The organism is Acidovorax sp. Root402, assembly GCF_001425125.1.
GTDB lineage: Bacteria > Pseudomonadota > Gammaproteobacteria > Burkholderiales > Burkholderiaceae_C > Acidovorax > Acidovorax delafieldii.
On the sequence record NZ_LMDQ01000018.1, the window covers coordinates 1 to 55759 of the forward strand.

At 64.7% G+C, this 55759-nt stretch carries 51 protein-coding genes, 2 tRNA genes, 1 pseudogene and 1 riboswitch (1 of these 55 cut by a window edge); of the genes and pseudogenes, 30 read left to right on the plus strand and 24 right to left on the minus strand.

The annotated features are described in order from the left end of the window. The first annotated feature begins 146 nt into the window (after positions 1-146). The 11 genes from ASC83_RS20465 to ASC83_RS20515 all read left to right on the plus strand — a co-directional run bounded on the left by ASC83_RS20465 (position 147) and on the right by ASC83_RS20515 (position 12214). Positions 147-899 (plus strand): 16S rRNA pseudouridine(516) synthase, encoded by a 753-nt coding sequence (locus ASC83_RS20465; protein ID WP_056067754.1) that lies wholly within the window; start codon positions 147-149, stop codon positions 897-899. Between the two features lie 273 nt (positions 900-1172). After that, entirely contained in the window at positions 1173-2159 is a 987-nt protein-coding gene (locus tag ASC83_RS20470) for a YncE family protein (protein WP_056067105.1), read from the plus strand. A 23-nt stretch (positions 2160-2182) separates the two neighbouring features. Continuing rightward, positions 2183-3004, plus strand: coding sequence for a polysaccharide deacetylase family protein (locus tag ASC83_RS20475; protein WP_082522546.1), 822 nt, complete (start codon positions 2183-2185; stop codon positions 3002-3004). 97 nt (positions 3005-3101) lie between these two features. Continuing rightward, positions 3102-4115 (plus strand): sterol desaturase family protein, encoded by a 1014-nt coding sequence (locus tag ASC83_RS20480; RefSeq protein ID WP_056067109.1) that lies wholly within the window; start codon positions 3102-3104, stop codon positions 4113-4115. Positions 4116-4150: 35 nt separating this feature from the next. After that, on the plus strand, positions 4151-5092 hold the full coding sequence (locus ASC83_RS20485; protein ID WP_056067756.1) for an EI24 domain-containing protein: 942 nt from the start codon (positions 4151-4153) through the stop codon (positions 5090-5092). Next, the gene (locus tag ASC83_RS20490; protein WP_056067111.1) at positions 5089-5910 is read left to right on the plus strand and encodes a molybdopterin-binding protein; all 822 of its coding nucleotides are present in this window, start codon (positions 5089-5091) and stop codon (positions 5908-5910) included. Before ASC83_RS20485 ends, ASC83_RS20490 begins: the two co-directional genes overlap by 4 nt. Before the next feature lie 172 nt (positions 5911-6082). Further along, the gene (gene glnA, locus ASC83_RS20495; RefSeq protein ID WP_056067757.1) at positions 6083-7498 is read left to right on the plus strand and encodes a type I glutamate--ammonia ligase; all 1416 of its coding nucleotides are present in this window, start codon (positions 6083-6085) and stop codon (positions 7496-7498) included. Positions 7499-7720: 222 nt separating this feature from the next. Then, positions 7721-8242: a hypothetical protein gene (locus tag ASC83_RS20500; protein WP_056067114.1), complete on the plus strand. Its 522-nt coding sequence runs from the start codon at positions 7721-7723 to the stop codon at positions 8240-8242. A gap of 81 nt (positions 8243-8323) precedes the next feature. Further along, entirely contained in the window at positions 8324-9349 is a 1026-nt protein-coding gene (gene glnL, locus ASC83_RS20505) for a nitrogen regulation protein NR(II) (RefSeq protein WP_056067116.1), read from the plus strand. Positions 9350-9400: 51 nt separating this feature from the next. Next, positions 9401-11038 carry a nitrogen regulation protein NR(I) gene (gene ntrC / locus ASC83_RS20510; protein ID WP_056067118.1) on the plus strand — a complete coding sequence of 546 codons (1638 nt, stop codon included), beginning with the start codon at positions 9401-9403 and terminating at the stop codon, positions 11036-11038. Positions 11039-11266: 228 nt separating this feature from the next. Further along, positions 11267-12214 carry a PA2169 family four-helix-bundle protein gene (locus ASC83_RS20515; protein WP_056067120.1) on the plus strand — a complete coding sequence of 316 codons (948 nt, stop codon included), beginning with the start codon at positions 11267-11269 and terminating at the stop codon, positions 12212-12214. A 146-nt stretch (positions 12215-12360) separates the two neighbouring features. On the opposite strand, the gene xth is transcribed toward ASC83_RS20515, so the two are convergent. From xth to ASC83_RS20535, 4 genes are all read right to left on the minus strand, one after another. After that, positions 12361-13140: an exodeoxyribonuclease III gene (xth, locus tag ASC83_RS20520; RefSeq protein WP_056067122.1), complete on the minus strand. Its 780-nt coding sequence runs from the start codon at positions 13138-13140 to the stop codon at positions 12361-12363. 79 nt (positions 13141-13219) lie between these two features. Continuing rightward, on the minus strand, positions 13220-13708 hold the full coding sequence (locus tag ASC83_RS20525; RefSeq protein WP_056067124.1) for a dihydrofolate reductase: 489 nt from the start codon (positions 13706-13708) through the stop codon (positions 13220-13222). 32 nt (positions 13709-13740) lie between these two features. Then, positions 13741-14349, minus strand: a complete 609-nt coding sequence (locus ASC83_RS20530; protein ID WP_056067126.1) for a DUF4337 domain-containing protein — start codon at positions 14347-14349, stop codon at positions 13741-13743. A 74-nt stretch (positions 14350-14423) separates the two neighbouring features. Then, the gene (locus ASC83_RS20535; RefSeq protein ID WP_056067128.1) at positions 14424-15293 is read right to left on the minus strand and encodes a thymidylate synthase; all 870 of its coding nucleotides are present in this window, start codon (positions 15291-15293) and stop codon (positions 14424-14426) included. Positions 15294-15405: 112 nt separating this feature from the next. On the opposite strand from ASC83_RS20535, the gene ASC83_RS20540 reads away from it, so the two are divergent. Then, positions 15406-15918, plus strand: a complete 513-nt coding sequence (locus tag ASC83_RS20540; RefSeq protein WP_056067130.1) for a GNAT family N-acetyltransferase — start codon at positions 15406-15408, stop codon at positions 15916-15918. A gap of 106 nt (positions 15919-16024) precedes the next feature. Here the strand turns inward: ASC83_RS20540 and ASC83_RS20545 are convergent, their stop codons facing one another. The 3 genes and pseudogenes from ASC83_RS20545 to ASC83_RS24050 form a co-directional block, all read right to left on the minus strand. Then, positions 16025-16318, minus strand: a complete 294-nt coding sequence (locus ASC83_RS20545; RefSeq protein ID WP_056067132.1) for a hypothetical protein — start codon at positions 16316-16318, stop codon at positions 16025-16027. Between the two features lie 55 nt (positions 16319-16373). Then, the coding region (locus tag ASC83_RS24045) for a DUF4148 domain-containing protein (RefSeq protein ID WP_156379582.1) at positions 16374-16587 on the minus strand (214 nt) is incomplete at its 5' end. A 1-nt stretch (position 16588) separates the two neighbouring features. Further along, a pseudogene (locus ASC83_RS24050) lies at positions 16589-16767 on the minus strand (DUF4148 domain-containing protein); the annotation flags it as partial. Between the two features lie 539 nt (positions 16768-17306). Between ASC83_RS24050 and ASC83_RS20555 the strand changes: the two are divergent. From ASC83_RS20555 to ASC83_RS20605, 11 genes are all read left to right on the plus strand, one after another. Next, on the plus strand, positions 17307-18638 hold the full coding sequence (locus ASC83_RS20555) for a sugar ABC transporter substrate-binding protein (RefSeq protein WP_056067133.1): 1332 nt from the start codon (positions 17307-17309) through the stop codon (positions 18636-18638). A gap of 146 nt (positions 18639-18784) precedes the next feature. Continuing rightward, positions 18785-19648 (plus strand): carbohydrate ABC transporter permease, encoded by an 864-nt coding sequence (locus tag ASC83_RS20560; protein WP_056067135.1) that lies wholly within the window; start codon positions 18785-18787, stop codon positions 19646-19648. A gap of 15 nt (positions 19649-19663) precedes the next feature. Next, positions 19664-20509 carry a carbohydrate ABC transporter permease gene (locus ASC83_RS20565; protein WP_056067136.1) on the plus strand — a complete coding sequence of 282 codons (846 nt, stop codon included), beginning with the start codon at positions 19664-19666 and terminating at the stop codon, positions 20507-20509. A 49-nt stretch (positions 20510-20558) separates the two neighbouring features. Further along, positions 20559-21602 carry an ABC transporter ATP-binding protein gene (locus ASC83_RS20570; protein ID WP_056067139.1) on the plus strand — a complete coding sequence of 348 codons (1044 nt, stop codon included), beginning with the start codon at positions 20559-20561 and terminating at the stop codon, positions 21600-21602. A gap of 17 nt (positions 21603-21619) precedes the next feature. After that, positions 21620-22354, plus strand: a complete 735-nt coding sequence (locus tag ASC83_RS20575) for an SDR family oxidoreductase (RefSeq protein WP_056067760.1) — start codon at positions 21620-21622, stop codon at positions 22352-22354. Positions 22355-22373: 19 nt separating this feature from the next. After that, entirely contained in the window at positions 22374-23777 is a 1404-nt protein-coding gene (dalD, locus tag ASC83_RS20580) for a D-arabinitol 4-dehydrogenase (protein ID WP_056067142.1), read from the plus strand. Positions 23778-23806: 29 nt separating this feature from the next. Then, entirely contained in the window at positions 23807-24739 is a 933-nt protein-coding gene (locus ASC83_RS20585) for an AraC family transcriptional regulator (protein ID WP_056067144.1), read from the plus strand. A gap of 122 nt (positions 24740-24861) precedes the next feature. Then, complete coding sequence (gene xylB / locus ASC83_RS20590; protein WP_056067145.1) at positions 24862-26346, plus strand: xylulokinase; 1485 nt, start codon at positions 24862-24864, stop codon at positions 26344-26346. Between the two features lie 28 nt (positions 26347-26374). Then, positions 26375-27409, plus strand: coding sequence for a PfkB family carbohydrate kinase (locus ASC83_RS20595; RefSeq protein ID WP_056067148.1), 1035 nt, complete (start codon positions 26375-26377; stop codon positions 27407-27409). A gap of 205 nt (positions 27410-27614) precedes the next feature. Then, a complete protein-coding gene (locus ASC83_RS24385) occupies positions 27615-27758 on the plus strand; it encodes a hypothetical protein (protein ID WP_235509432.1) in 144 nt (47 codons plus the stop codon). Continuing rightward, positions 27755-28243: a GNAT family N-acetyltransferase gene (locus tag ASC83_RS20605; RefSeq protein WP_056067149.1), complete on the plus strand. Its 489-nt coding sequence runs from the start codon at positions 27755-27757 to the stop codon at positions 28241-28243. The genes ASC83_RS24385 and ASC83_RS20605 overlap by 4 nt, the downstream gene beginning before the upstream one ends. Positions 28244-28387: 144 nt before the next feature. Here ASC83_RS20605 and ASC83_RS20610 read toward each other — a convergent pair whose 3' ends face one another. From ASC83_RS20610 to ASC83_RS20625, 4 genes are read right to left on the minus strand one after another with little or no spacing between them, the layout of a single operon-like run. Further along, positions 28388-29008 (minus strand): SMI1/KNR4 family protein, encoded by a 621-nt coding sequence (locus ASC83_RS20610; RefSeq protein WP_056067151.1) that lies wholly within the window; start codon positions 29006-29008, stop codon positions 28388-28390. Between the two features lie 20 nt (positions 29009-29028). After that, positions 29029-29496 (minus strand): GNAT family N-acetyltransferase, encoded by a 468-nt coding sequence (locus tag ASC83_RS20615; RefSeq protein WP_056067153.1) that lies wholly within the window; start codon positions 29494-29496, stop codon positions 29029-29031. Between the two features lie 19 nt (positions 29497-29515). After that, positions 29516-30931, minus strand: coding sequence for an FAD-binding oxidoreductase (locus ASC83_RS20620; RefSeq protein ID WP_056067154.1), 1416 nt, complete (start codon positions 30929-30931; stop codon positions 29516-29518). Between the two features lie 57 nt (positions 30932-30988). After that, a complete protein-coding gene (locus tag ASC83_RS20625; RefSeq protein ID WP_056067156.1) occupies positions 30989-31420 on the minus strand; it encodes a DUF2069 domain-containing protein in 432 nt (143 codons plus the stop codon). A gap of 21 nt (positions 31421-31441) precedes the next feature. Between ASC83_RS20625 and ASC83_RS20630 the strand changes: the two genes are divergently transcribed. Continuing rightward, positions 31442-32692 (plus strand): YihY family inner membrane protein, encoded by a 1251-nt coding sequence (locus ASC83_RS20630; protein ID WP_056067158.1) that lies wholly within the window; start codon positions 31442-31444, stop codon positions 32690-32692. A 104-nt stretch (positions 32693-32796) separates the two neighbouring features. On the opposite strand, the gene ASC83_RS20635 is transcribed toward ASC83_RS20630, so the two are convergent. The 3 genes from ASC83_RS20635 to ASC83_RS20645 form a co-directional block, all read right to left on the minus strand. Next, positions 32797-33144, minus strand: coding sequence for a DUF962 domain-containing protein (locus tag ASC83_RS20635; protein WP_056067160.1), 348 nt, complete (start codon positions 33142-33144; stop codon positions 32797-32799). A 161-nt stretch (positions 33145-33305) separates the two neighbouring features. After that, positions 33306-34124: an alpha/beta fold hydrolase gene (locus tag ASC83_RS20640; protein ID WP_056067162.1), complete on the minus strand. Its 819-nt coding sequence runs from the start codon at positions 34122-34124 to the stop codon at positions 33306-33308. Between the two features lie 2 nt (positions 34125-34126). Beyond that, complete coding sequence (locus ASC83_RS20645) at positions 34127-35437, minus strand: O-acetylhomoserine aminocarboxypropyltransferase (RefSeq protein ID WP_056067762.1); 1311 nt, start codon at positions 35435-35437, stop codon at positions 34127-34129. A gap of 158 nt (positions 35438-35595) precedes the next feature. On the opposite strand from ASC83_RS20645, the gene ASC83_RS20650 reads away from it, so the two are divergent. Continuing rightward, positions 35596-36045, plus strand: coding sequence for a CBS domain-containing protein (locus ASC83_RS20650; protein ID WP_015013536.1), 450 nt, complete (start codon positions 35596-35598; stop codon positions 36043-36045). A gap of 63 nt (positions 36046-36108) precedes the next feature. On the opposite strand, the gene ASC83_RS20655 is transcribed toward ASC83_RS20650, so the two are convergent. Next, on the minus strand, positions 36109-38346 hold the full coding sequence (locus ASC83_RS20655) for an EAL domain-containing protein (RefSeq protein WP_082522548.1): 2238 nt from the start codon (positions 38344-38346) through the stop codon (positions 36109-36111). Positions 38347-38550: 204 nt separating this feature from the next. Between ASC83_RS20655 and aroC the strand changes: the two genes are divergently transcribed. Both aroC and ASC83_RS20665 read left to right on the plus strand, forming a co-directional pair. After that, positions 38551-39648, plus strand: coding sequence for a chorismate synthase (gene aroC / locus ASC83_RS20660; protein WP_056067164.1), 1098 nt, complete (start codon positions 38551-38553; stop codon positions 39646-39648). 36 nt (positions 39649-39684) lie between these two features. Beyond that, positions 39685-41490, plus strand: a complete 1806-nt coding sequence (locus ASC83_RS20665) for a bifunctional UDP-sugar hydrolase/5'-nucleotidase (protein ID WP_056067166.1) — start codon at positions 39685-39687, stop codon at positions 41488-41490. A gap of 47 nt (positions 41491-41537) precedes the next feature. On the opposite strand, the gene ASC83_RS20670 is transcribed toward ASC83_RS20665, so the two are convergent. From ASC83_RS20670 to ASC83_RS20685, 4 genes are all read right to left on the minus strand, one after another. Continuing rightward, positions 41538-42440, minus strand: coding sequence for a DMT family transporter (locus ASC83_RS20670; RefSeq protein ID WP_056067168.1), 903 nt, complete (start codon positions 42438-42440; stop codon positions 41538-41540). 270 nt (positions 42441-42710) lie between these two features. Continuing rightward, positions 42711-43160 (minus strand): transcriptional regulator NrdR, encoded by a 450-nt coding sequence (gene nrdR / locus ASC83_RS20675; protein ID WP_015013541.1) that lies wholly within the window; start codon positions 43158-43160, stop codon positions 42711-42713. A 24-nt stretch (positions 43161-43184) separates the two neighbouring features. After that, positions 43185-44429: a serine hydroxymethyltransferase gene (glyA, locus tag ASC83_RS20680; RefSeq protein ID WP_056067170.1), complete on the minus strand. Its 1245-nt coding sequence runs from the start codon at positions 44427-44429 to the stop codon at positions 43185-43187. A gap of 35 nt (positions 44430-44464) precedes the next feature. After that, positions 44465-44618, minus strand: a riboswitch (ZMP/ZTP riboswitch). 84 nt (positions 44619-44702) lie between these two features. Next, on the minus strand, positions 44703-45548 hold the full coding sequence (locus tag ASC83_RS20685) for a lytic transglycosylase domain-containing protein (protein WP_056067171.1): 846 nt from the start codon (positions 45546-45548) through the stop codon (positions 44703-44705). 953 nt (positions 45549-46501) lie between these two features. On the opposite strand from ASC83_RS20685, the gene ASC83_RS20690 reads away from it, so the two are divergent. Then, complete coding sequence (locus ASC83_RS20690; RefSeq protein ID WP_056067173.1) at positions 46502-49282, plus strand: DUF349 domain-containing protein; 2781 nt, start codon at positions 46502-46504, stop codon at positions 49280-49282. A 150-nt stretch (positions 49283-49432) separates the two neighbouring features. Here ASC83_RS20690 and ASC83_RS20695 read toward each other — a convergent pair. Further along, positions 49433-49517 (minus strand) — tRNA-Leu (locus tag ASC83_RS20695). Between the two features lie 187 nt (positions 49518-49704). Continuing rightward, positions 49705-49789: transfer RNA gene (locus ASC83_RS20700), tRNA-Leu, on the minus strand. Between the two features lie 19 nt (positions 49790-49808). Here ASC83_RS20700 and rnr point away from each other — a divergent pair. Then, a complete protein-coding gene (gene rnr / locus ASC83_RS20705; protein ID WP_056067177.1) occupies positions 49809-52142 on the plus strand; it encodes a ribonuclease R in 2334 nt (777 codons plus the stop codon). A gap of 93 nt (positions 52143-52235) precedes the next feature. Here rnr and ASC83_RS20710 read toward each other — a convergent pair whose 3' ends face one another. Continuing rightward, positions 52236-53246 (minus strand): alpha/beta fold hydrolase, encoded by a 1011-nt coding sequence (locus tag ASC83_RS20710; RefSeq protein ID WP_056067179.1) that lies wholly within the window; start codon positions 53244-53246, stop codon positions 52236-52238. Between the two features lie 122 nt (positions 53247-53368). Between ASC83_RS20710 and ASC83_RS20715 the strand changes: the two genes are divergently transcribed. After that, positions 53369-54109 carry an AraC family transcriptional regulator gene (locus ASC83_RS20715; protein WP_056067181.1) on the plus strand — a complete coding sequence of 247 codons (741 nt, stop codon included), beginning with the start codon at positions 53369-53371 and terminating at the stop codon, positions 54107-54109. Between the two features lie 3 nt (positions 54110-54112). On the opposite strand, the gene ASC83_RS20720 is transcribed toward ASC83_RS20715, so the two are convergent. Then, complete coding sequence (locus tag ASC83_RS20720) at positions 54113-55642, minus strand: bifunctional ADP-dependent NAD(P)H-hydrate dehydratase/NAD(P)H-hydrate epimerase (RefSeq protein ID WP_056067182.1); 1530 nt, start codon at positions 55640-55642, stop codon at positions 54113-54115. A gap of 100 nt (positions 55643-55742) precedes the next feature. Further along, positions 55743-55759: the end of an FAD-dependent oxidoreductase gene (locus ASC83_RS20725; RefSeq protein ID WP_056067184.1), read on the minus strand. Its footprint extends 1216 nt past the window's final position; 17 of the gene's 1233 nt are visible here — the last part of the coding sequence; its start codon lies beyond the right edge, outside the window; it ends in the stop codon at positions 55743-55745.

The window sequence follows — 55759 nt, forward strand, 5'->3', positions numbered from 1 at the left end:
GCCGATGATAGTGCGGGTTCCCGTGTGAAAGTAGGTCATCGTCAGGCTCTTACAGCCCAGAAAACCCCAGTCAGATATGACTGGGGTTTTTTGCTTTGGATTGACAATAAATCATCCCTTCTCGCTGACCCTCCAGGGTGTTGACCATGCAACTACAAGACATTCTGTATTCCCAAGGTTTTGGTACGCGTCGTGTTTGCGCGGGCCTGATTCAGCAGGGGTGGGTCTCGGTGCGTGAGGCATCTTCGCCTAATACCGAGTACGTGCTCTGCACGGAGGCTACCGCAGGCTATGAGCCCGAAGGACTGCTGTTACGTGTACAGGGTGTGGATTGGCCGTTCCACGCCAAAGCCTACGTGCTGCTTCACAAACCCGCCGGCACGGAGTGTTCTCAGAAGCCTTCTACATACCCCAGCATCTACACGCTTTTGCCTCCGCCGTTGCGCCAGCGGCCCACGAAGAGTGCGGTACAAGGAGTGCAGGCGGTGGGGCGCCTTGATCAGGACACAACGGGTATGTTGCTATTGAGCGATGACGGGCAATTCATTCATCGCTTGAGTTCGCCCAAGAAGCATGTTCCGAAGGTTTATCAAGTGACGACCAAACACCCGGTGGACGAGACACAGGTGTCGAAATTGTTGGCGGGGGTTGTGCTGGACGATGATCCCAAGCCGGTGCGTGCTGCAAACTGCTCCATCGTGGATTCCCATCGCTTGGATATGACGCTGACTGAGGGCAAGTACCACCAGGTCAAGCGGATGATTGCAGCAGTTGGCAACAGGGTGGAGGGGCTACATCGCTCTCGCATTGGACGCATGGATTTGCCTGCGGATTTGGCCCCCGGCCAATGGCGATGGCTCAATGCTTCCGATCTGGCACTGTTGAACAGCAATGCTTAAGCATGTTATCTGGAGGAGCGGCCTCTTTTGATTGGCTCAGAGCGCGCGGCCAGGGCACTGTGACTCATGTCGTTGATCCCTTGACTGCCGAGGCAGGGAGAGCTTTGCTGGCAAGTTGTGGTCTCGCCCTGCGATATGCCCTGGCACCCCAGGCAGCGCAATACCGGGATGACCTGAGTCAAAGAGAGCACGATCACCCTGATGTTACGTGTTGTCGCTCGGGTCCGTGCTGGGCGCGGCGCTACACTTCAAGGCTGTGTTGAAAGTGGTTTTGTGAAGATTCTCTCGATTGCACGCATCTGCGTTGTGGCCCTTGGTGGGTGGTGTTACTCCTTGGCCAGTGTGGCGGCGGGCGCTCCGCCGCTTTTTGTACTCAATTCGCTGGAGGCCAACGTCAGCGTCATCGACCCAGTGACCTGGACTGAGACGGCCCGCATACCCACAGGTAAAGAGCCGCACCACCTGTATCTGACTCCCGATGAAAAGTCGATCATCGTGGCCAACGCGCTCGGTGACACGCTGACGTTTGTGGACCCCCGTACCGCCGAGGTGCAGCGTACCGTACGTGGGATTGTGGACCCCTACCATCTGCGATTCAGTCCCGACATGAAATGGTTCATCACGGCCGCCAACCGTCTGAATCACGTGGACTTTTACCGCTGGGACGGCAAGGACCTGACCCTGGTGCAGCGCGTGGCCACATCGCGCACCCCCAGCCATCTATGGATCGATAGTCGCAGCACCACCGTCTACTCGACCATGCAGGACAGTGACGAACTGGTGGCGATTGATATTGCCACCCAGACCATCAAATGGCGTGTCAAAACAGGCCCTATGCCTGCGGATGTCTACGGCAGTCCCGATGGCAAGCACCTGTTTGTGGGACTGACGGGCGGTGACAGCGTGGAGGTGTTCGATATCTCAGGGCGTGAAGCGGTCAGCGTCAAGCGGATCAAGACAGGCAACGGTGCTCACGCCTTTCGTGCTGCTGGCGATGGGCACCACCTGTATGTGAGCAATCGCGTGGCCAACTCGATCAGCAAGATCGATATGAACACCCAGCAGGTCGTCGAGTCGTACCCTGTGCCTGGCGGCCCTGATTGCATGGATGTTTCGGCGGACGGACGCTACATCTACGTCAGTTCCCGTTGGGCACGGAAGCTGTCCGTGGTGGATACCCAGGCCAAGAAGGTGGTGCGCCAGGTCAACGTGGGCAAATCGCCCCACGGCGTTTGGACCTTGCAGCACGCGCCGCGTTGAGCGCTGCACCGCCGGTCAGAGGTATGTTTCTCAGCGCTCTTCGTGTACCACACGGCAGGCGTCGCAATGCTATTATATTGATAGCTGCTTGGGCATGTTTCACTAGCGCTACTGCGCAAAATGACTGCAAAAAACCCCTCTACCTGACCTTTGACACCGGCCACATGGAAGTGGCGCCTTTGGTGGCTGAGGTGCTCAAGCGCCAGCAGGTGCACGTGACCTTCTTTGCTGCAAACGAGCGCACGAAGGAAGGCGATGGAAGTCTGGGAGACCATTGGGCCCCGTGGTGGCGTGCACGCGCCGCGGAGGGCCATGAGTTTGCCTCCCACACCTGGAATCACACCTACTGGCGTGCCGATGCTGGCAGCGCGCCGCATCCAGCGTTTCGGGTCCGTCCCTCGGCGGGACAGCGTGAGGGTCAAAGCTTTGTGATGTCCGCAGCTGAATACTGCGAAGAAATTGCCCGTGCTGCGGATCGTTTGAAGGCCATTACCGGCAAGACGCCTTTGCCCCTGTTCCGCGCGCCTGGCGGCAAGACCTCTGCACAATTGATTGCCAGCGCGAAGGCCTGCGGCTACGCGCATGTGGGGTGGTCGCCTGCCGGCTTCTTGGGGGATGAGCTGCCCAGTGAGACGGCCAGCAACACCGCGCTGCTGAACAAGGCGCTGCGTGATGTGCGCAGTGGCGACATCCTGCTGGCGCACCTGGGGATCTGGTCGCGCAAGGACGCCTGGGCGCCCGCTGTGCTGGAGCCTTTGATTGAAGGGCTCAAGCAGCGAGGGTTTTGCTTTCGTACCTTGCGGGATCATCCTGACTATGCGGCCGCAGCGGCTCAGGTTCGCTAGATGGGCTGTGGGATCAAGTTGGATTGCGTGCGCCGTGGCTGAGGGCGCACGCGCCGCATGTTTGCATGATTAACCAGGTGCCAGGGAGCGCGACACGATGGGATGGCTAGGCGGTGTATTTGACAGCGTGCAGCAATGGCTTTTTGAGAGCGTGCTGCAGCCGCTGATGTTCACCACAGGGCTGGCCAGCCTGCTGGAGAACGGCTATGAGGCCTCCGGCTGGCTGCTGGTGGGATTGCTGCAGCTGGTGGTCATCGTGGCTGTGATTGGCCCCATGCAGCGCTGGTGGCCGGTGGAGCAGATCAATGACCGTGCCACCATCCGCACTGACATCCTCTACACCCTGATTCACCGGCTGGGACTGTTCCGGCTGGCGCTGTTTTTCACGGTGGATCCGCTGGCGGATTCACTGTTTGGTGCCTTGCGTGTGGCGGGTGTCAGCACGTTCCAGCTCGATGGCCTCTGGCCGGGTGTGACGGACATCTCCTGGGTCAGCTTGCTGCTGTATCTGGTGGTGTTCGATTTTGTGGACTACTGGATCCACCGGGGGCAGCATCACTTTGAGTGGTGGTGGCGCCTGCATTCGCTGCACCATGCACAGCAGCAGATGACGATGTGGAGCGACAACCGCAACCACCTGCTCGATGACCTGCTGCGCGACGTGATTCTGGTGACGGTGGCGCAGCTGATTGGTGTTGCGCCGGGGCAGTTCATTGCCATCGTGGCCATCACCCAGCTCAGCGAGAGCTTTCAGCACGCCAACGTGCGGCTGTGGTTTGGTCAGGTGGGTGAGCGGCTCTGGATCAGCCCCCGGTTTCACCGCCGGCACCACAGCATTGGCATTGGCCACGAGACGGTCAAGCCTTCGGCCGAGGCAACATCGGGCCAAGCAACAACGCCGCCGCGTGTGGTGCTCGGCGGGCACAACTTCGGGGTGCTTCTGCCTTGGTGGGACATGCTGATGGGCACGGCCAACTTTGAAAAGCGCTTTGACCCCACGGGCGTGCGCGACCAGGTCGAGCCGGGCCCCGATGGCCGTGTGCGCGACTACGGCGCGGGGTTCTGGTCCCAGCAATGGCGGGGCGTACTGAGGTTGCTGGGCAAGGCCTGAGCGGCTTGGCGGGCGCTGCCTGTATGCTTGCCACCATGGGATTACTGCTTGATTCTTTCTGGCGTGCCGCTGCCTATTGCCTGCGTCCGCGGGTGATTGCGCTGTCGCTCTTGCCTCTGTTCTTGATGGCCGTTTTGGCACTCGGCCTGGGTTACTTCTACTGGGACGCGGCGGTGCAGGGGATGCGCGCATTGCTTGATGCGTCCTCGTTGCTGGCCAGCGTTTGGGGTTGGCTTCAGGGCTGGGGCCTGGGGGATGTGACTGCGGTCATGGCGCCGTTGATGGTGGTGCTGGCCGTGGCGCCTGTGCTGGTGGTGGTGTCGCTGCTGGCCGTAGCGGTACTCATGACCCCCGCCCTGGTGGCATTGGTGGCTGCGCGGCGGTTTCCGGATCTGGAGCGCAAGAAGGGCGGGTCCTTCATTGCGAGTGTGGCCTGGTCGGTAGGGTCCACGGTGTTGGCCCTGGTGGCGCTGGTGGTGTCCGTTCCGCTGTGGCTGGTGCCGCCACTCGTACTCATCCTGCCGCCGCTGATCTGGGGTTGGCTGACCTACCGGGTGATGGTGTTCGACGCCCTGGCTGACCACGCCAGCAAGGAAGAGCGCCTGGAGATATTCCGCCGCCATCGCAGCAGCCTGCTGGGCATTGGCATCGTCACGGGCTACCTCGGGGCAGCGCCCAGCATTGTGTGGGCATCGGGCGTGGTGTTTGCCGCCGCGTTTTTTGTGCTGGTGCCGCTGGCGATCTGGATCTACACGCTGGTGTTCGCGTTTTCCTCGCTGTGGTTCACGCACTACGGTCTGGCCGCCCTGCAGCGCTTGCGTGCCGAGCGGGCCACCATGGCGCCGATGACCGGGCCCGCCCCATTGGCCGAAGCGGCTGTGCACCCCAAAGAAGCGCCAGCATTGAACATGGCGGCACCCCCAACCCCCGTGCTGCCGCCCCCTGCAAATCCGAACCCTGGAGACAATCCGCTATGACCCCCACCTTTGGTCTCATCATCGTCGGTGACGAGATACTGTCGGGCAAACGGGCCGACAAGCACATGCCCAAGGTGATCGAGCTGTTATCGGCGCGGGGCCTGTCGCTGGCCTACGCCGACTATGTGGGCGACAGCCCGGACCGCATCACGGCCACTTTGCAGCGGGCGTTCGCGTCGGCCGATGTGGTGTTCTCGTGTGGCGGCATTGGCGCAACCCCAGACGACCACACGCGGCAATGTGCTGGACGTGCCCTGGGCCGGGATCTGGCCCTGCACCCAGAAGCCGAGACGCTGATCCGCGAACGCATGCAGGATGTGGCGCGCGAGCAGGGCGTGCCCTATGAGCCGGATCGGTCCGACAACGTGCACCGCCTCAACATGGGCATGTTCCCGGTGGGCGCGCGCATCATTCCCAATCCCTACAACAAGATTCCCGGCTTCAGTTGCGACGGGCCAGGAGGTGGTGCCGTGCACTTCGTTCCGGGCTTTCCTGTCATGGCCTGGCCCATGATCGAGTGGGTGCTGGAGCAGCACTACGCAGCCCATTTCAACCGGGCACCGCAGACCGAGCAGTCGGTGGTGGTTTATGGTGCGATGGAGGCAGCCTTGACGCCCCTCATGGAGCAGATTGAAAAATCGCACCCGGATGTGCGGGTGTTCAGTTTGCCCAGCGTAGATCATCCACAATACGGGCGGCATATCGAACTGGGTGTCAAAGGGCCCGCGTCCTCGGTGCCTGCTGCATGGCAGGCTTTGAAAACAGGATTGCACGAATTTGGTGCAAATTGCGGCCCTGAATTGGTGCGCAACCTGTGAGGCTCAGATTTGGTAGATAGATTGCACCGTATTGGTGCTTTTTGGCGCATGCCACGCCGACCTGTCGTGGGTAGCGCTCCTTCATAGTGCGGTGCTGCACTCGGCTGGCACGCAAACTGCTTTTATTTCGGCAAACTCTTTTTTCAACAAGCGCTTTATCCAGGAGAACCTGATGGCCAAGACCGTTGCAGACGTGATGAAGATGGTGAAGGAGAACGAAGTCAAGTTCGTTGACTTCCGTTTCACTGATACCCGTGGCAAACAACAGCACACCACGGTGCCCGTCTCTCACTTCGACGAAGACAAGTTCACTTCGGGCCATGCCTTTGACGGCTCGTCGATCGCCGGTTGGAAGGGCATTGAAGCCTCCGACATGCAGCTGATCCCCGACCCGAGCACGGCCAACATCGATCCGTTCTTTGAAGAAACGACGCTGATCCTGACCTGCGACGTGATCGAGCCCACCGACGGCAAGGCCTACGACCGCGATCCCCGCTCCATTGCCAAGCGCGCTGAAGCCTACCTGAAGGCCTCCGGCCTGGGCGATACGGCCTACTTCGGTCCCGAGCCAGAATTCTTCATCTTCGACGGCGTGCGCTGGAGCACTGAACCCAACAACACGTTCTACGAAATCGAAGAGTACGAAGCCCCCTGGAACACAGGCGCCAAGCTCGAAGGCGGCAACCGTGGCCACCGCCCCACCGTCAAGGGCGGCTATTTCCCCGTGCCTCCTGTTGACAGCACGCAAGACATGCGCGCCGAGATGTCCCTGATCCTCGAATCCCTGGGCATTCCGGTCGAAGTGTTCCACCACGAAGTGGCGGGCGCTGGCCAGAACGAAATCGGTACCCGTTTCAGCACCTTGGTTGAGCGCGCCGACTGGACCATCCTGCAAAAGTACGTGATCCACAACGTGGCCAACGCCTACGGCAAGACCGCCACTTTCATGCCCAAGCCTTACCACGGCGACAACGGCTCCGGCATGCACGTGCACCAGTCCGTCTGGAAGGACGGCAAGAATCTGTTCGCTGGCGACGGCTATGCTGGTCTGTCGGACTTCGCGCTGTACTACATCGGCGGCATCATCAAGCACGCACGTGCCCTGAACGCCATCACCAACCCCGGTACCAACAGCTACAAGCGCCTGGTGCCTCACTTCGAAGCACCGGTGAAGCTGGCCTACTCGGCCAAGAACCGTTCCGCTTCGATCCGTATCCCTTACGTGGCCAACCCCAAGGGCCGTCGCGTGGAAGCCCGCTTCCCCGATCCACTGATGAACCCCTACCTGGGCTTCGCAGCCCTGCTGATGGCCGGTCTGGACGGCGTGGAAAACAAGATCCATCCCGGCGAAGCCGCCACGAAGGACCTGTACCATCTGCCGCCCGAAGAAGACAAGCTGGTGCCCACCGTGTGCCACAGCCTGGACCAGGCCCTGGAACACCTGGACAAGGACCGTGCGTTCCTGACCAAGGGTGGCGTGTTCACCGACAGCATGATCGACGCCTACATCGATCTGAAGATGAACGAAGTGACCCGCTTCCGCATGGCAGTGCACCCTGTCGAGTACGACATGTACTACTCGCTGTAATCGTCTGCCTGCAGACCATTGCTCAAGAAAAGGCGGCGCAAGCCGCCTTTTTTCATGGGCGGGCGGCGGCGCTACCTGCGCGGAACGCGTGCGGCGGAACCAAGACGCCAGGTGTTGCATCCGTATACACAGCCCTTCAAGGGTCTGCCCTTGTTGGATTGGAGATGTAGGGTGATTGGGGGATACTCCCCTGTCCCCTGCATGTCAGTGCGAGGAAACCGAATGAATAAAACGCTCATCACCCTGCTCCTCATCGCCGCCACCGTCCCCGCAGTCCAGGCGCAAGACCGCATCTATCGTTGCGGCAACGAATACACCAACAACGCCCAGCAAGCCAAGGAGCGCGGCTGCAAGCTGGTGGAGGGCGGCAACGTTACCGTGGTGCAGGGCACCCGCCCAGCGTCTGCCGCAGCTCCTGCAGCGGGTGGTGCGGCAGCCCCGTCGTCTGCGACCTCGCCCGCCAACGCTCCACGCGTCAGCAACAACGAACAAAAATCCCGCGACTCGGATGCCCGCGCAATTCTGGAGTCCGAGCTGCGCAAGGCGGAAACGCGCCATGCCGAACTGCTCAAGGAATACAACAACGGCGCCCCCGAGCGCAACGCACTCGATCTGCGCAACCCCCAGCGCTACACCGAACGCACGGCCGAGCTCAAGGCCAGCGTAGCCCGCAGCGAGAGTGACATTGCGGGTATCAAGCGTGAGATTGCCCGCCTGCCTGCCCCTGCTGCACCCACCAACTGATAGCGGTGATTGCGTGTGAGTGCCCCTTCTTCCTCCGACCTTCCCGGCACTGACACCGGGCGTTTTCATTCCCTGGACCTGATGTCCACCCTGGTGGCGGTGCTGCGCGCTGACGATGGCGCGGTGCAGTTTGCCAATGCCGCGCTGGAAAACACACTGGGCCTCTCGCGCCGCACCCTGGAAGGGGCGGACTTCTCTACGTTCTTCACCGACCCCGCCTTGCTGCAGACGGCCCTGGCGGGCGCCAGGGGCAAGGACTTTGCCGCGCTGCGCTACGAGGCCAGCCTGAAGCGCCTGCACCAGGACCCGGTGCCCGTGCATGTCAACGTGGCCGATGCCGAGCAGGTGGGCGAAATCCTGGTGGAGCTGTGGCCGCTGGAGCAGCAGGCCCGCCAGGACCGCGAAGAGCGCCTGCGTGACCAGGCCCAGGCCAACAAGGAGCTGATCCGCAACCTGGCCCATGAGATCAAGAACCCGCTGGGCGGCATTCGGGGCGCGGCGCAACTGCTGGAGATGGAGCTCGATAACCGCGAGCTCACCGAATACACCCAGGTCATCATCCACGAGGCCGACCGCTTGCAAAGCTTGGTGGACCGGCTGCTCGCCCCCCACCGCCATCCGCATCTGGTGGGCGACGTGAACATCCACGAGGTGTGCGAGCGGGTGCGCTCGCTCGTGCTGGTCGAATACCCGCAGGGCCTCAGGGTACAGCGCGACTACGACACCTCGATTCCCGAGTTTCGCGGGGACCGCGCGCAGCTCATTCAGGCGGTGCTGAACATCGTGCAGAACGCAGCCCAGGCGCTGTCAGAGCGCATCGCCAAGGGGGATGCCGTGATCACGCTGCGCACGCGTGTAGCCCGCCAGGTCACGTTCGGCCGACAACGCTACCGGCTGGCACTGGAATTGCATGTCATCGACAACGGACCGGGCGTACCCGATGCCATCAAGGAGCGGATTTTTTATCCACTGGTATCGGGTCGGGACGGCGGATCAGGGCTGGGGCTGACGTTGGCGCAAACCTTCGTGCAGCGTCACCACGGGTTGATCGAATGCGACAGCGTACCGGGTCGCACCGACTTCCGAATCCTGATCCCCTTGCCCTGACAGCGCATGACGGTCCCTGACACGCAACCACAGGGAAGGTAAGAAAAACATATGAAGCCGATCTGGATAGTAGATGACGACCCCTCGATCCGCTTCGTCCTGGAAAAGGCGCTGGCCCGCGAGAACCTGCCCACGCGCAGCTTCACGCACCCCCGCGAAGTGCTGGACGCACTGGCCGATGTCACAGCAGGCGACCCCGCGCGCCAGGGCCCCCAGGTTCTGGTGAGCGACATCCGCATGCCGGGAGGTTCGGGTCTGCAACTGCTGGAGAAGGTGCGCGAGCTGCAGCCCGGCCTGCCCGTCATCATCATGACGGCGTACTCGGACCTCGACAGTGCGGTGTCTGCCTTTCAGCGCGGCGCGTTCGAGTATCTGCCCAAGCCGTTTGACCTGCCCAAGGCGGTGGAACTGATCCGCCGCGCGGTCGAAGAAAGCCAGCGCGAAGAAGTCACCGAAGAGCGCCAGACCGCGACCCCCGAAATGCTGGGCCAGGCGCCCGCCATGCAGGATGTGTTCCGCGCCATCGGGCGGCTGTCGCAAAGCCAGGTCACGGTGCTCATCACCGGCGAATCGGGCTCGGGCAAGGAGCTGGTGGCGCGCGCGCTGCACAAACACTCGCCCGTGGCAGACGGCCCCTTTGTGGCCATCAACACCGCCGCCATTCCCAAGGACCTGCTGGAGAGCGAACTCTTCGGCCACGAGCGCGGCGCCTTCACCGGCGCCCAGACCCAGCGGCGCGGCCGCTTCGAGCAGGCCGAGGGCGGCACGCTGTTCCTCGACGAAATCGGCGACATGCCGTTTGATTTGCAGACGCGCTTGCTGCGCGTGTTGTCCGACGGCCAGTTCTACCGCGTGGGCGGCCATGCGGCCGTCAAGGCCCATGTGCGTGTGATTGCCGCTACCCACCAGAACCTGGAGCAGCGCGTCAAGGAAGGCGGCTTCCGCGAGGACTTGTTCCACCGCCTCAATGTGATCCGCCTGCGCCTGCCCGCGCTGCGCGAGCGGCATGAAGACGTGCCCATGCTCACGCGCCACTTTCTGCAGCAAAGCGCGCGGCAGCTGGGCGTGGAGCCCAAGCGTATTGCCGATTCGGCACTGGCGCGGCTGGAGCAGTTTGCCTTCCCGGGCAATGTGCGCCAGCTGGAGAACATCTGCCACTGGCTCACGGTGATGGCGCCTGCCCAGGTGATCTCGCTGCAGGACCTGCCGCCCGAGGTGCTGGAAGCCCCGGTGTACCAGCCGCCAGTGCGCGCCACGGCGGGCGCCGAGCCTGCGACGGCCACGGTCACATCGATGCCGGTGGCCCCGCTGGCCCCTGTTGCGCCAGTGGCGCAGCCTGCACCCGAATTGGTGGGTGGCCTGCACCCCGCAGCGCAGGTGTCTGCTCCGGTGTCGGCGTCTGCGCCTGCGGCCGTTGCGTCCTGGTCGGCCGACGCCGCCGCAGCCCCTGTGGCTGCTGCCTACAGCTGGGAGCAGGCACTGGAAACCGAAGCGCAAAAACTGCTCGCAGGCGGCCTGCCTGAAGTGTGGGATGCGCTCACGCGGCGCTTTGAGTCGCGCCTGATCCGCACGGCCCTGGTGGCCACCCACGGCCGCCGCATGGAAGCCGCGCAGCGCCTGGGCATTGGGCGCAACACCATCACCCGCAAGATCCAGGAGTTGGGGCTGGACGCGCCGGATGAAGTATGAAAATGGCCGCAGGCGCGTGTTGATCATGCCTCTGCAGCTATTGAAATCGTAGCAATGCAAGGTGCCACTACATCGCTGGTGGCATCGCTGTAACCTGGCCCGGATGCGCGCTGCGCATCGCGCTGCATGGCGGGCCATGTCCTACATGCAGGCCCTCCCTGGGCCGACCCGGCACTCCGGAGGTGGCTTCAACAATGAAGTCACTGTCAACCAACCGGAGATGTTCCTATGTCGGATTTCAACGATGCCAACCGTGACCCCTTGACCAATGAGCCAGGTGCTCACCCCGTCGGAACGGGCGTGGGCGCCGCCCTCGGGGGCGCCGCTGCCGGGGCTGCTGCAGGTGCTTTTGGCGGCCCGGTCGGCGCTGCCATTGGTGGCGTGGCGGGTGCTGTGGCGGGCGGCCTGGCAGGCAAGGCGGCTGCCGAGGCCGTCAACCCCACCGAAGAAGACGCGTACTGGCGCGAGACCTACCACCGCGAGCCCTACTACGTGGGCGGCCGCACGTACGACCAATACCGTCCTGCCTATGAACTGGGCTGGTCGTCGGTAGGCCGCTACGAGGGCGACTTTGACGCCATCGAGCCGCGCCTGGCGGACGACTGGCGCGCACGCCACGGCAGCGATGGCCTGGCCTGGACCGATGTGCGCCCCGCCACCCGCGCCGCGTGGGAGCGCGCCGCCAACCGCACTGCGCTGGCCAGCGACCGCCCGATGGACGTGATCGACGCCGAAGACGTGGTCGATGTGCTTAACGACCTGCTGGAGTCTGCACGTGACGGCGAATACGGCTTCCATGCCTGTGCCGAGCACGCAGAGTCGGGCCAGCTCAAGGGCATCTTCCAGCGCCACTCGCGCGAGTGTGCGGCTGCCGCCGTGGAGCTGGAGCACGAGATCCGCCGCCTCAATGGCGACCCCGCGCAGGGGGGGACCGTGGCGGGCGCGTTGCACCGGGGCTGGGTGTCGGTGAAGACCGCGTTGTCCACCCAGGACGACAAGGCCGTGCTCGAAGAGTGCGAACGTGGCGAGGACGCTGCGGTGGCCCGCTACCGCAAGGCGCTGAAGGCGACGCTGCCTGCCGATGTGCGCGCTCTGGTGGAGCGCCAGGCCCAAGGCGCCCAGCGCAACCACGACGAGGTGCGTGCGCTGCGCGACGGGTTCTCGCCCCGGCCCTGATCCCAGGTGCCAAGGGCGACCCTTGGGTAAACCGCACCTGACCGGGCGTCGGTTGCTGCGCTGAGGGCTGACCCCAAGAAAAAGGCTGCCAGAGCATTCCTCTGGCAGCCTTTTTTGCGTCGCGTGCGGAGCGGCTCAAGGGTGCATCAGGCGCTCATCGTGACAACCACCGGCGCATGGTCGCTGGGCTGTGGGTTCTTGCGCGGGGCGCGGTCCACCACGCAGGCCGTCACCGTGGGCTTGAGGGCCTCGCTCACCAGAATGTGGTCGATGCGCAGGCCCCGGTTTTTCTGGAAACCCAGCATGCGGTAGTCCCACCAGGAATAGCTCTTCTCGGGCTGCTCGAACATGCGGAAGGCATCGGTCAGCCCCAGGGCCAGCAGGGCCTGGAAGTGGTTGCGCTCTTCGGTGGTGTGGTGGATGGTCTCGCGCAGGCCCTCGGGGTCGTACGAGTCGCGGTCTTCGGGCGCCACGTTGAAGTCGCCCACCAGCACCAGGCGCGGGTGGGCGGCCATCTCGGCGCGCACCATGTCCTGCAGCGCCTGCAGCCAGCGCATCTTGTAGGCGAACTTTTCCGAGCCCGGCTCCTGGCCGTTGACGAAGTAGCCGTTGAGCAGGCGCAGTGGGCCTGCCGGCGTGTCCAGCGTGGCGGCGATGACGCGGGCCTGCTCGTCGCCAAAGGCGGGGATGTTGCGCACCACATCGCGCAGCGGGTGGCGGCTCAGGATGGCCACGCCGTTGTAGGTCTTTTGGCCGAAGGCCACGGCTTCGTAGCCGGCCTCTTTCAACGCGTCGTGCGGAAATTTGTCGTCGGTGAGCTTGAGCTCCTGCAGGCACAGGGCATCGACCGGGTTGGCGGCCAGCCAGGCCAGCACCTGGGGCAGGCGCACCGACAGGGAGTTCACGTTCCAGGTGGCAATTTGCATGGTTTTTGGCCGGTAGCGCTAGTGGATCATGCGCTGGCAGCTATCAAAATGTGAGTAGATGAGGAAAGGGGCAGAAGCGTCAGGCGCGGCGCACACGGGTCACAAAGCTGAACGGCAGCCCGTTGGTGCTCACGTGGTGCTCGCGGGCGGTTTCCACCCATTCTGCGCCCAGCACGGGGGCATAGGCATCGCCGTCAAAGTCCTGGGCGATCTCCGTCACCTCCACGCAGTCCGCCAGGGGCAAGGATTCGGCATAGATCTGCGCGCCCCCAATGATCCACACGGTTTTGCCCGCGTCGCACAGCGCCAGGGCTTCGGCCAGGCTGCCTGCGCGGTGGGCACCCTCGGCCTGCCAGTCGGCCTGCCGCGTCACCACAATGTTGGTGCGGCCGGGCAGGGGGCGAAAGCGTGCGGGCAGCGAGTCCCAGGTCTTGCGGCCCATCACCACCGGGCAGCCCTGGGTGAGCTGCTTGAAGTGCGCCATGTCCTCGGAGATGTGCCAGGGCAGGCGGTTGTCCTTGCCGATGACGCCGTTGGCCGCGCGGGCGTAGATGAGGTGCAGGGGCATGGGGCTCGCTCGGTGCGTGAGTGGGGAGGGGATCAGATGTGCAGGAACGCCAGCGCGCCCACACCCAGGCCCACGGCGGCCACGCCGTACATGCCGTATTCCAGCCACTTCTTCTTGGTCAGCAGCGCAATCGCGGCCAGGGCAATCGCCACCTGCAGCGCGGTGGTGGCCTGGGCCCAGCGGTGGTGCTGGTGCATCTGTACTTCGCTTTGCTGGTCGAAGGCGTGGGCATCGGCCTCCAGCTTTTCGGCCGCGGTCTTGATCTCGTTCTTCTCTTTTTCGTAGCGGTCGATCTTGGCCTGGTATTTGACCTTCTCGGCTTCGGCCGGGGTCAGGTCACGGGCCAGCTCGGCCAGGCTTTGTTTGGTGCTTTTGGACTGGAAGTAATTCCACTGGTTGGAGGCCTCGGTCTTCTTGATGGCCGCGTCGTTCTTCATCAGGCCCGCATTGGCCTGGGTGGCGCCGCCCATGTAGGCAAAGATGGCACCCACCGTGGCCACGATGGCCGTGAACATGGCGATCTTGTTGGTGGACGAGCCGCCGCCATGGTCCGCGCCGTGGTGCGCAGCATCGTGGCCGTGGGTGGCATGTTCGACCGCGTGGTCGTGGGGGCCGTGTACGTGGAATCCGCCGGAAGACATAGATAGAAGCTCGTTGTATTGGTTATGGGTGAAAGCGGGGCCTGTGCCGCAGGCTGGCTGGTGCAGTGGTCAGGTCAGACTGCCACGGGCGCCTTGATGGCAGGGTGGCACTGGTAGTCCACCACTTCAAAGTCTTCGTACTCGTAGTCGAAGATGCTGTCCGGCTTGCGTTTGATGTTCAGCACAGGGTAGGGGTAGGGCGTGCGCGCCAGCTGGGTCTGCACTTGCTCGTGGTGGTTGCTGTAGATGTGGCAGTCGCCACCCGTCCAGACGAAGTCGCCCACCTCCAGGTCGCACTGCTGGGCCACCATGTGGGTCAGCAGCGCATAGCTGGCAATGTTGAACGGCACACCCAGAAAGATGTCTGCACTGCGCTGGTACAGCTGGCAAGACAGCGTGCCGCGCCCGCCGGGCGCTTGCGCCGGGGCTACGTAAAACTGAAAGAAAGCGTGGCAAGGCATGAGCGCCATCTTGTGCAGCTCGGCCACGTTCCAGGCGCTCACGATGATGCGGCGCGAGTCAGGGTTGGTCTTGAGCGTTTGGATGACGTCGCTGATCTGGTCGATGTGCCCGCCGTCCGGCGTCGGCCAGCTGCGCCACTGCACGCCGTACACCGGGCCCAGGTCGCCGTCCTCGCGCGCCCATTCATCCCAGATGGTCACGCCGCGCTCTTTCAGCCAGTTGTTGTTGCTCGATCCGGTCAGGAACCACAGCAGCTCCTGGATGATGGACTTGAGGTGCACCTTCTTGGTCGTGACCAGCGGAAAACCTTCCTTCAGGTCAAACCGCATCTGGTGGCCGAACACGCTCTTGGTGCCGGTGCCGGTGCGGTCCGACTTGTCCACGCCGTGGGTGAACACATGGCGCATGAAATCTTCGTACTGGGAGCGCACGGGGCGGGCGGGCAAGGCAGGAGCTGCCGGGGCAGCAGAAGGCTGGGTCATGGGATGGATCACTCAGGGTAGGGCGCCGCCATCAAGGGGTGGCCGTTGCCGACGGCGGATTTTATGCGGAGCGGGAGAATGCCAGACTCGCCGTCCATCCACTGCACTTCCCATGACGACCTCCGATACCCCCGTCACCATCCGCCCCCTCCAGGCTGCCGACTGGCCCGCCGTGTGGCCCATCCTGCGCACCACCTTCCAGGCGGGAGACACGTATGCGTTTGCCCCCGACAGCACCGAGGCTGAGATCCACAAAGCCTGGGTAGAGCTGCCTGCTGCGACCTTTGTCGCCCTGGGCGTGGGCGGGGAGATTCTGGGCACGTACTTCATCAAGCCGAATCAGCCTGGGCAGGGCGCCCATGTGTGCAACTGTGGCTATGTGGTGGCGCCGACCGCGCAGGGGCAGGGCGTGGCCTCGTTGATGTGTAAGCACTCCCAGCAGCAGGCTGTGGTCATGGACTTTCGGGCCATGCAGTTCAACCTGGTGGTGGCGAGCAACGTGCGCGCCGTGCGGCTGTGGCAGCACCTGGGCTTTGCGATCGTGGGCACGCTGCCCGGGGCCTTCCGGCACCACACGCTGGGCTATGTCGATGCCCATGTGATGTTCAAGACACTGGTTGCCTGAGCTTGTTGCCAATGCAAAAAGGGCTCCCACATGGGAGCCCTTTCCGAGAGTCCGGGGGCACACGTCCACAACAGTGAGAGGCCGCCACCCGGGAAGGTCGGCGTTCTTACATCGCGCTGATTTCGCCCGATGGGATCTTGCCGGTGCGCACGGCTTCTGCCGCTGCGGCGCGCACTGCAGCACGGTCGGCAGTCGACTTGTAGGTTACGACACGCGAACCAGCGGGTTCGATGCTGCGTGTTTGGGCCACGGTAGAGGCTTCAGCAGCCACTTCGGCACGGGTGCGGTTGGTGTCGAACTTGAGGGCGAATTGCGAGCTGTCGGCTTCGTCAGCGTGGGCGCCGAAAGCGGAGAAAGCAGCCACAGCAGCGATGGACAGGAAACGTGTTGTCTTGTTCATGGTGATCTCGATTCTTGATGGGGTGGGGGGCGAGGTCCGTTGATTCCGGGACGGCTTACAGAGCGCCGAGTTCGCCGGAAGGGATCTGGCCAGTGCGCACAGCTTCAGCAGCCTGGGCACGCACGGCAGCACGGTCAGCCGTGGACTTGTAGGTCACCACACGCGAACCAGCGGGCTCGATCGAGCGGGTCTGGGCCACGGTAGCGGCTTCAGCAGCCACTTCAGCGCGGGTGCGGTTGGTTTCAAACTTGGTGGCGAACTGCGAAGCANGCGGGCTCGATCGAGCGGGTCTGGGCCACGGTAGCGGCTTCAGCAGCCACTTCAGCGCGGGTGCGGTTGGTTTCAAACTTGGTGGCGAACTGCGAAGCGTCGGCTTCGTCAGCCTGGGCACCAAAAGAAGCGAAAGCGGCGACAGCGGCGATGGAGAGGAAACGTGCGGTGTTGTTCATGATTGATAAGTCCTTGAAGTTGAAAAAGCGTCTCAAAAAAGCCGGGTCAAAAACCATTCCTGAACCGGGTTCGGTGAGTCGCCTTGCGGGTTCGGCTCATCGATGGGATGAACTGTACGCNAAAAAGCGTCTCAAAAAAGCCGGGTCAAAAACCATTCCTGAACCGGGTTCGGTGAGTCGCCTTGCGGGTTCGGCTCATCGATGGGATGAACTGTACGCCGATGGTGTTTAGAGAAAAACCACTGAGTCGCAAACTGACTGTTCCAGTTTTGGAAACAGTCGGCCCACTCAGGGCGCGCCCTTGGGTCAAATGTGTGCAGCACCCCGCAGCGCCAGGGCGGGCGCCCCAGGCCCACAATGCACATACCCAATTGATGCGACTAGGTATAAATCCTGAGATTCTGGCGAAATTTAGTATGTGTAGTGCTTTTCAAAGTATCAACTGAGCATCAGAGCATCGGTATCGTTCAGCCCATCAATGCCGAGATTCGACTGGCGTTGAATGGCAGATCCATACCAACTACGCAGGAGACGTTCCGATGCCCCGTTCCACTCGTCCACACACTCGCTTGGCTCTGGCCGTTGCTGCCCTGGCGGCATCGCTGTGCGGAGCCGCTGCGCATGCGCAGACCGAACTCGTGATTGCCACCGTGAACAACGGCCACATGATCGAGATGCAAAAGCTCAGCAAGAATTTCGAGCAGGCCAACCCCGACATCAAGCTCAAGTGGGTCACGTTGGAAGAGGGCGTGCTGCGCCAGCGCGTGACCACCGACATCGCCACCAAGGGCGGCCAGTTCGACGTGATGACGATTGGCATGTACGAAGCGCCCATCTGGGGCAAGAAGGGCTGGCTGCAGGAGCTGAAGACCGATGCTGCCTACGACGTGGATGACCTGCTGCCCGCAGTGCGCAATGGCCTGACGGTGGACGGCAAGCTGTTTGCCGCCCCGTTTTATGGCGAAAGCTCCATGCTGATGTACCGCAAGGACCTCGCCGACAAGGCTGGTGTGCAGGTGCCCGAGCGCCCCACCTGGCCGCAGATCAAGGACCTGGCCGCCAAGATGCACGACCCCAAGAACGGCGTGTACGGCATCTGCCTGCGCGGCAAGCCGGGATGGGGCGACAACATGGCCTTTCTGACCACACTGGTCAACACCTTCGGTGGTCAGTGGTTCGATATGCAGTGGAAGCCACAGCTCGAATCCAAGCCTTGGAAGGACGCGATCACCTTCTACGTCGACCTGCTCAAGAACTATGGCCCGCCCGGCTCGTCGGCCAACAGCTTCAACGAGATCCTGGCGCTGACCAACTCCGGCAAGTGCGGCATGTGGGTGGATGCCACCATCGCCGCATCGTTCGTGGCCGACCCCAAGCAGTCCAAGGTGGCCGACCAGATGGCCTTTGCCCAGGCGCCCACCATGAACACGCCCAAGGGCGCGAACTGGCTGTGGTCGTGGAATCTGGCCATCCCGGCTGGTTCCAAAAAGGTCGACGCCGCGCAGAAGTTCATCACCTGGTCCACCAGCAAGGAATACATCCAGCTCGTGGCCAAGACCAACGGCTGGGCCAATGTGCCCACCGGCACGCGCAAGAGCACCTACGCCTCGCCGGAATTCCAGAAGGCCGCGCGTTTTGCCGCCGCAGAGAAGACCGCCATCGACTCGGCCAACCCCACGGATTCGACCTTGCCCAAGAGCCCGTATGTGGGCGTGCAGTTCGCGGCCATTCCGGAGTTCCAGGCCATCGGTATCGCCGTGGGCCAGCAGATGAGTTCTGCGCTGGCAGGCAAGACGACGGTGGACGTGGCACTCAAGGCCGGCCAGGTGGCGGCTGACCGCGAAATGAAAAAGGCCGGCTACTACAAATAGGCATTCATTTGGCTGCTGCGCGGGCCGATCCGGGGCCGGTGTTCCTCGCCGTACGGGAGTACGGCTGCGGTACAGCGACCCCGCCTCGGCCCGCTCGCGACGCCGACTGAACGCCTATTTCCGCTGGACTTTTTTCTGAGGCTCCCATGAACCGCCGCCTGCTCCCTCGCCTGCTGCTCACGCCAGCCATGGCCACGCTCTTCCTGTGGATGATCGTGCCGCTGGTGATGACGATCTACTTCTCGCTCATCCGCTACAACCTCATGCAGCCGGACCAGACGGGCTTTGCCGGGCTGGAGAACTTTGAGTATTTCGTCACCGACCCGTCGTTTGGCACGGCGGTGGTCAATACGCTGCTGCTGCTGGGCAGCGTCATTCTCATCACGGTGGTGTTCGGCGTTGCGATTGCGCTGCTCATCAACGAGCCGTTTGCGGGCCGGGGCATCGTGCGGGTGCTGTTGATTTCGCCGTTTTTCGTCATGCCCACGGTGAACGCGCTGATGTGGAAGAACATGATGATGAATCCCATCTACGGCGTGCTCGCCCAGGTGTGGATGTTCTTTGGCGCACAGCCGGTGGACTGGCTTACCGACCACCCGCTGTTCTCGGTGATCGTCATGGTGTCATGGCAGTGGCTGCCGTTTGCCACGCTGATCTTCATGACCGCATTGCAGAGCATGAACCACGAGCAGCTCGAAGCATCGCGCATGGACGGCGCCAACTACCTGCAGCAGCTGCGCTACCTGTATGTGCCGCACCTGGCGCGCTCGGTGGCGGTGGTGGTGATGATCGAACTCATCTTTTTGCTCAGCATCTTTGCCGAGATCTACACCACCACGGGTGGCGGGCCGGGCGATGCGAGCACCAACGTCACCTTCCTGATCTTCAAGCAGGCACTGCTCAACTTCGACGCGGGCGTGGCCTCGGCAGGTGCACTGTTCGCAGTGTTGCTGGCCAATATCGCGGCGGTGTTTCTGATCCGCATGGTCGGCAAGAACCTTGACAAGTAAGACGGGGCAACGCTCATGACAACGACAAAACGACGCCGCTCCAACTTCCCGCTGGGCCTGCTGGCCCTGCGCACCGCTGCTGCCTGGGGCGTGGCCCTGCTGCTGTTTTTCCCGCTGGGTTGGCTGTTCCTCACGGCGTTCAAGACCGAGTTGCAGGCCATCGCCGTGCCGCCGCAGCTGTTCTTTGTCCCCACGCTCGAAAACTTTCACGAGGTGCAGGAGCGCAGCGACTACTTGCTGTACGCCAAGAATTCGGTCATCACCAGCGTGGTCTCTACCCTGGTGGGGCTCATGTTGGCTGCGCCTGCGGCCTACGCCATGGCCTTCTTCAAGGGCAAGTACACCAAGGACATCCTCATGTGGATGCTCTCGACCAAGATGATGCCCGCCGTGGGCGCGCTGGTACCCATCTACGTGCTGGCGCAAAAGAGCCACCTGCTCGATACGCAGCTTGCGCTCATCATCGTGTTCGCGCTGTCCAACCTGCCCATCATGGTCTGGATGCTGTATTCGCACTTCAAGGACATCCCGCGCGAGATTCTGGAAGCCGCGCGCATGGACGGTGCCACGCTGTGGCAGGAGGTGCGCCTGGTGCTGCTGCCGCTGGGCATGGGCGGCCTCGCGTCCACCGGCCTCTTGTGCCTGGTGCTGTCATGGAACGAGGCCTTCTGGAGCCTGAACCTCAGCGCCGCCAAGGCCGGCACGCTGGCCACCCTGATCGCGTCGTACTCCAGCCCCGAGGGCCTGTTCTGGGCCAAGTTGTCCGCCGCCTCGCTGATGGCCATTGCACCCATCGTGGTCTTTGGCTGGTTCAGCCAGAAGCAGCTGGTGCAGGGCCTGACGTTTGGCGCCGTGAAGTAACGCGCAGCTTTCCTATCCAACGCAATCAAGTTTTCAGGAACCCGATTCCATGGCCTACCTTCAACTGCGCGGCATCGAGAAATTCTTTGGTGAACACCGCGCCATCAAGGGCATCGACCTCTCCATCCAGCAAGGCGAGTTCATCGTCTTCGTCGGCCCCTCGGGCTGCGGCAAGTCCACGCTGCTGCGGCTGATCGCGGGGCTCGAAAACATCGACGGTGGCACCCTGATGCTGGACGGCCGCGACATCACCGACCAGCCCTCGAGCAAGCGCGACCTGGCGATGGTGTTCCAGAGCTATGCGCTGTACCCGCACATGAGCGTGTACGAGAACATGAGCTTTGCGCTCAAGCTCGCCAAGGTGGACAAGCAGGTGATCGACGAGAAGGTGCAGAACGCCGCGCGCATCCTCAACCTCACCAGCTACCTGCAGCGCACGCCCAAGGAGCTGTCGGGTGGGCAGCGCCAGCGTGTGGCCATCGGCCGCGCCATCGTTCGTGCGCCCAAGGTGTTTTTGTTTGACGAGCCACTGTCCAACCTCGACGCGGCGCTGCGCGGCCAGACGCGCGTGGAGATCGCCAAGCTGCACCGCGACCTGGGCGCCACCACCATCTACGTCACACACGACCAGGTCGAGGCCATGACGCTGGCCGACCGTGTGGTGGTGCTGCGCGACGGCGTCATCGAGCAGGTGGGTACGCCGCTGGAGCTGTACGACCGGCCTGCCAACCAGTTCGTGGCCCAGTTCATCGGCACGCCGCAGATGAACGTGGTGCCCTTGCCGCAGCTGCCATCGCCCGTGCAGCAGCAGGCACCCGTCGGGGCGGAGGGCGGCGCCATCGGCCTGCGCCCCGAGAACATCACAGTACGCAACACCGGCGCGACGCCGGTGCCGGGCCAGGTGGACCTGGTGGAAGCATTGGGCGCAGAGACGCTGATCTACGTGAGCACGCCCAGCGGAGCGCAGTTTGTGGCGCGCCAGAACGACCGCACAGGCCTGCGTGCGGGCGATGCGGTTTGCCTGGACATCGATGCCTCGCAAGCCCATTGGTTCGACCCGAACGGCCGCGTGGTGGCCCGCCAGACCGCATGACCGCCATGACTGCTTCCATGCCCCCCGGACAAGAACTTCAAGGCAAGGTGGCGGCCGTTACCGGCGCTGCATCGGGCATCGGCTTTGCCAGTGCCCAAGCCATGGCCCACGCTGGCGCGCGTGTGGTGCTCATCGATCGCGACGAGGCCGCGCTGGCCAAGGCCTGTGCAGCGATTGGCGCCAACGCCTTGCCGCTGGTGCTGGACCTGCTCGATGCCAGGCAATGCGCCAGCCTGCTGCAGCGCACGCTGGCGCTCGCGGGCCAGCTCGACATCTTCCACGCCAACGCCGGGCTGTATGTGGGCGGCGACCTGGTGGATGCCGACCCCGACGCCATCGACCGCATGCTGAACCTGAACGTCAACGTGGTGATGAAGAACGTGCACAACGTGCTACCCCACATGATCCAGTGCGGCACGGGCGACATCATCGTCACCAGCTCGCTGGCCGCGCATTTCCCCACACCGTGGGAGCCCGTCTACGCATCGTCCAAGTGGGCGGTCAACTGCTTCGTGCAGACCGTGCGCCGCCAGGTGTTCAAGCACGGCATTCGTGTGGGCTCCATCTCGCCCGGGCCCGTCATTACCTCGCTGCTGGCCGACTGGCCCGCGGAAAAGCTGGCCGAGGCCAAGGCCAGCGGCAGCCTCATCGAGGCGTCCGAAGTGGCCGACGTGGTGCTTTTCATGCTCACGCGCCCCCGCGGCATGACCATCCGCGACGTCGTGATGATGCCCACGAACTTTGATCTCTAGAAACCCGCAGTCACGCACCATGAATTTCATCCTGCACCTGGGCCTGGGCTCGTTCCACCGCGCCCACCAGGCCGTTTACGTTCACGCATTGCGCCAGCAGGGCGACACTGGCTGGGCCATCGCAGGCGGCAACCTGCGCCCGGACATGGCCGACACCATCGCGGCGCTGCAAGCGCAGGATGGACGCTACACGCTCGAAACCGTCACCCCCCAAGGCGAGCGCAACTACGCCGTCATCGAGTCGATCCAGCGGGTGATCCCCTGCCAGGACGACCTGGCCCCGCTGATTGCCATGGGTGCCGACCCCGCCACCCGCATCATCAGCTTCACGGTGACCGAGGCGGGCTACTACCTGGATGCCCAGAACCAACTCGACTGGCCCAAGTTTGCCGACCTGCGCGCCGACCTGGCGGCCGTGAAGGCGGGCCAGGCAGGTCACACCATCTATGGCGGCCTGGTCAGCATCCTGCGCGCGCGCAGGGCAGCCGGTGCGGGCGCCGTGACGCTGATGAACTGCGACAACCTGCGCCACAACGGCGACCGCTCGCGCGGCGGGCTGCTGCAGTTCATCGAGGCGTTGGGCGATGCGCCACTCAAAGAGTGGGTAGAGCAGAACACCACCAGCCCCAACGCCATGGTGGACCGCATCACGCCGCGACCCACGCCCGATGTGGCCGAGCGCGTGAAGGCTGCAACGGGTTGGGACGACAAGGCAGCACTCATGGGTGAAAGCTTTATCCAGTGGGTCATCGAAGACGACTTCATCGCAGGCCGCCCCGCGTGGGAAACGGTCGGCGTCGAGATGGTGCAGTCGGTGCAGGCGCACGAAGAGGCCAAGATCCGCCTGCTCAACGCCACCCACAGCTGCATTGCCTGGGCGGGCACGCTGGCGGGTTACCAGTACATCCACGAAGGCACACACGACGCGGCCATTCGCCAGATGGCCTACGACTACGTCACCGACGACGCGATCCCGGTGCTCCACACCCCAGAGCAGCCTTGCCCCATCAACCTGGAGCAGTACCGCGACGTGGTGCTGGACCGCTTCGGCAATCCTGCCATCGCCGACACCAACCAGCGCGTGGCCATGGATGCGTTCTCCAAGATCCCCGGCATGATTGCGCCCACCATCCGCGACCGACTGGCGCGCAACGCGTCGTTCGACAGCGTGGCCATGCTGCCCGCGCTGTTCCTGGCCTACCTGCAGCGCTGGCACGCGGGGCAGATCCCCTACAGCTACCAGGACCAGGCCATGGATCCCGCCGTGGCCCATGCCATCTGCGATGCCGCTGACCCCGTGGCGTCCTTTGCGGCCGACACGACCTTGTGGGGCGAGATGGCCGGCCACCCCCGACTCGTAGACGCGTTGCGCAAAGCCTATGCCCGCGTGTTGGCTTTTGTGGCAGAGCGGACAGGCGCCTGATGCTGGTGTAATTTGAGCCCACTATCGCCATGACCGTGAAGATGCCCATCGCCCCGCGCCAGACCAAGCCCGAGCTGGAGCACGACTATGTGCGCTCGCCCGCGCTGGGCTACGAGTCGCCCGAGACGGCGGGCTTCATCCGTTGTTTGTCGCACGGGTTTCCCACGCCACTGGCGCGCTGGCATTACCACGACGAGTACGAGCTGCACCTGATCACGGCCACCTCTGGCAAGGTCTTTGTGGGGGACTGGATCGGTCAGTTCCAGCCCGGCCACCTGGTGCTGACCGGGCCGCGCCTGCCGCACAACTGGATCAGTATGGATCTGCCCGAAGGCGGCGTGCCGCTGCGCGACCTGGTGATCCAGTTCTCGCACGCGCCGCTGGTAGCCAGCAGCGAGACCATCCCCGAGCTGCGCGAGGTGCTGCCTCTGCTGGAGCGCGCGCGCCACGGCGTGGAGTTCTTTGGCATGGAAGCGCAGGCGCAAGAGCATTGGCATCGCATCAAGGCGCGCCAGGGGCTCGCCCGGTTCGGCGCGTTCTGCGAATTCATGAGCGACCTGGCGCGCTGCACCGACTTTCGCCTGCTGTCGAGCACGCAGCTGCAAAGCGAGGACAACGACACCCAGCTCGACCAGATCAACGCCATCGTGAGCCGCATCACCGACCACCTGGCCGACCCGCTGTCGGCGGCCGACCTGGCGCAAGAGCTGGGCATGACGGAGAGCCGCTTTTCGCGCTTCTTCCGCCGCGCCACGGGCAATACCTTCACCGACTTCGTGAACCTGGTGCGCGTGAACCGCGCGTGCCAGCTGCTGATGGAGACCGAGCGCTACATCACGCACATTGCTTATGACGTGGGCTTCAACAACATGGCCAACTTCAACCGCCGCTTTCTGGACATCAAGGGCATGACGCCCAGCGAGTACCGCAAGCAGGGCGCGGGAAGGTTTGGCAAGGTGTGAGGCAGGTCTTGCCTCGCACGCCGTCCCCCAACCGTTCGGGCTGAGCCTGTCGAAGCCAGGGCACTGCTCACGTTGCCACATCGTCATCTCGTTCTACCGCTGATCCAAACCCCCTTTTGCCCATGTACCTCGGAATCGATTTAGGCACCTCGGGCGTCAAACTCCTGTTACTCGACGACCAGCAATTCGTGGTCGCCACGGCCGACGCCGCCGTGCCCCAGCTGCGCCCCCAGCCCACCTGGAGCGAGCAGCACCCCGCCGACTGGTGGACCGCTGTGGAGACTGCCGTGGCGCAGTTGCGCGCGCAGGCTCCCGCAGCGTGGGCGCAGGTGCGGGGCATCGGCCTCTCGGGCCACATGCATGGCGCGGTGGTACTGGACGCGCAGGGCCAGGTGCTGCGCCCGGCCATCTTGTGGAACGACGGCCGCGCCAGCGCCGAATGTGCGCAGCTGGAGTCGGCTGTGCCCACCTCGCGCCAGATCACCGGCAATCTCGCCATGCCCGGCTTCACCGCGCCCAAGCTGCTGTGGCTGCGCACGCACGAGCCCGCCGTGTTTGACCAGATCCGCACTGTGCTGCTGCCCAAGGACTGGCTGCGCCTGCAGCTCACCGGCGATGCAGTGAGCGACATGTCCGACGCATCGGGCACGCTGTGGCTGGACGTGCAGGCGCGCGCCTGGAGCACGGCCATGTTGCAAGCCTGTGGGCTCGATGTTTCGCACATGCCGGCGCTGGCCGAGGGCAGTACGCCCACAGGCACACTGCGCAGCGATGTGGCACGCCGCTGGGGGCTCGGTGACAGCATCGTCGTGGCTGCTGGCGCGGGCGACAACGCCGCCAGTGCCGTGGGCGTGGGCGCCCGTACTGCGGGGCAGGGCTTTGTGTCGCTGGGCACCTCGGGCGTGGTCTTTCGCGTGACGGACACTTTTGCGCCCGCCACTGAGCGCGCCGTGCACGCCTTTGCCCATGCGCTGCCGCAGCGCTGGCACCACATGTCGGTCATGCTCAGTGCAGCGAGTGCGTTTGGCTGGATCACCCGGCTCACGGGGCGGGGCGACGAGGCGCAACTGTCTGACGCCGTGGGAGCCCTTAGCGCCAGCCGCCAGGCGCAGGCGCCACTGTTTCTGCCGTACCTGAGTGGCGAGCGCACACCGCACAACAACGCGGCTGCCACCGGCGTGTTCATGGGCCTGCGGGCCGAGCACGAAGCGGCGGACCTGGCCTATGCCGTGATGGAAGGCGTGGGCTTTGGCCTGCTCGATGGCCTCAATGCCATGCGTGCCGCCGGGGCCGGGCAGGGTGGTGCTGCCCGCCGGGATGACGCAGCCCTGGCCTTGGTCGGTGGCGGTGCCCGCAGCAACCCCTGGGCGCAGCTCTTGGCCAGCGCGTTGGGCACCCCGCTGCAGCGCCCGCAGGGCGCACACGCCGCAGCCGCCCTGGGGGCCGCGCGCCTGGCCGCCATGGCCTGCGGTGGTGACGAAGCCCACTGGTGCCAGCCCTTGCCCGCTGACGACACCTTCATGCCACAGCCCGCACAACAAGCCCAGCTGGCCGAACGCTATGCCCGCTTTGTCGCGCTGTACCCCGCGCTGCAATCGCAGTTCTGACGCACTGTCTGCTTCCTCCCAAACATCCATGACTTCCGCATCCACGATTTCCAACGGCACAGCGCCCATCCACGCCGCCATTGCCGGCGAGGCCCTCATCGACCTGATCCGCCGCCCCGATGGCAGCTACCTGCCGTGCCTCGGCGGCGCGCTCTACAACCTGTGCCGCGCGCTGGCGCGACAGGGTGTGGGCACCCAGTACCTCAACCCCCTGTCGCGCGACCGTTTTGGGCGTGAACTGGCTGCGCAACTGGTGGCTGACGGCGTGGTGCTGGCCCAGCCCGAGCCCGTGCAGCAGGTCACGTCACTGGCCGTGGTCAACCTCGACGCATATGGCCACCCCGACTACGCCTTCTACCGCGAAGGCGTGGCCGACCGCGCCGTGTCCGCCGCAGGTCTGGGCGATAGCTGCGCCGCCTTGCCCGCGCTGCAGTTGGTGTGCACCGGCGCGCTGGCGCTCGACGCGCGTGACACTGCCATCTACCTGCCGTGGCTGGCCGCCCAGCGCGCCGCAGGCCGCTGTGTGGTGGTCGATGCCAATCTGCGCCCCTCCGTCATGCCCGACCTGCCCGCTTACCACGCAACGGTGCACGCCGCGCTGGCCCACGCCCACATCATCAAGGCCAGCGACGAAGACTTGGAGCATCTGGCTGTGCCTGGTGTGGATGCCCTGGCCCGCGCACAGCACCTGCTGGCCGCCAACCCACAGGCCCATCTGCTTGCGCTCACGCTGGGCGCGGAAGGCGCCTGGCTGCTGCACCGCAACGGCGTGCAGCGTTTTGCCAAAGAGGCCCAGCCGCTGCCAGTGGTGGACACCGTGGGCGCGGGCGACAGCTTTCTGGCCGGGCTGCTGACGCATTTGCTGCGGCAATTGCAGGCTGCCGGTGGTGCGAGCTTTGTGCGGTTTGTCGAAGCGCTGGCGGCCGATGCGTGCCAGCAGGCGCTGTGCCATGCGCTGGCCAGCGCCAGTTTGTGCGTGATGGAGCAAGGCTGCGTGCCGCCGGGCTGGGAGGCTGCCCGCGCACGGAGCCAGCAGCATCCCGCAGCCCAAGACCCGCGCTGACATGGGGGTTGCGCCCGCACCCTTGGAGGCGGGCCGTCTATGATCCAACGTCGCCGATTCGCTGGGGATGCCAATGACTGATCTTGTGGTTGCGGTGCTGTGATCAGCCTTCGATGCGCTGCTGATATTCACTGGCGCATTGGTGGTGCGTGTGCTCAGCCTGGGTCGCTGGCGCACAGAGCATGTGCGCCACCAGGAAGCCCGTATGTTTGCTCCCGCCGGAGCGTTGTCGTTTCGGCGCGAGGGTCAACGCGTGGTGACTGCGAGCGGCCTGTACATCGCCGGATCTTTGTTCTACGTATTGCTGGCTGTGTTGCTGGTGGGCTTCTCGCGGGCCGCATCGGCATGAGGCCCGACAACGCAGCCTCCGGCGCCCTCCGCATCATCCCTGTGGGCCCCGATGCCGCAGAAGCCGCCTGCACGGTCATCCGCCAATCCATCACCCACTGCTGTGCACTTGACCACGGCCATGACCCTACCATCCTGATGGCCTGGCTGGCCAACAAGACGCCCGAGAACCTGGCTGCGTGGATCTCCGCGCCGGGCGCTGCAGCATGGGGGGCATACCGAGGCGACACGATGGTGGGCTTTGCGCTGCTGGCGCGGCCCACGCTGGCGCTTTGCTATGTGGTGCCAGAGGCCTTGCACCAAGGGGTGGGGCGGGGCCTGCTGCTGCACGTGGAGGCCCATGCACGCGAGGTGGGGCTCGCAGCTTTGGGTTTGGAGAGCACACGCACTGCGGAGGCCTTTTATCGCCGCCATGGCTATGTGCCGCATGGAGCCGTGCAAACCTGGGCGGGGCTACAGGCACAGCCAATGCGCAAGGTGTTGTGACTTCACCTTTTCGGCGGCGGCGTCACCCCTCAGGTCAGGGACGGGAGAGCGAATGTTCTAGTAAAAATGGCCTCTGGCGCGCAATTTATATACGCTGAAAGCTCTCATTTTTATAGCGATAGGTGCTTCCTGCCCTGCCGCAGCTCACACGTCGGTACGCACCCGGTGGCCCTGGTTGTCGCTCATTTCCAGAATCCACCACTGTGCCCCCGTGTTCTTGTCGATGAAGCGCATGTGCGAAGCGATGTTGGCCAGCGTGGGGCTGTCGAGGTGGAGCAGGCGCTGCACATAGTCCACCAGGTCGTCAGCCACGTGGGTGAATTCAAAACCGTCGTGGTCGAACTCGAACACCTGGCCGGCGCACTCGCCATCGGTCGCCATCAGGACGTAGTTGCCCGAATGGGGTGTCTCGCCAATCACTTGGCAGTGCTCGATCCAGTCGGGCAGGATCTCTTCGCGTTCTTCGTCGCTCAGGTGTTCCGTCCAGCCCTCAAACGCCTCTTGCAGCGTGGGCCATTCAGCGGGTGGGGCGATGTAGCGGGCGGCATCGCCCGAGTCGGCATCGTGGTAGAGCAGCACGCCGCCGAACGTGGCGTAGAAAGCGGCGAGCTGGCCCACACCGGGCAGGGGGGCATCCAGCGCAGCGGGGGGCTGGATGTGGTGCTGAAAATTCACCGTTTTGGTCTCTTGCGGCTTGTTGATGCGCTCACAGGAGAACGTGCCTTTGTGTTCGGCGATGGCGCGGTGCAGATCAGGCAGTGTCATGGGCGGACCTTGGGTGGCTGTCAAAGTTCTTGTGCGTACACGATGAAACCATGGTGCTTGGCCAGCTTGTCGTACAGCTGGCGCCCGGCGGCATTGGTCTCGTGGGTTTGCCAGTACACGCGGGACGATCGGGCGGCGCGCGCTGCGCCGTACACCGCTTCGATCAGCGCCCGTCCCACGCCCCGGCCGCGCGCGGCTTCGCGGGTGAACAGGTCGCTGAGGTAGCACACGGGCTCGATGCGCGTCATGCTGCGGTGAAACAGATAGTGCGTGAGGCCCAGGAGTTCGCCGGTGGCATCGTCCTGCGCCACCAGGCAGAACATGGGCTCTGCCGCGTCATGAAACCGCTGCCAGGTGGCTTGCGTGATGTGCTCAGGCAGCGCGGTGGCGCCAAAGCGGCCGTAGAACGCGTTGTAGCCGTCCCAGAGCGGTCGCCAGGCGGCGTAGTCTTCGGGTTGAACCGGGCGCACAGTCACGGCAGCGGTCATGGGTCAGCTTTCTGTGGGTTTACTGCAGCACGCGCTTCGGGTTCATGATGCCCTTCGGGTCCAGCGCCTGCTTGATGGCGCGCATCATGCCAAGCGCCACGGGCGACTGGTACTTGGCGAGCTTGTCGGCCTTGAGTTCGCCGATGCCATGCTCGGCCGAGAACGAGCCGCCAAACTCGGCCACGGCCTCGTACACCAGGTGGTTCACATGCGCCTCGTGCTCGCGCAGGAAGGCCTTGGGGTCGCCTTCTGCCGGTGCCTGCACGTTGTAGTGCAGGTTGCCGTCGCCCAGGTGGCCGAAGTTGACCAGGCGCATGCCGGGGATCTCGCGTTGCAGCACCGCATCGGTGTGGGCCACAAAGGCGGGGATGCGCGAGATCTGCACCGAGATGTCGTGCTTGATGTTCAGGCCCTCTTCGGCCTGGGCGAGCGGAATGCTCTCGCGGATGTGCCACAGCTGGTGCGCCTGCGTGAGGTTCTCGGCCACTACGGCGTCGGTCACGCAGCCCATTTCAAACGCGGTCTCCAGCAGCGATTCAAACCGTGCACGCGCATGTTCTTCGGATTCGCTGTCGGAGTTTTCGAGCAGCACACACCAGGGCGCGTTGTCGTCGCCCAGAAACGGCACGCGCAGCTGCGGCATGTGTTTGCCCACCAGGCTCAGCGCAAACTGGCCCATCACCTCAAAGCCCGTGAGGCCCGCGCCCAGCTGCTTGTGCGCCAGGCCCAGCAGCGCCACGGCGTGTTCCATGGATGGCACGGCGGCCCAGGCGGTGAGGCGTGCGGCGGGCTCGGGGTAGAGCTTCATCGTCGCGGCGGTGATGATGCCCAGCGTGCCTTCGCTGCCGATGAACAGGTCGCGCAGGTCGTAGCCAGTGTTGTCCTTGCGCAGGCCCTTGAGGCCATCCCACACCTCCCCCTGGGCGGTGACGACTTCCAGGCCCAGGCAAAGGTCGCGCGCATTGCCGTACCGCACCACCTGCGTGCCGCCTGCGTTGGTGCCCAGGTTGCCGCCAATGGTGCAGCTGCCCTCGGCAGCGAGGCTCAGAGGGAAGAGCACGCCGGCCTTCTCGGCCACGTCCTGCAGGTTCTGCAGGATGCAGCCCGCTTCTACCGTCATGGTCAGGTTGTCGGTGTCCACGCTGCGCACCGCGTTCATGCGCGTGAGGCTCAGCACGATCTGTGTGCCGCTGTCATCGGGCGTCGAGCCCACGGCCAGGCCGGTGTTACCGCCTTGCGGAACGATCGCGGTGCCCGCTGCCGCACAGGCCTTGACTACAGCGGCCACCTCTTGCGTATTGGCAGGGCGCACCACGGCCAGGGCCTTGCCGCGCACGCGGCGGCGCCAGTCCTGTTCCCAGGCGGTGAGATCGCCTTCGTTGAGCACATGGGCGGGGCCGACGATGGTGCGCAGGGTGTCGAGCAAGGTGGTCATGGGTGAAGCGACGGGTTCAGTGGGTTGATCGGGTAGCGGAGGGCTGCGACATGGGCATCAGGGGGCGGGTGGCGCTGCGCTGGCTTCCGCCGCAGCGGCGGCTGCCTTGGCGTTGCGCTGGCGCACGCGCACATGCAGCGTGCAGGCGGTGAACAGCACGAGGCACAAGGCCACTTCGCCCCAGGCCAGCCATTGCGATGGGGGCTTGTCGCCCCAGCCGCGCACCACGCCTTCGGTGAAGTACAGCCAGATCACCAGGCTGACCCAGCGGTAGGTGTACATGCGGTTTTTCAGGATGCCTGCCAGCGGGATGCATAGTGGCAGGGCCTTGATGGCCAGCCACGAGCCGCCAGGCCTGACGGGAGCCAGCACCAGTTCCCAGGCCAGGCACAGAACAATCAGGGCGAGCAGGCTGCCAGTGGCAAGCCAGCGGGTGGCAGCAACACCGCTGTCGGACGGTGGGAGAGGGATGGCGGGGGAGGCAGTCATTGGGGTGGCATCATATCGGCCATGCCTTTTTCCATACAGACAGTAGCGTCGCGCACCGAGGCGTTGATCAATGAGCTGTCGCACTTCCCATGGAAGACCACGGCCCAGACGCTGCGTGAGCGCTTTCGTGAGGACCACCTGGGCCTCACGGCCAGCAGCCTCACCTTCACCACCATCCTGGCGCTGGTGCCGTTCTTCACCGTGGCGCTGGCGGTGTTCACCGCATTTCCCATCTTCGGCAAGCTGCAGGATGCGCTGCAGGGCTGGCTGGTCAGCAGCCTGGTGCCCGACAGCATCTCGCGGCAGGTGCTGGGCTACCTCACGCAGTTTGCGGCCAAGGCCAGCAGCCTCGGCGTGGCGGGGTTCAGCATCCTGCTGGCCACGGCGCTGGCGCTGATCCTGACCATTGACCGCACGCTCAACGACATCTGGCGCGTGCAGCGCCTGCGGCCGCTGGGCCAGCGGGTGCTGATCTACTGGGCCGCCATCACACTCGGCCCGCTGCTCATGGGGGCGAGCCTGGCGCTCACGTCGTATGTGATGTCGGCCTCGGGTGGGCTGGTCAAGCGCCTGCCCGATGGTGTGCAGCTGCTGTTCGATTCGATCCAGTTTGTGGTGCTGGCGGGCGGCATGGCGTCGCTGTACCACTATGTGCCCAACACGCCGGTGAAATGGCGGCACGCCTGGACGGGCGGCTTTTTTGTCGCGGTGTGCATCGAGCTGGCCAAGAAGGTGCTGGCGGTGTACCTGGGCAAGGTGCCCACCTATTCCGTGGTGTACGGCGCGTTTGCCACGCTGCCCATCTTGCTGGTCTGGATCTATGTAGCCTGGGTCATCGTGCTGCTGGGGGCGGTGGTGACCGCGTACTTGCCCAGCCTGCTGGCGGGGGTGGCGCGGCGCGGCACGGTGGCGGGCTGGACGTTCCAGCTGGCGGTGGAGGTGCTGCAGGCGCTGCACCGAGCGCGCCAGCAGCCCATCAAGGGCCTGCGCCCCAGCCAGCTGGCCCAGTTGCTGCGGGTCGATGGATTGCAGCTGGAGCCGGTGCTGGAAGCCCTGACCGCGCTGGACTGGGTCGGACAGGTGGCCGATGCTGCGGTGAGTGCGGCCGACGTGCCCGAGTCCCGCTATGTGCTGCTGGCCGACCCGGAAAGTACCTTGCTTGCGCCCCTGGTGCAGCGCTTGCTGCTGCAGCGCGTGGACAGCCTCGGGCCGCTGTGGGTCAACGCCAGGCTCGAAAGCTTGCACATGGCGGATGTGCTGCAGGCGCGTTGACCAGGGTGAATGACTGCCTTCAAATAGCAGCTCATTGCTATACAAATAATAGCTAACGAGGCATTTTGCACTAGCGCTTCCAGCCTTTGGGGCTTCAAGTCATCTCACAGGGGCACTTTTCCCGTCCAGATGTCCTTGTACATGACCCAGTCGCCCATGAAGCTGTACAGCGGGCGCTTGAAGCTCGCGGGCTTGTTCTTTTCAAAGCCGAAGTGCCCCACCCAGGCAAAGCCGTAGCCGCAGAGCAGGCCGTACAGCAGGTACTGGGGCTTGCCCGTGGCCAACAGCATGGCCAGGCAGACCAGGGTGAGCGTGGAGCCCACAAAGTGCAGGCGGCGGCATGTGCGGTTGCTGTGCTCGCTCAGGTAGAACGGGTAGAAGTCCGCAAAGCTTTTGAAGGCCCGAGGGTCGGTGGCGGGCGCAGGTTGCGAGGCGGCAGTCTGGGTGGTCATGGCGTTGTCTCCGGGCGGCGTTGAGGCTCTGCCCGCGTTATACGCCGTGGCCTCGGTGCGCACCAGCGGGGCAGTGCGGGGGTGCTGTCGCCAACGGGTCTGCCACCCTGAACCGGCTATTGAAACCCCTGCGGGCTGCCTGCGCGCCGGGGTTTGGGGGCTCACCGGGCCAGGAAGTCGCGGATGGCGGCCAGTGTTTCTTCCGGCGCCTCGGTCATCTGGTTGTGGCCCACGGGCAGGTGGGTGATCTGCACCTGCTTGCCCGCCGCCTGGGCAGCCTTGACGAGACCCTGTGCCGCCTTGGGCGCCGTCATCTGGTCCTGGCTGCCCAGCGCAAACAGCACGGGGCAGGTCAGTTGCGCCATGGCCGCTTCGCCACCGGCATAGCTGTCACAGGCCACAAACCCTCGGTGGAACACGTTGACTGCCGTGTTGCTGCGCAGCACCTTGCGCCCCAGCGCCATGCCTGCACCAAACACCCAGGTGCCCGGGCCCAGGGCCGACGGGGGCGCAGACAGGGTGCTGCGGGAAAACACATTGACCATGCGCATCGCCTTCTCCGGGGCGGTCTGCGAGGCCTCGATGAGTGCGGGCGACACCTTCATCGGGAAGGCGGTGCCCACCAGCACCAGGTGGCTGATGCGGTCCTTCAGGCGCGCAGCGGCTTCCATGGCGATGAGGGAACCCCAGCTGTGGCCTACCATCGCCGCGCGCTGCACGCCCGCGGCATCGAGCAGCGCGCCGATGAAGTCCGCGCCTTGCTCCACCGTGGCGGGGGCATCGCCGCCACTGCGGCAGTGGCCGGGCAGGTCGATGGCCAGAACGTTCCAGCCGTGGTTGGCCATGTAGCGGCTTTGCAGGGCCCACACGCTGTGGTCGTTGAGCACGCCATGGATGAACACCACGGTCGGTTTGGCGGCATCAAATGCCTTGCCGCCGGTGTAGCAGTAGATGGCGGCGCCGTTGACTTGGATGTGCATGGTCAGGCCCCCGCCTTTTCTGCGGCTTTGAGCGCGCGTTTCAGGTCGTCAATGAGGTCGTCGGCATCTTCGAGGCCGATGGACAGGCGGATCGTGCCCTGGCTGATGCCCGCGCCCGCCAGCGCTTCGTCGGTCATGCGGAAATGCGTGGTGCTGGCCGGGTGGATCACCAGGCTGCGGCAGTCGCCCACGTTGGCCAGGTGGCTGAAGACCTTGAGGGTTTCGATGAATTTCTTGCCCTGCTCGCGTTTGCCCTTGAGGTCAAAGCTGAACACCGAGCCCGCACCGCGTGGCAGCAGCTTTTGCGCCAAGGCATGGCTGGGGTGAGACTCCAGCAACGGGTGGCCCACGCGCGACACAAACGGCTGCGCGGCCAAAAATTCGACCACCTTCTCGGTGTTGCGCATGTGCTGTGCCATGCGCAGCGGCAGGGTCTCGATGCCTTGCAGGATGAGCCAGGCGGTGTGCGGGCTCATGCAGGCGCCAAAGTCGCGCAGGCCCTCGCGCCGCGCGCGCAGCAGAAAGGCGCCCACGGTGCTCTCTTCGGTGAACACCATGTTGTGAAAGCCGTCGTAGGGCTGCGTCAGCTCGGCAAATTTGCTGGCCGATTTTGGACCGTCCCAGTCAAAGCTGCCGCCGTCCACCACGATGCCGCCCACGACGGTGCCGTGGCCCGAGAGGAATTTGGTGGCCGAGTGGTAGACCAGATCCGCTCCATGTTCAAAAGGCTTGATGAGCCAGGGCGAGGTGAGGGTGGAGTCCACCAGCAGCGGCACGCCCGCTTCGTGGGCGATGGACGACACGGTAGGGATGTCCAGCACATCCAGGCCGGGGTTGCCCACGGTTTCGCCAAAAAACAGCTTGGTGTTGGGGCGCACAGCGGCGCGCCAGCCGTCGATGTCGCCGGGTTTGACGAAGGTGGTCTCGATGCCGAAGCGCGAGAGCGTGTAGTGCAGCAGGTTCTGCGATCCGCCATACAGCGCCGTGCTGGCCACGATGTGGCTGCCCGCGCCCATCAGCGTGGCAATCGCTAGGTGCAATGCCGCCTGGCCGCTGGCGGTGGCAATGGCGCCCACGCCGCCTTCCAAGGCGGCCACGCGCTGCTCCAGTACCGCATTGGTGGGGTTGCTGATGCGGCTGTACACATGGCCGCCGCGCTCCAGATTGAAGAGGGACGCGGCGTGGTCGCTCGACTCGAAGACGAACGAGGTGGTCAGGTGGATGGGCACGGCGCGCGCGCCGGTGGCGGGGTCGGGGCTGGCGCCTGCGTGCAGCGCCAGCGTGTCAAAGCCGGGGTCGGAGTAACCGGGCATCTGTGTGTCTCCCATGTTGTCAATGCAGGCGGGCATTGTGGGCTATATTTGCTGACAAACAGCCTGCAGCACCTGGGCAACCCCAGCGGTTGTGCTGGTGTGTGCGGGCACACACATACTCTTTCCGATTCTTCCCGATCCCCCGGAGACTCCGCACCATGAAAGTCAGCGACATCCTTCGCGTCAAAGGCAACACCCTCTACACCGCATCGCCGGACGAGCCGCTGGCGGGTGCCGTGAGCCTGATGGCAGAGCGCGACATTGGCTCGCTGGTGGTGATGGAGCATGGCGACCTGGTGGGCATGCTCACCTTCCGCGAAGTGATCCAGGCGCTGGTCAAGAACGGCGGCAGCGTGGGCACGATGCTGGTGCGCACGGCCATGGACGATGCGCCACTGACCTGCACTCTCGAAACCGACATGGACGAAGTGCGCCGCATGATGCTGGACCGCCACGCACGCTATATGCCCGTGATGGACCGCCGCATGCTGATGGGCGTGATCAGCTTCTATGACGTGGCCAAGGCCGTGGTGGACAGCCAGAACTTCGAGAACAAGATGCTCAAGGCCTACATCCGCGACTGGCCGGAAGAAGAACCTCGTACCTGAGGTTGTGGGCAGGGCGCGAGGCCTGCGCCCCGGCGTGACGGCACAGATGTGCCTCTAGCCAGGTCAGCGATAGGGGCGAGGCGCCTGGGCGCAGAGCCAGGCCTCGATCTCATCGGGTGGTAGCGGCTTGCCGAACAGGTAGCCCTGCATGACCGGGCAGCCGTGGGCCTGCAGCCACTGCTGCTGGCCGGTGGTCTCCACCCCCTCAGCCACCACCACCATGCCCAGGCTGTGCGCAATGCTCAGCACCGACACCGTGAGGGCGCGCGCCGTGGCGCTGGTGGTGAGGTCTTGCACAAAAGCCATGTCGAGCTTGAGCTCGCTGATGGGCAGGCGGTGCAGGTAGCTCAGGCTGGAATAGCCGGTGCCGAAGTCATCCAGGGACAGCTTGAAACCCTGGTGGTGCAGGGCCTCGATGTTCTGCAGCGTGACGGGCCGCGCATCCATCATCACACTCTCCGTGATCTCCAGCAGCACATCGCTGGCGCGCAGGCCATGGCGCTGCAGCGCATCGCTGATCTCCTGCGCAAACTCCGGCCGGTGGAAGCTGCGGCCCGACAGGTTGATGGCCACGCAGGGCACGTCGTGGCCTGCAGCGCGCCAGGCCGCCAGCTGGCGGCAGGCTTCGTCCAGCAGCCACAGGGTCAGCTCATGGATCAGCCCGGCGTCCTCGGCCACGGGGATGAACTGCGACGGCGGCACCATGCCCCACTGCGGGTGGTTCCAGCGCGCCAGAGCCTCCACACCGTGCAAGGTGCCGGGGGAACTGCTGAGAACCTGCGGCTGGTAGTGCAGCGTGAGGCTGCGGTCGGACAGCGCCTGCTGCAGCGCGCGCTCCAGCGAGGCGCGCTCCTGGGCACGGCGGTTCATCTCGGCGCTGAACAGCTGCAGGCTGTGGCGATGGTCGCTTTTGGCCTGGTGCATGGCCTGGTCGGCATGGCGCAGCAGGGTGTCGATGGTGTCTCCATCGTTCGGAAACATCGCAATGCCGATGCTGGCGTGGGGCACATGGGTCTGCCCGAAGATGTCCAGCGGCTGGGCAATGTCGTGCAGCACGCGCTGGGCGCTTTGCACGGCCTGTTCGGTGGTGCATTCGGAGAGCAGCAGCACGAATTCGTCGCCCGACAGGCGCGCGATCAGGTCACGCGCACGCAGGCCTTGGGTCAGGCGCTGGGCCACCTCGCTCAGCAGCGCATCGCCTGCGGCGTGCCCCTGGGTGTCGTTGATCTGTTTGAATCGGTCCAGGTCCAGAAACAGCAGCGCGCCGGTATGGCGCCCCCGCTGCAGGTCGGCCAGCGCCCGCTCTCCACTGCTGCGAAACAGGGCCCGGTTGGGCAGCCCCGTCAGCACATCAAAAAACGCGAGCTGGTGGATACGCTCGTGTGTGCTGTTGCGTTCGATGGCCAGCGCACACAGGTGCAGGCATACATCGACAAGGCGCTGATGCAGCGCGTCGGGTGCGCGCGGTTCGCGGAAGTAAAACGCAAAGGTGCCAATCGGCTGACCCCGGTGGTCGCGAATGGGGCTGGACCAGCAGGCGCGCATGCCGCTCGGGGCAAACAATTCCTGGTAGTCAGCCCAGAGGGGGTCTGTGGCCATGTCGGTGACCACCACGGGCGCGTTGCGGAAGGCGGCGGTGCCACACGACCCTACCTTGGGGCCAATCGCCAGTCCGTCCAGCGCGCGGCTGATGGTGGCTGGCAGGCTGGGCGCTGCCAGCGGGTGCAACCGGCCTTGTGCATCTACCGCCAGGATGGAGGCGGTGACCTCGGGAGCGATGCGTTCGACCTCGCGGCAGACCAGGGCCATCAGCTCGGGAAGGGGCAACTCGTTGACCATGCCCTCCAGCACATGCGTCTGCAGGACCTCGTGCATCTTGGTGAGCGTGATGTCGGTCAGGATCGAAATGCTGCCCCCCGGTCCGCCGGAGCTTTCGTCGGAAGCATTGATCACCAGGGACACCCAGCGGGGTTGCCCCGCCTTGCTGTAAAGCAGGGTGTCCGTACGAAAACTGCCTTTGGCCAGCACATTGCCCCGGATGCTTTCGAGCAGGTCCGGATCAGAGTGGGGGCCCAGCAAGACCTCGCTCAGGTGCCGGCCCAGCACTTCGGCGGGCTGGTAGCCAAACAACCGCGTGAACCCTTCGTTGATATAGACCACACACTTGGAGCTGTTGGTCATCACCACAGCGTTGTCGCTGGCGTCCAGTGCGCGGCGAAGGGGAGCATCTGCCAGGGCGGCAGTCAGAAGGGTGCGGGAAGGTGATGTCGGACCCGGAGAGGGCGGCGCGAGGGCGGGCATGGAGATCCCAAAAATCGATGTTTACATGCTAACAAGCGTCCAGAACCCTGCCAAGCAGGATATGTCATGCCTGTGCAAACGCGCTACGTATCGGGCGTGTGGTGCCTCGTGGGTGCGGTGACTTAGGAGCTGTTGGGGAGTACACCGCAGCAAACCGGTGCGGCCGTGCGTCGGGCACCTGGGGCTCTGGGATAATCCCGCCCCATGAGCGGCAACACCATCGGTACCCTATTCGCAGTCACCAACTTTGGTGAATCCCACGGCCCGGCCATTGGCTGCGTGATCGACGGCTGCCCGCCCGGCATGCCACTCACCGAGGCTGACATCCAGGCCGACCTGGACCGGCGCCGCCCTGGCACCAGCCGCCACGTCACGCAGCGCAACGAGCCCGACGCGGTGGAGATCCTCTCTGGCGTGTACGAGGGCAAGACCACCGGCACCCCCATCGCCCTGCTGATCCGCAACACCGACCAGCGCAGCAAGGACTACAGCAACATCGCCGAGAGCTTTCGCCCCGGCCATGCCGACTACACCTACTGGCACAAGTACGGCATCCGCGACCCGCGCGGTGGCGGCCGCTCGTCGGCCCGCCTGACGGCGCCCACGGTGGCCGCCGGTGCAGTGGCCAAGAAGTGGCTGGCACAGCAGTATGGCGCCCAGTTCCGCGCCTGCATGACGCAGCTGGGCGAGCTGCCCATCCCTTTCGAGAGCTGGGATCACGTACGCGCCAACCCCTTCTTTGCCCCCGTGGCCGACGTGCAGCAGTACGAGGACTACATGGACGCCCTGCGCAAGGCCGGTGACTCGTGCGGCGCCCGCATCCGTGTGCAGGCCACGGGCGTGCCGGTGGGCCTGGGCGAGCCGCTGTATGACAAGCTTGACGCCGACATCGCCCACGCCATGATGGGCTTGAATGCCGTGAAGGGCGTGGAGATTGGCGCGGGCTTTGCCAGCGTGGCCCACCGGGGGACCATGCACGGCGATTCGATGACGCCGCAGGGTTTTCGCACCAACAACGCCGGTGGCGTGCTGGGCGGCATCAGCACGGGGCAAGACCTGGAGGTGAGCATTGCGATCAAGCCCACCAGTTCCATCATCAGCCCGCGCGAGTCCATCGACATCCACGGCAAGAGCACCGAGGTGATCACCAAGGGCCGCCACGACCCCTGCGTGGGCATTCGCGCCGCGCCGATTGCCGAGGCGCTGCTGGCGCTGGTGGTGATGGAGCACGCGCTGCGTCACCGTGCCCAGTGCGGCGATGTGGTGCCGCCTGTGCCGCCGATCCAGGCCTCGTTTCTGTAACACCAACTCCCACCGTCCCTGGGGCGGTGCCTCCGTATGAGCAACCGCTTGTTCCGGGCCTTTCACCGCAGGGCGCTGGCCGCCTTGGCGGTGCCGCTGTGGCTGGCTGGCTGCAGCGGCATTGCGTCCACCGCCCCTGCGGCGGGTAGCGCGCCGGCCCACATCGACATCACCCTCATCGGCTTCAACGACCTGCACGGCAACCTGGAGCCGCCCCACATGGCGCATCGAGTGCAGGGGCCCACGGGACCGGTGCTGGCGCCTGCGGGGGGCATGGCGTATTTCGCCAGCGCCATGGCAGCCCTCAAGGCCCAGTCGCCGCACCATGCGGTGGTCTCTGCGGGTGACATGGTGGGCGCCTCGCCGCTGGTGTCGTCGCTGTTCCTGGACGAGCCCACCATTGAGGCCGTCAACCGCATGCATATCGACTTCAACGCGGTCGGCAACCACGAGTTCGACCGGGGCTGGCGCGAGCTGCTGCGGCTGCAGAACGGTGGCTGCGAGAAATTCACCTCGCGCGAGCCTTGCCGCATCAGCAAGCCTTTTGAGGGCGCCCAATTTGGCCTGCTGGCGGCCAACACGGTGCGTGAAGACGGGCGCACCCTGCTGCCCGCCACAGGGCTCAAGCGGTTTACCGAAGGCGGTGTCACCGTCACCATGGGGTTTATCGGCCTCACGCTGCAGGCCACACCGACCATGGTCAGCCCGTCCGGGGTCGCTGGGCTGCGTTTTGAGGACGAGGCGGCCACGGCCAACGCGCTGATCCCTCAGCTCAAGGCCCAAGGCGCCGATGTGATTGTGGTGGCCATCCATGAAGGCGGGGGCACCACGGCGGGCGTGCAGGAGACCAGCTGCGCAGGTCTGTCGGGCGACATCGTGCCCATCCTGGAGCGCCTGGACCCGGCCGTGGATGTGGTGGTCTCGGGCCACACGCACCAGGCCTATGTGTGCGACTACAGCCGCGTGAACCCGGCCAAGCCGTTTTTGCTGACCAGCGCAGGCCAGTACGGCACGCTGCTCACCGACATCCAGCTGAGCGTGGATACGCAGACCCGCCGTGTGGTGAGCAAGACGGCGCGCAATGTGGTGGTGCAGGGCGAGGCCTTCACGGGCGCCCAGGGGCCGGTGCCGCTGACAACGGCCGTGCCGACGTTCCCTGCAGATCCCGGCGTGCAAAAGATCATCGACACCTACCGCGCTGCCGCCATTCCGCTGGCCCAGCGTCCAGTGGGGCAGGCCCAAGGGGCCATGCGCCGCCAGCCCAACGCGGCGCTGGAGAGCGTGCTGGGCAATCTGGTGGCGGACGCCCAGCTGCTGGCCACACGAGCGCCTGCGGATGGTGGTGCGCAGCTGTCCTTCATGAACCCGGGCGGCCTGCGCGCTGACCTGGTGCCGGATGAGCAAGGGCTGGTGCGTTACGGCCAGCTGTATGCGGTGCAGCCTTTTGGTAACCAGCTGGTGATCAAGACCTTCACGGGTGCGCAGATCCGCGCGGTGCTGGAGCAGCAGTTCGCCAGCGGTGGCAACACCGTGCAGCGGCCCCGGGTGCTGTCGGTGTCCAGCGGGTTCAGTTACCGCTACGACCTGAGCCAGCCCGCCGGGGCGCGCATCAGCCACATGGTGCTGAATGGTGCGCCGGTGACAGACCTGCAGTCCGTGCGTGTGGTGATGAGCAGCTTTCTGGACAGCGGTGGTGACAACTTCACGGTGCTGACGCAAGGCCAGGACCGGCGCGTGGGTGAGCTGGACCTGGATGCGCTGGAGGCGTACTTCCGGCTGCAGAGCCCGGTGGCACCACCCGCTACCCACCGCATCACCCGCGTTGCGCCTGCCGCGCGCTGAGGAGCACCAAAGGCGTTTGGTGCACGCTGGGTGGGGGAGTCCGCCGCTTAGTCGTCTGTGCGGCGCAGCGCGCCCAGCCATTGCAGCGGGTTGAAGCCGGTGACCAGCCCGGTCGCCACCAGCACCAGCGCGCCGCCCCAGAGCATGCCCGGCCCCAGTGCCTCGCCCAGAAAGATATGGCCCCAGGCCACGCCGAACAGCGGGATCATGAAGGCGGAACTCATGGCGGCCACGGGCGAGACATGTTTGAGGACCCGCAGGTTGAGCCAGTAGGCGAGCCCCGAGGTCACGATGCCCATCACGGCTACGGCGGCCAGCGCCTCGGGAGTGAAACGTGCGGTGGGCAATGTCCAGGCCGCCCCGGGCAGCAGCAGAACCAGGGCAGCGGCGTGGATGCCGGCCGCGATCGACAGCGGTGACATGCGGGTGGTCGCCCGCTTCATCCAGGTGAGGGACAGGCCGTAGCACGCCGCAGCGGTCACGCACGCGCCTGCCGCAAGCAGTACCGCCGAGGTGGGCGCCACAGGCCCCAGCTGCACGATCAGCGCGACCCCTGCAAAGCCGCAGAGGCAGCCCGCCCATTTGCGCGTGCTCAGCGTGTCTTCCTTCATCCAGGCGGCGGCGATCACGCCAAACGGCACGGCCATGGTGTTGAGCAGAGAGCTGTAGCCCGCAGGCAGGTGCAGTGCCGCCCAGGCGTACAGCAGAAAAGGCGCTGCCACCGTCAGCGCACCCAGCCCCAGCAGTTCCCGCCAGTGGCGCCAGGGCCAGGGCTCACCCACCCAGCGCATGATGCCGATCAGCGTGAGAGTGGCCAGCCCAATGCGCAGCGCGGCCATCACATTCGGACCCAGTACCGGGCTGGCGATGCGGATGAACAAAAAGGAGGCGCCCCACAGGGCAGACAGCAGCACCAGCTGCAGGAAATGGCGGGTTTTCACCGCGCGCATTGTCAGGCACCTGCGCAGTGCTTGCCGAAGTGTTGGATGGCAGTTTTGATGCAAAAACTGCTTGAAGCGCTAGTCCATCATGCTACGATAGCTATCAAATTAGTAGCAATTGCAGAGTAGCTTGCGCGACATGCGCAGGGGCCATGGCAGAACCTGGGAGTGCGCAATGTATGCCAACGGTGCCGCGCTCTGCATTGGCCAGACGAGGTAGCAGGGGCGGGGGCTGCAAAGGGGCGGTCATCCGCGTGACGGCCACCCTGGGGGGCGTGGCTACTTGCGCACCTCATCCACCATGGCGCGAAAGTCGTCGATGTCTTCAAAGCTGCGGTACACGCTGGCAAAGCGGATGTAAGCCACCTTGTCGAGCTTCTTGAGCTCGCGCATCACCAACTCACCAATGCGGCTGGAGATCACTTCGCGCTGGCCCAGGTTGAGCAGCTTTTCTTCGATGCGCTCGATGGCGCTGTCGATCTGGTCGGTGCTGACCGGGCGCTTGCGCAACGCCAGGTTGAAAGAGCCCAGCAGCTTGCTGCGGTCGTATTCAATGCGCCGGCCGTCTTTTTTGACGATGGCCGGGAAGTTCACTTCCGGCCGCTCGTAGGTGGTGAAGCGCTTGTCGCACGCGCCGCACTGGCGGCGGCGGCGGATGAAGACCCCATCCTCAGACACCCGCGTTTCAACAACTTGCGTTTCGAGGTGGCTGCAGAAGGGGCACTTCATGGGCGCTGAGGACCGGCTTGTTGCTTAACGGTAGACCGGGAAACGAGCGGTCAGGGCGTTGACCTTGGCACGCACGGCGGCGATGTTGGCTTCGTCGCGGGGGTTGTCCAGCACATCGGCAATCAGGTTGGCCGTGATGCGGGCTTCTTCTTCCTTGAAGCCACGCGTGGTCATGGCGGGGGTGCCAATGCGCACGCCGCTGGTCACCATCGGCTTTTCAGGGTCGTTGGGGATCGCGTTCTTGTTGATGGTCATGTGGGCGGCGCCCAGCACGGCCTCGGCTTCCTTGCCGGTAATGCCCTTGGCGCGCAGGTCCACCAGCATCACGTGGCTTTGCGTGCCGCCGGACACGATGCGCAGGCCGCGTGCGGTCAGCGTCTCCGCCACGACCTTGGCGTTCTTGGCCACTTGCTCCTGATAGGCCTTGAACTCGGGCTGCAGCGCTTCCTTGAAGGCTACGGCCTTGGCAGCGATCACGTGCATCAGGGGTCCGCCTTGCAGGCCGGGGAAGATGGCGCTGTTGATGGCCTTCTCGTGCTGTGCCTTCATCAGGATGATGCCGCCACGCGGGCCGCGCAGGCTCTTGTGCGTAGTGGATGTGACCACGTCGGCGTGCGGCACGGGGTTGGGGTACACACCGGCGGCAATCAGGCCGGCGTAGTGGGCCATGTCGACCATGAAGATCGCGCCCACGTCCTTGGCCACCTTGGCAAAACGTGCAAAGTCGATGTGCAGGCTATAGGCCGAGGCACCGGCGATGATCAGCTTGGGCTTGGTCTCGTGCGCCTTTTTCTCCATCGCTTCGTAGTCGATGGCTTCGTTGGCATCCAGGCCATAGGACACCACGTTGAACCACTTGCCAGACATGTTCAGCGGCATGCCGTGCGTCAGGTGGCCGCCTTCGGCCAGGCTCATGCCCATGATGGTGTCGCCGGGCTTCAAGAAGGCCAGGAACACGGCCTCGTTGGCCGATGCGCCGCAGTGGGGCTGCACGTTGGCGGCTTCTGCGCCGAACAGCTGCTTGACCCGGTCGATGGCCAGTTGCTCGGCAACGTCCACATGCTCGCAGCCACCGTAGTAGCGCTTGCCTGGGTAGCCTTCTGCGTATTTGTTGGTCAGCTGGGTGCCCTGGGCCCACATCACGGCAGGCGAGGCGTAGTTTTCGCTGGCGATCAGCTCGATATGGTGCTCTTGGCGAGCGTTTTCGGCCTGGATGGCGGCAAACAGCTCGGGGTCGGTTTGTTCGACAAGAATTTTGCGGTCGTACATGATTGGCAGTCCTATGAACTTGTGTCCCTTGAAACAAGGGCTGCCCAGGCGAACGGCTGAACGCATGGGGCAGGGCCCCTGCGGCACGCTTCCCAGTGGTTCACAAGAAGTAGGTTCTTGCTGGTTTCCACGTCAGCGGCAGCATCCAGTGGCTGGATGCTGCGCCTATCGCCAGTCGCGTACCCCTTTAGTGTAGCCGACACGGCGCCAGTGCCGCACCGTCCGAACCGCTGGGCGCCAGGGTTGTTGGCTGGGTGCCGGGAGCCCGCAGGGTTACAGGCCAGGTGTCAGCAAAGCCACTTTGTCGCTGGCTGCTGCAGGGGCTGTGCTGCGGGGCACCGCTGCGGGGATGCTCTGCACGGGAGCCTGGGTAGACAAGGAGGGTGGAGGGTTGAAAGGCACTGCGCGACCGCCGGCCACCTGGCGCAGGCGTAAATGTTCCGCCATCACCTTGGCGGCATAGCCTCCGTCGTCGGCCATGTTGCCTGCACCCACATAAAAGCGCAGGCCGCCTTCGAGCGAGCCAGCGCGAGCGATGCATTCTTGCAGCACCTTCACACCGACCCGCAGGTTGCTCACCGGGTCAAAGGCTGCAAAGTGACCGCCAAAGTTCTGGTACTTGTCTGTGTGCACGCGGGTCATCACCTGCATGAGCCCTTGTGCGCCCACGGCGCTTTCGGCAAACGGGTTGAAGCTCGACTCGATGGCCATGATGGCCAGGATCAGGGTGGGGTCGATCTTGGCGCGGGTGCCAATCTCGTAGGCCTCGGCCACCAGAGCGCTCAGGGGCTCAGGCGCCACGCGGTACTTTTTGCTGAGCCAGAAGGCCACGGCTGCCTGCTCTTTGGGCAGGTCCTTGGGGTTTACCGCCGTAGCACGCTCGCTGGCTTCTGGCTCGATGGGCATGCCCACCATTTCAACCTGGCGGGCTTGCAGCCAGTTCATCAGTTGCTCTTCACCAGCCTGGCGCAGATCGGGCCGTGCAGTGAGGGCAATGACGACAAAGGCAACGGCCAAGCCGATGAGGGCGAAGCTGTTGTGGGTGATTTCAAGAAAACCTTCGGTCACGTCGGCCGCGAAGGTTCGCACGCCGGAGACTATTTTTCCTGACGCTGTCATAGCTCTTCCTTTCTGAGGCGGGCCAGTGGAGCGGAGCAGTCGCAGTGGACTGTACTTTGCTGGCAGATCACCTGGATTGGTACGCCATCAAGTCCGGGCTGCACGTCTGTGGAGTGCTTGGCGCCCTGGATTGACTTAGCCGGGTTCGGCAGCGATTGGGGTTTGTACTAGCCCTGTTTTTGGGGCTGGCGGATTCTAGAAGCTCACTAAATGCATAGTCAATACTAACAAAACTATTTTTAAGACATAAAAATTATGAAAAACATGTGAAAAATCACAGTTTTTTGTGGGGGTGAGGGGCTGTTCAGCGCTGTGGGTGGGCCGGTGGTGGCTGACATCACCATGTCAAATTCAATCGGGCTTTTCTCCGCCATTGAGAATCCGATTTGAGTTGGCCGAGTGAGTTTGATAAGGTGGAGGCGCCTGTAGATTTCAGGCATCGCCAGACGAAGCGAAGTCTCCCTCCGAGGGCATTCAGTGCCAAGGTGCAGCAGATGCCGCTTCCATGGCAACCCCTGGAGGCAATACCTTGCCTCCTCGCCATGCGGACCTTTCTCTCCGTATCGCGACCGATGGCAAAGACCGTTGTGTCAGCCGTCAAGCCCGGCGGGCAGGCCCTTCAGGCACTGCTCGTCGGGCTTTCTTATTGGTGCTTCGCCTTGTGGGTGGGCGGCGCTGTCTTATATATAGATAATGGGGGCTGTTCCCTAGAGCGGCGACCCTTCGCCCGGAGTGTCGCGCGGCGTTCTCGCAGAGGTCCATCGGCGGGGCGGCCTGCCTCGCAAAGCCTTGTGCCAGATCACCTGGCTGGTGTGGACGATGCTCCCCGCCACGGCTTGCTGGCCCAATCCGGTGAAAATAGCCCTTTTGTTGCCCTGGCGTGCGCATGGTGCGGTCGCTCGGGCACGGCCCCAGGCCCTGCGCCAGGGACGCCTTCGTAATCCATTGGATCCATGTTTCCATTTTTTTCCCGCAGCAAAATGTCCGACGCACCTGAAGTGAATCCGGCCCCGGCCAAAACCCACGAGCCGCACCCGCTCGATGCGCTGACCGGCGGCGCTTTTTCTGCCGCTACGTCGGGTGAGCGCGCTTCCCGCATCCGTGACTGGCTGGCCACGCAGCCAGCGCCTGAGCAGCTGCAGGAGGTGTTCAAGGAGTTGAGCGGACGTGACAAGGGCGCAGCCCGCGCCGTGCGCGAACGTTTGGACGAAATCCGCCGTGCCAAGGGGCAAGAGGCTATTGCGGCCGAATGGGCGGACAAGGCCCAGGCACTGCTGGCGGCCCCCAAGCTCAATATTGCAGATGCCCTGGCCTGGCAGCGGGATGCCGCCAAGGCGGGTGCGCCTCTGTCGCGCGAGCCGCTGTCGCTGCTCAAGGTGCAGCTGGCGGACCGTGTGAAGGTCATTGAAGACCTGCAGCACCGCGTGCAGGTGCAGCGCGAGGCCGCTGTGCTGCTGGCGCAGCGCATTGAAGTGCTCTCCACCAAACCCTGGCGTGATGCCCATGCTGCGCTGGAGCTGCTGCGTGCCGATGTCGCGCGCTGGCAGGAGCAGGCCCAGGAGCTCACGGGCGATGCGAGCTGGGCGAGCGTCGAAGCGCGGTTCCCCCCTTTGCTGGATGCCTCTCGCACCCAGTTGCTGGTGGTGTGGGAGGCTTTTCAGCCCGCAGTCGCCCAGGCGGCTGCAGCGGCAGAAGATGTCTCCGCGCCCCTGCCTCCCGTGCCGGTGTGGGCGGACGAATTGCGCGCTGCCCGTGGCCTGCCCACGGAGGCCGCCGCCGCTGCGGCTGCTTCAGCAGCTGCCAGCAAGCCAGCCCGCGTCGCCAAACCCAAGGTTGCGCCAGAGGTGATCGAAAAGGCGCACCAACTGGTGCGCGATGCGCTGGCGACGCTCGAAAAAGAAACCGCTGAAGGCCATGGCAAGGCCAGCGCTGGCGCAGCGGCTGCGCTGCGCGCCGTGCTCAAGGTGCATGGCAAACACATTGACAATGCCCTGGAGCAGCAGGTGCACACGGCGCTGGTGGCTGCTGGTGAGCTGGAAGGCTGGCAACGCTGGAGTGCCGACCAAGTGCGTGAAGAACTGGTGGCCAAGGCCGAAGCGCTGCTCAACCGCCCCGAGGGCCAGGCCCTGGGTGGCCGCAAGATGCAGGAGACCCTGCGCAATCTGCGAGACCAGTGGAAGCAGGCAGACCAGGGTGGTGCGCCTAACCACGCCCTGTGGAAGAAGTTTGATGAAGCCTGCAACGCGGCGCACAAGGTGGTCGAGGCCTGGCTGGACAAGATCCGCACTGAAGCGGCCGAGCACAAGGCTCAGCGCCTGGCGCTGATCGAAGAGGTCAAGGCCTGGGCGCAAGAACACGCTGCATCGGGCGACTGGAAGGCCATCAACCGCTCGCTGTATCAGTTCGGCGACCGCTGGCGCGAAGGCGGGCATGTGGGCGAGAAGATTTTTGCAGAGCTGCAGCCCCTGTGGAAACAGGCCATTGCCGTGGCCGCAGCACCCCTGGAGGCTGCACAGAAGGAAAGTCTGGCGCGTCGTCACGCGATGATCGACGAGGCCACAGCCTTGGGCGCGGCACCCGCTTTGCGCATCGATGCCGTCAAGGCGTTGCAACAGCGCTGGCAGGCTGAGGCACAGACCGTGCCGCTGGACCGCAAGCACGAGCAAAAGCTGTGGGACGCTTTCCGCAAGCCCATTGATGAAGCGTTCAACCGCAAGTCGGCGGATCGTGACCGTGCTGTCACCGAGTTGAGTGCGCGGGACCGCGTCGTTCTGGACGCCTCCAAGGCTCTGGAGGCTGCCAACGCCACGGGTGATGCGCAGCAGATCCGTGCTGCCATGCAGGCGCTGGAGGCTGCATTGCGCGGCCAGGCCCAGGCGGCTGAAGCGGTCGCCACGGCCAACAAAGATGCCCAGTCGCATGCTGAAGCGCAGGCAAATGCTGCTCCTGCTGCTCCAGCTGCTACTGAAATTGCATCGGAGGCCTCTGCCGAGGCTGCGGAAGGTGGTGACGCCGCTGCGGCCGCGCCCGCGCCGACACCTGCAGCCCCCAAGCCTGTCGCAAGACCTGTCGTGGCGGTGCGTGGGGATGATCGCCCTGGCATGAAGAAAGACGCTCCGGTGCCCCCCGGCCGTGGTGCGCGACCCGGAGACCGCCGCGATGGTCGTCCGGGCGACCGTGACGGTGCCCGCGGCCCACGCAGTGATGGCCGCATGGGCGATCGCGCTGACCGAGGAGGTCGTTTTGGTGATCGTCCAGCCTTCGAGGACCGTGGCCCTCGCTTGGGGGACACAGCATTCCGTGCTCAGCGCGAGGCGATGGAGCACGCACAGCTGGCCCTGAAGAAGCTGGCCGCACAGGCCCACGGCGAAGCCTTGACCCAGCTGTTGACCGCATGGGAAAAGCGCGATGCTGCGCTGGTCCCCGGCACGCAAGATCTGGGTTCGGGTGTGACGGCGTCGGTGCGCAGTGCCTGGACACAGGCATTGTCGGCTGCGCCCAAGGGCGATGCGGCAGAAGCGCTGCTGCGCCTTGAAATGGCGGCCGAGGCCCCAACGCCTGCCGAGCACATTGCTGCGCGGCGCATGTTGCAACTGCAGTTGCTGACGCGCCGCAACGACCCTGCGCCCACCCAGACCTGGGGCCAGGATGTGGCGCGCGTGCTGGCGAGCAATAGCGATGCGGCGAACGCACGCCGTTTGCAGAACGTGCTCAAGACGCTGCTGCGCAAGTAGTTGAAGGGCTGGGGCGCGCGCCGCGGCGCGTGTACCCTCAGGGCAGCAGACAGAACGAAAAACGAGACCGCTGGCGGTCTCGTTTTTTTCTTTGCTTTGATGGTTTGAAAACAAAAAAACCGTTGCGGATGCAACGGCTTTTTATATGTTTGGTGCCCAGGAGAGGACTCGAACCTCCACGATGTTACTCGCTAGTACCTGAAACTAGTGCGTCTACCAATTCCGCCACCTGGGCTTTCAGATCAGCCTCGAATTATAGGACAAGAAATTCGGGCTTCTGAAGAGTTTTCAAAAAAATGTGCCGTCGGCTCAAAAATCGTTGAGCCGCAGCAGGGCATGCAAAACATCTCAGCAAATAAAAAAGCCGCTGGGTGTACAGCGGCTTCGATATTTTGAAAACCATCGCTGGTTCTCGTTAAACTTGGTGCCCAGGAGAGGACTCGAACCTCCACGATGTTACTCGCTAGTACCTGAAACTAGTGCGTCTACCAATTCCGCCACCTGGGCATTTCAGGAAAGACTAAGATTGTATAACAAAAAATCCACCCCCGGCACGCAGCCAGCCACACATTTGTCGCAAGAGATCGAAGGCAGCGTGCAAGGGCACCGTGATGGACACGGTTTCGTCATCCGCGACGATGGCGAAGGCGACATCTATATCCCCCCGAACGAAATGCGCGCAGTCTTGCACAAGGACCGTGTGCGCGTGCGCATCGTCCGCCAGGACCGCCGTGGCCGCCCCGAAGGGCGTGTTGTTGAAATCATCGAGCGTCCGCCCCAGCCCATCATCGGCCGACTGCTGCAGGAAAGCGGCGTGTGGCTCGTGGCTCCCGAAGACAAGCGCTACGGTCAGGATGTACTGATCCCCAAGGGCGCCACGGGCGCCGCGAAGCCCGGGCAGGTCGTGGTGGTTGAGCTGACAGAACCTCCAGCCCTGTTCGGCCAGCCTGTGGGGCGCATCACCGAAGTGCTCGGTGAAGTGGACGATCCTGGCATGGAGATCGAGATCGCGGTGCGCAAGTACGGCGTGCCACACGAGTTCTCGGCAGAGTGCCTGGCCCAGGCCAAGGAGCTGCCCGACAAGGTACGCGCGCAGGACAAGAAGCGCCGCGTGGACCTGACCGACGTGCCCCTGGTCACCATCGACGGCGAAGATGCGCGCGACTTCGACGATGCCGTGTACTGCGAGCCCGCCAAGGTCGGCCGCAGCAAGGGCTGGCGTCTGCTGGTGGCGATTGCCGACGTGAGCCACTATGTGGAAACGGGCAGCGCCATCGACATCGATGCCTACGACCGTGCCACCAGCGTGTACTTTCCGCGCCGCGTGATCCCCATGCTGCCCGAGAAGCTCAGCAACGGGCTCTGCTCGCTCAACCCCGAGGTGGAGCGCCTGTGCATGGTCTGCGACATGCTGGTCACCGCCAAGGGCGAGGTGCACGCATACCAGTTCTATCCGGCCGTGATGTTCAGCCACGCGCGCTTCACGTACACCGAAGTCGCAGCCATCCTGGCCAACACGCGCGGCCCGGAAGCCAGCAAGCGCAAGGACCGTGTCAAGGACCTGCTCAACCTGCATGACGTGTACCGTGCGCTGCTCATCGCGCGCCAGGCGCGCGGCGCCGTGGACTTCGAGACCACCGAGACGCAAATTGTGTGTGACGAAAACGGCCGCATCGAAAAGATCGTGCCGCGCACCCGCAACGACGCGCACAAGCTCATCGAGGAAGCCATGCTGGCCGCCAACGTGTGCAGCGCCGACTTCATTGCACAGGGTGGCCAGCCGGGCCTGTTCCGCGTGCACGAAGGCCCCACGCCCGAGAAGCAGGAGATCCTGCGCAACTACCTCAAGGCCATGGCTGTGGGCATGACGATTGGCGACGACCCCAAGCCGGGCGACTTCCAGGCGATTGCTACGGCGACCAAGGATCGGCCCGACGCACAGCAGATCCACACCATGCTGCTGCGCTCCATGCAGCAGGCCATCTACACGCCCATCAACAGCGGCCACTTCGGCCTGGCGTTCGATGCCTACACCCATTTCACCAGCCCCATTCGTCGGTATCCCGACTTGCTGGTGCACCGGGTCATCAAGGCCATCCTGAGCAAGACGAAGTACGCGCTGCCGTCCTTGCCCACACCCGGCGAAGCCCATGCCAAGCTGGCCAAACGTCTGGCTGCGCGCGTGGCCGCACCTGGCACCAAGCCACGCAAGGATGTGAAACCGCCCAGCCGCGACACCCAGGCCTGGGAGGCCGCCGGCCTGCACTGCAGTGCCAACGAGCGCCGCGCCGACGAGGCCAGCCGCGATGTGGAAGCCTGGCTCAAGTGCAAGTACATGCGCGAGCACCTGGGCGAGGAATACAGTGGCGTGGTCAGTGCTGCGACGAGCTTCGGCATCTTCGTGACGCTGGACGCGATGTACGTCGAGGGGCTGGTGCACATCACCGAATTGGGCGGCGAATACTTCAAGTTCGACGAGGCGCGCCAGGAGCTGCGCGGCGAGCGCACCGGCATCCGCTACGCCATCGGCGCGCGGGTGCGGGTGCAGGTGAGCCGTGTGGATCTGGACGGGCGCAAGATCGACTTCCGCCTGGTGCGCGAAGGCGAGGAGCTGCTGGGCCGCGCGCTCAAGGACAAGGGTGTGGGCACCGAGGGGGCTGGTGGTGGCGCCCGCAAGGCGGGTGGTCGGTCGGGCGGACGCAAAGCCGACAAGGCCGCAGGTCCATCTGCCACCGAGCAGGCAGGCCTGACCCGCGAGCGGGCTGCGCGTTCGCCGATCCAGTCGCTCAAAGCCTCGGTCAAGAAGGCGGTCGCGGGTAAGTCCAGCAAAGGCAAAGCGCGCAAGCCACGCCGGGGCTGAGGTCGTCGAGCTGGTGGACCAAGGCCCTCCAGCTCGCCTCACCATCGCTATTTAATTGATAGCTGCTAGCGCATATAGAACATGCGCTTGTGGCTATTTTTTATTGAAATGTGCATGCTTGGCGGCTTGAGGGGCGCTCGATTGCTCCAGAAAGCGCGCATACCGTTGTGCCGTGTCGGCGGGGGCTTCCATCATGGGCAGGTGCCCAATGCCGGGCAGCGCGGCGATGTGGGCCTGCGGAAGCAGCTTCTGCACCGTCTGAAGGCCGCTTCGGTCGAACACGCGGTCGCTGTCGCCCCACAGGACCAGGGTGGGGTGCTGCTGCAGGCGGCCCAGGTGTTGTTCCAGCAGATAGCGGTCTTTCAGCTGCGCGTCCCACAGGCGGGTGTTGGATGCAGCGTTGCGCAGCGCGTCCTGCTCGGAGGCATGCAGGATGGGGTAGGGCAGGAAGGGGCGCTTTTCAAACACCAACTCCATCATCGCTTTGAAGGCGGTGGCATCGTGGGCCACCAGCGGGCGTTGCCCGGCGTCGATGAGGCGGTCCATGGTGCTGGGCTGGGGCGAGCGTATGCCGTGGGGCGCGCCGATGAAGGCCACGCTGGCTACGCGCTCGGGGTACCGTAGGGCAAAGAGCGCTGCGATCGTGCCACCCATCGAGTTGCCAGCCAGATGCACTTGCGCCAAGCCGAGTGCGTCCAGAAACGCGGCGAGGCGCGTCACGTGGGCGGCATAGTCGTAGGTTTGGTCATCGCGCCGCGTGCTTTCGCCAAAGCCCGCGATATCTGGGGCAATCACCCGGTACTGGCCGGTGAGGGGGCGCGCAAAATCGACCCAATGGTCCTTCTCCGCAAAAATGCCGTGCAGCAGAACAATGGGCGTTCCAGCATCTGCTCCACTGCCGACGGCCAGCGCGGGGTTTGGGGGCGTGCCGTTGTCCAGGTAGTGGATGGTGTGCATCGCCGCGTTGGTGGTTTTTTCTTCCAGGCCAGACAGATGGCGATTGGCCCTGAGCAGGGGCTCTTTGAACAGTAAAGGGGCCCCGTAGTAGAGGCCGGCTGTGCCCAGTACCAGTGCCGTTGCAACAGAAATAGCGATGCGTTTCAAGAAGCGTTCTCCAGGGATATGGCTGCGTACACGTCAGGGGCCCTGCTTGCACACCGGCAGGCCCCCTGGCAGGAGAGGCAAGGCTACGGAGATTTCGGTAAAAAAACTTGTAGGTTTGGGCTATGCCGGCACGCAACACACTGACCCTGGGCACTGACCGCGCGCTCTACGTCGGGGAGATCCCGGCCACGGGCTGGCACTGCCATGCGTCGCCAGTGCTGTTGATGGGGCTCTCGGGCCGGTTTGCGGTGCACTGGGGGGCAGGGTGTGTGGAGACTTGCCACAGCGCGTTGGTCGATGCCGGAGTGGAGCACCTGTTCGACCCCTGCGGTGAAGTGGTTGCGCTGGTGTATCTGGAGCCGGATTCGGCGCAGGCGCGCGGCCTGCGGGGGCTGTTCGGGCAAGAGGGGGGTGTGGTGGTGGACGTTGCAGCCCCTGTCGGTGCGCGCAGTGCCATGGAGGGTTATCTGCATCACTTCGACCTGCCCGCCTTGCTGCGTTGCCCGCTCGATAGCGAGGTGGCGCCACTCGATCCACGCGTCGTCCGCAGCCTGCACGTGCTGCGCCATCCGCAGGCGGGGCGGGTGGCACGGGGTGACCTGGCCTCGGGCGTACAGCTTTCGGCATCGCGTTTCAACCACCTGTTTCGCTCCGAGATGGGCGTGAGCTTGCGCACCTATCGGGTCTGGTCCCAGGTGCGGTTGGCGATGGCGGGGCTGGCGGTCAGCCCGCGCCTGACCGACGCGGCGCTACACGGCGAGTTTTCTGATTCGGCCCACTTCAGCCGCATGTTCCGGCAGACCTTTGGCATGACACCGTCGAGCGTGCTCAAGCCGCTCAAGAAGGTGACCTTGCTGGCCTGAGGCTCAGCTTCCGCCCACGCGCCGCGCCAGTGCGCTGGCCGTCAGCGCCTGGCGCGCTGGCCAATCATCAGCCGCCTGGCCATGCTGGTACACCGCTTCACTCGCCGCGCGCAAGGCGCTGGCACCGGCGGCCAGGTGGGCGCCCACCATGCCTGCCAGCACATCGCCCGTACCCGCCGTGGCCAGCCGCGCATTGCCCGTGGGGTTGATGGCCGGGACGCGGTCGGGTGCAGCGATCACGGTGCCCGAGCCCTTGAGCACGGCCACGCAGTTGAACTGGTTGGCCAGTTGCTGCGCGGCATCCAGCCGGTGGGCCTGGACCTCGGCCGTGGTCAGGCCCATCAGGCGAGCGGCCTCCAGCGGGTGCGGTGTGAGCACCGTGGGTTGCCCGTGCTGTCCGCGTGCCACCACCAGCGCGTGCAGTGCGGCCTGGGTGGCGATGGTGTTGAGCGCGTCGGCATCCAGCACCAGCCGGGCCGCGCGGGTGATGACTTCGGGCAGCACGCGTGCGATGGCCTGCCCGCCGCCACAGCCGCAGACCACGGTGAGCTGTTCGAGCGCGAGGGCGTCAAAGCGGCGGAACATCAACTCCGGCTGCTGCAGGTCCAGTTGCAGATGCCCATCGTCCAGCAGGGCCACCAGCACCCGGCCCGCGCCGCTGTGCAGAGTGGCCGAAGCGGCCAGCAATGCGGCGCCCGCCATGCCCATGCCCCGCGCTGCCAGTCCTTCGCCGCCCACCACTGCCACGTCGCCATAGCTGCCCTTGTGGCTGGCGTGGGCGCGGGGGGCGGGCAGGGCGGGGCCGGAGAGCCAGGCGTTGGGCGGCTCGTGCCCGGGTTCTACGCCCAGATCATCCAGCCAGACCTGGCCTGCTGCGTCCCGCCCGGCGGCGGTGAACAGGCCGGGCTTGAGGGTGAGCAGACTCAGCGTGTGGCGTGGCGGGGGCGCTTGGTGGTGCAGGTGGGGTGGGGTGTCGGGCGCCAGGCCCGCGGCAAACTGGCCGTTGTCCGCGTCCAGCCCGCTGGGCAGGTCCACGGCCAGCACGGGGGCCGGGCTGTGGTGCAGGGCTTGCAGGCAGGCTCTGAGCCTTGCGTCGGGCGCGCGTGCGGGGCTGTGGGGTGACGAAGAGACGCCAATGCCCAGCAGCGCATCAATGCACAGGTCGTTGGCCCCCAGATCGTCGGGGGCAGTGTCTGCCCAGGATACGCCCGCACCCCGTGCGCGCTGCCAGGAGGCCCTGGCATCCGCCGGGGCCGTATCGGGCTGGCCCAGCCAGGTCACGACCACTCTGCGGCCACTGCGCTGCAGGTGCATGGCAGCCTCCAGCCCGTCACCCCCGTTGTTGCCGGGGCCGCAGGCAATCCACACGGTGCGTGCGTGGGGTGCCAGCGCCTGGGCCAGTTGCGCGACGGCCAGGCCGGCGCGCTGCATGAGCGTGTGCGGGGGCAGGGCGGCTGCCGCCGCTTTTTCCAGGCGGCGCGTGGCGGCCGTGTTGAACAGGGGATAAGGCTGGTGGGCGGTGATGCGGTGCATGGGCTGCAGGGGGCAAGGGCTGCTGCCAGCGGCAGCGCGCCTGCCATTGTGCGCCGACGCCCCGTGGGGGCAAAGCGCAGGCGGGCCTGTGAATAGGCGCTTAGAACCGCCGCATGC

What these genes read in the sequence shown, in the direction of transcription:
- ASC83_RS20575 (WP_056067760.1), top strand. Translation starts at nt 21,620, where the DNA reads ATGCCCCCCGGACAAGAACTTCAAGGCAAGGTGGCGGCCGTTACCGGC.
- ASC83_RS20665 (WP_056067166.1), top strand. Translation starts at nt 39,685, where the DNA reads ATGAGCAACCGCTTGTTCCGGGCCTTTCACCGCAGGGCGCTGGCCGCC.
- ASC83_RS20560 (WP_056067135.1), top strand. Translation starts at nt 18,785, where the DNA reads ATGAACCGCCGCCTGCTCCCTCGCCTGCTGCTCACGCCAGCCATGGCC.
- ASC83_RS20530 (WP_056067126.1), bottom strand. Translation starts at nt 14,349, where the DNA reads ATGTCTTCCGGCGGATTCCACGTACACGGCCCCCACGACCACGCGGTC.
- ASC83_RS20640 (WP_056067162.1), bottom strand. Translation starts at nt 34,124, where the DNA reads ATGCACATCCAAGTCAACGGCGCCGCCATCTACTGCTACACCGGCGGC.
- xylB (WP_056067145.1), top strand. Translation starts at nt 24,862, where the DNA reads ATGTACCTCGGAATCGATTTAGGCACCTCGGGCGTCAAACTCCTGTTA.
- ntrC (WP_056067118.1), top strand. Translation starts at nt 9,401, where the DNA reads ATGAAGCCGATCTGGATAGTAGATGACGACCCCTCGATCCGCTTCGTC.
- ASC83_RS20610 (WP_056067151.1), bottom strand. Translation starts at nt 29,008, where the DNA reads ATGACACTGCCTGATCTGCACCGCGCCATCGCCGAACACAAAGGCACG.
- ASC83_RS20645 (WP_056067762.1), bottom strand. Translation starts at nt 35,437, where the DNA reads ATGCCCGGTTACTCCGACCCCGGCTTTGACACGCTGGCGCTGCACGCA.
- ASC83_RS20490 (WP_056067111.1), top strand. Translation starts at nt 5,089, where the DNA reads ATGACCCCCACCTTTGGTCTCATCATCGTCGGTGACGAGATACTGTCG.
- ASC83_RS20535 (WP_056067128.1), bottom strand. Translation starts at nt 15,293, where the DNA reads ATGACCCAGCCTTCTGCTGCCCCGGCAGCTCCTGCCTTGCCCGCCCGC.
- ASC83_RS20650 (WP_015013536.1), top strand. Translation starts at nt 35,596, where the DNA reads ATGAAAGTCAGCGACATCCTTCGCGTCAAAGGCAACACCCTCTACACC.
- ASC83_RS20565 (WP_056067136.1), top strand. Translation starts at nt 19,664, where the DNA reads ATGACAACGACAAAACGACGCCGCTCCAACTTCCCGCTGGGCCTGCTG.
- ASC83_RS20545 (WP_056067132.1), bottom strand. Translation starts at nt 16,318, where the DNA reads ATGAACAAGACAACACGTTTCCTGTCCATCGCTGCTGTGGCTGCTTTC.
- ASC83_RS20540 (WP_056067130.1), top strand. Translation starts at nt 15,406, where the DNA reads ATGACGACCTCCGATACCCCCGTCACCATCCGCCCCCTCCAGGCTGCC.
- ASC83_RS20720 (WP_056067182.1), bottom strand. Translation starts at nt 55,642, where the DNA reads ATGCACCGCATCACCGCCCACCAGCCTTATCCCCTGTTCAACACGGCC.
- glnL (WP_056067116.1), top strand. Translation starts at nt 8,324, where the DNA reads ATGTCCACCCTGGTGGCGGTGCTGCGCGCTGACGATGGCGCGGTGCAG.
- ASC83_RS20620 (WP_056067154.1), bottom strand. Translation starts at nt 30,931, where the DNA reads ATGACCACCTTGCTCGACACCCTGCGCACCATCGTCGGCCCCGCCCAT.
- ASC83_RS20630 (WP_056067158.1), top strand. Translation starts at nt 31,442, where the DNA reads ATGCCTTTTTCCATACAGACAGTAGCGTCGCGCACCGAGGCGTTGATC.
- aroC (WP_056067164.1), top strand. Translation starts at nt 38,551, where the DNA reads ATGAGCGGCAACACCATCGGTACCCTATTCGCAGTCACCAACTTTGGT.
- ASC83_RS20595 (WP_056067148.1), top strand. Translation starts at nt 26,375, where the DNA reads ATGACTTCCGCATCCACGATTTCCAACGGCACAGCGCCCATCCACGCC.
- xth (WP_056067122.1), bottom strand. Translation starts at nt 13,140, where the DNA reads ATGCAAATTGCCACCTGGAACGTGAACTCCCTGTCGGTGCGCCTGCCC.
- ASC83_RS20525 (WP_056067124.1), bottom strand. Translation starts at nt 13,708, where the DNA reads ATGCCCCTGCACCTCATCTACGCCCGCGCGGCCAACGGCGTCATCGGC.
- ASC83_RS20625 (WP_056067156.1), bottom strand. Translation starts at nt 31,420, where the DNA reads ATGACTGCCTCCCCCGCCATCCCTCTCCCACCGTCCGACAGCGGTGTT.
- ASC83_RS20480 (WP_056067109.1), top strand. Translation starts at nt 3,102, where the DNA reads ATGGGATGGCTAGGCGGTGTATTTGACAGCGTGCAGCAATGGCTTTTT.
- ASC83_RS20515 (WP_056067120.1), top strand. Translation starts at nt 11,267, where the DNA reads ATGTCGGATTTCAACGATGCCAACCGTGACCCCTTGACCAATGAGCCA.
- ASC83_RS20570 (WP_056067139.1), top strand. Translation starts at nt 20,559, where the DNA reads ATGGCCTACCTTCAACTGCGCGGCATCGAGAAATTCTTTGGTGAACAC.
- ASC83_RS20715 (WP_056067181.1), top strand. Translation starts at nt 53,369, where the DNA reads ATGCCGGCACGCAACACACTGACCCTGGGCACTGACCGCGCGCTCTAC.
- ASC83_RS20605 (WP_056067149.1), top strand. Translation starts at nt 27,755, where the DNA reads ATGAGGCCCGACAACGCAGCCTCCGGCGCCCTCCGCATCATCCCTGTG.
- ASC83_RS24385 (WP_235509432.1), top strand. Translation starts at nt 27,615, where the DNA reads ATGTTTGCTCCCGCCGGAGCGTTGTCGTTTCGGCGCGAGGGTCAACGC.
- ASC83_RS20690 (WP_056067173.1), top strand. Translation starts at nt 46,502, where the DNA reads ATGTTTCCATTTTTTTCCCGCAGCAAAATGTCCGACGCACCTGAAGTG.
- ASC83_RS20485 (WP_056067756.1), top strand. Translation starts at nt 4,151, where the DNA reads ATGGGATTACTGCTTGATTCTTTCTGGCGTGCCGCTGCCTATTGCCTG.
- ASC83_RS20635 (WP_056067160.1), bottom strand. Translation starts at nt 33,144, where the DNA reads ATGACCACCCAGACTGCCGCCTCGCAACCTGCGCCCGCCACCGACCCT.
- ASC83_RS20500 (WP_056067114.1), top strand. Translation starts at nt 7,721, where the DNA reads ATGAATAAAACGCTCATCACCCTGCTCCTCATCGCCGCCACCGTCCCC.
- ASC83_RS20585 (WP_056067144.1), top strand. Translation starts at nt 23,807, where the DNA reads ATGACCGTGAAGATGCCCATCGCCCCGCGCCAGACCAAGCCCGAGCTG.
- ASC83_RS20475 (WP_082522546.1), top strand. Translation starts at nt 2,183, where the DNA reads ATGTTTCTCAGCGCTCTTCGTGTACCACACGGCAGGCGTCGCAATGCT.
- dalD (WP_056067142.1), top strand. Translation starts at nt 22,374, where the DNA reads ATGAATTTCATCCTGCACCTGGGCCTGGGCTCGTTCCACCGCGCCCAC.
- ASC83_RS20615 (WP_056067153.1), bottom strand. Translation starts at nt 29,496, where the DNA reads ATGACCGCTGCCGTGACTGTGCGCCCGGTTCAACCCGAAGACTACGCC.
- ASC83_RS20655 (WP_082522548.1), bottom strand. Translation starts at nt 38,346, where the DNA reads ATGCCCGCCCTCGCGCCGCCCTCTCCGGGTCCGACATCACCTTCCCGC.
- glnA (WP_056067757.1), top strand. Translation starts at nt 6,083, where the DNA reads ATGGCCAAGACCGTTGCAGACGTGATGAAGATGGTGAAGGAGAACGAA.
- ASC83_RS20685 (WP_056067171.1), bottom strand. Translation starts at nt 45,548, where the DNA reads ATGACAGCGTCAGGAAAAATAGTCTCCGGCGTGCGAACCTTCGCGGCC.
- nrdR (WP_015013541.1), bottom strand. Translation starts at nt 43,160, where the DNA reads ATGAAGTGCCCCTTCTGCAGCCACCTCGAAACGCAAGTTGTTGAAACG.
- ASC83_RS20670 (WP_056067168.1), bottom strand. Translation starts at nt 42,440, where the DNA reads ATGCGCGCGGTGAAAACCCGCCATTTCCTGCAGCTGGTGCTGCTGTCT.
- ASC83_RS20465 (WP_056067754.1), top strand. Translation starts at nt 147, where the DNA reads ATGCAACTACAAGACATTCTGTATTCCCAAGGTTTTGGTACGCGTCGT.
- ASC83_RS20555 (WP_056067133.1), top strand. Translation starts at nt 17,307, where the DNA reads ATGCCCCGTTCCACTCGTCCACACACTCGCTTGGCTCTGGCCGTTGCT.
- glyA (WP_056067170.1), bottom strand. Translation starts at nt 44,429, where the DNA reads ATGTACGACCGCAAAATTCTTGTCGAACAAACCGACCCCGAGCTGTTT.